This is a genomic window from Streptomyces sp. NPDC013455 (assembly GCF_040632975.1).
GTDB lineage: Bacteria > Actinomycetota > Actinomycetes > Streptomycetales > Streptomycetaceae > Streptomyces.
The window spans coordinates 165,465-221,578 of sequence record NZ_JBEYCX010000013.1 but is presented as its reverse complement, the minus strand read 5'-3'; the positions used below and the strand labels follow the sequence as shown (position 1 = coordinate 221,578).

Sequence of the window (56,114 nt, the reverse complement as noted above, 5' to 3'; positions counted from 1 at the left end):
GAGTGTCACTGGAACATCAGTACGGGGAGAACGAGGAGAAACGCCATGTCCGACCGCTTACGGATCATCGGGGTGGAAGAGACCGTCGTCGTACCGGCCGTCCACGAGGCGTACCAGCGGGCCGGATCGCCGCAGATCTTCTCGCGCGGCTTCGGGGACGGCCCGATAGCGAAGAACCTGCGTGAGGTCGGCGCGCAGCGGCTGGCCCACATGGACGACCAGGGCATCGACGTCGCCGTGCTGTCCCTGTCGTCCCCGGGCGTGCAGGACCTGCCCGAGGCCGACGCCGTGACGGTGGCGCGCGACGCCAATGACCAGCTTGCCGAGATCGTCGCTTCCCGGCCCGCCCGCTTCCAGGCGTTCGCCGCTATTCCCACCCAGTCGCCGGCCGCGGCCGCGGCCGAGCTGCGGCGCGCGGTGGTCGAGCTGGGCTTTCCCGGGGCCATGCTGTACGGGCGTACCGGGGACAAGCTGGCCGACCACCCGGACAACGACGAGCTGTACGCGATGGCCGAGCGCCTGGCCGTGCCGCTGCACTTCCATCCGCAGACACCGGTCCAGCCCGTCATCGACGCCTACTACTCCAACCTCCCCGAGCCGATGGGCCCCGTGCTGGCCGGCGCCGGGCTCGGCTGGTACTTCGACCTCGGCGTCCAGTACCTGCGCATGATCTTCTCGGGGGTCTTCGACCGGTTCCCCGACCTGCAGGTGATCGCCGGACACTGGGGCGAGGTCGTGATGTTCTACCTCGACCACACCGGCTTCTTCGGTGAGGCAGGCGGTCTGCGGCAGCCCCTGGCGGACTACTTCAAGCAGAACTTCTGGGTTGCCGGCAGTGGCACCAACAGCCCCCGTTACCTGCGCTGGACCGCCGAAGTGATGGGAACCGACCGGATGCTGTACTCCACCGACTACCCCTTCACCTACGGCTTCCGCCCCGGCGGCTTCCCCTACGTCGACACCAGCAACGGTGAAGCCCGCTCCTTCCTGGAGAACTCGCCCTTCACCGACGAGCAGAAGGCCGACATCGGCCACCGCAACTGGGAACGCCTCACCGCCCGCGCCAAGCGCCTGACGGTCTGAAGCGTCACCCGCGGTGGCCGGCCGGAGCACCACCGCGCACTCTGGCCGCCCTCGCCGGCCTCACGGCCCCACCGAGGCGGACCTCGGCGCAGGCCGGATTCGCGGCGAACGCGGTCCTCCCCGCCTGACGGATTGCCGCGCTCCGGGGCAGGGCCCCGGGGAGGGGACTGTCCGTGCCCGACGCCGACCAGGCCCGGCGCCGGCATGCTCACCTGGGTCATGCCCCCAGGTCCTCCGTCACGGGCAGGCACTCGGCGAGCAGGTCGACGACATCGCGCCAGGCTCGCTGCGCGTGCTGTGGGTGGTAGCCGACGCCGGGGACCACGGGGTGGTCGACCGGCGGGTGGTGGAAGGCGTGCAAGGCGCCGCCGTAGACCACCAGGCGCCAGTCGACGCCCGCGGCCTGCATCTCGGCGGTGAACGCGTTCCGTTGCGCGGGCGGCATGATCGGGTCTTCCGACCCGACCCCGGCCCACACCGGGCAGCGAATGCGCGCCGCCTCTCCCGGTCGGCCCGTGGTCAGTGCGTTGACCGTCCCGATCGCGCGCAGGTCGACGCCGTCGCGCCCGAGTTCCAGCCCGACGGCGCCCCCGGTGCCGTAGCCGATGGCGGCGATCCGGTCGGGGTCGGTCCGCGGTTCGGTGCGCAACACGTCGAGCGCCGCGTGGCCGATGCCCCGCATCCGGTCGGGATCGGCGAGCAGTGGCAGGCAACGGGCCAGCATCTCCTCGGGGTCGCCCAGATAGCGCCCGCCGTGAAGGTCGAAGGCCAGCGCTACATATCCCAGTTCGGCGAGAGCATCGGCCCGGCGACGCTCGACGTCGCTGAGCCCCATGCCCTCTGGTCCGAGCAGCACCGCGGGCCGGCGGTCGGCACCGGCCGGGAGCGCGAGGTGCCCGATCATCGTCAAACCGTCCGCCGGATACTCGACCGTACGCGTCGTGATCACCGTCATGAGAGGGACTGTAGTGATCGTCGCGCCCGGTCCGGCCGGTGTTCTGCCGCTGGCAGACGCGCAACATCACCACCAACTGGGCCGCACGAGCAGCGGGCCGGGCCGGGGGTCTCCCGGCCCGGCCCCGCTCGTCAGCGCTTCTTCGGGTCCAGCAGGCCCGCGCGGCGCAGCGCGTCCGCCATCGCGCTGTTGGCCGGCGCCGGGGCCTGCCGTCCGCCGCGGTCACCGCCGCCGCGCTCACCGCCGCGGCCCTGCCGCCGGCCGCCGTCCTGCCGCCTGCCGTCGTCCTGCCGCCGGCCGTCGTCCTGCCGCCGGCCGCCTCCCTGCCGTTGCTGGGGCGGCCGGGCGCCGCCGCGCTGCTGGCGGCCGCCGCCCTGGCCCTGCGGGGCCGCCTCGTCGTCCAGACGCAGCGTGAGCGCGATCCGCTTGCGCGGGATGTCCACGTCCAGGACCTTCACCCTGACGATGTCACCGGGCTTCGCCACATCGCGCGGGTCCTTCACGAACGACTTGGACATCGCCGACACGTGCACCAGACCGTCCTGGTGGACGCCGATGTCCACGAACGCGCCGAACGCGGCCACGTTGGTGACGACGCCCTCCAGGATCATCCCGGCGGAGAGGTCGGAGATCTTCTCCACGCCCTCCTTGAAGGTGGCCGTCCGGAAGGCGGGCCGCGGGTCGCGGCCCGGCTTCTCCAGCTCCTTGAGGATGTCCGTGACGGTCGGCAGACCGAAGGTGTCGTCCACGAAGTCGGCCGGGCGCAGCGAGCGCAGCACGCCCGTGTTGCCGATCAGGGACGCCACCTCCTGACCCGTGGTCTTCACCATCCGGCGGACCACCGGGTACGCCTCCGGGTGCACGCTGGAGGCGTCCAGCGGGTCGTCGCCGCCCCGGATGCGCAGGAAGCCCGCGCACTGCTCGTACGCCTTCGGGCCGAGCCGCGCCACCTTCTTCAGCTCCGAGCGCGACCTGAACGGCCCGTTCGCGTCCCGGTGCGTCACGATGTTCTCGGCGAGGCCGGCGGAGATGCCGGACACCCGTGCGAGCAACGGGACGGACGCCGTGTTGACGTCCACCCCGACGCCGTTCACACAGTCCTCGACCACCGCGTCCAGCGAGCGGGACAGCTTCACCTCGGACAGGTCGTGCTGGTACTGGCCGACGCCGATCGACTTCGGGTCGATCTTCACCAGCTCGGCCAGCGGGTCCTGGAGGCGCCGGGCGATGGAGACCGCGCCGCGCAGCGACACGTCCATGTCGGGCAGCTCCTGCGAGGCGTACTGCGAGGCCGAGTACACCGACGCGCCCGCCTCGGAGACCATCACCTTGGTGAGCTTCAGCTCCGGGTGCCTGGCCAGGAGTTCGCCGGCGAGCTTGTCGGTCTCCCGCGACGCCGTGCCGTTGCCGATCGCGACCAGCTCGACCGCGTGCTCCTCCGCCAGCCGGGCCAGCTTCGCGAGGGCCTCGTCCCACTTGTTGGCCGGGACGTGCGGGTAGATCACGTCGGTGGCCACCACCTTGCCGGTGGCGTCGACCACGGCCACCTTCACGCCCGTACGGAAACCCGGGTCCAGGCCCAGGGTCGCGCGCGTGCCCGCCGGGGCGGCCAGCAGCAGGTCGCGCAGGTTCGCCGCGAACACGTTCACCGCCTCGTCCTCGGCGGCCGTGCGCAGCCTGAGACGCAGGTCGATGCCCAGGTGGACCAGGATCCGGGTGCGCCAGGCCCAGCGGACCGTGTCCGTCAGCCACTTGTCGCCGGGCCGGCCCCGGTCGGCGATGCCGAACCTGGCGGCGACGATCCCCTCGTACGAGGAAGGCCCGTCCGTGGGCTCCTCCGGCTCCAGGACGAGGTCGAGAACCTCCTCCTTCTCGCCGCGCAGCATCGCCAGGACGCGGTGCGAGGGCAACTCGGTGAACGGCTCGGCGAAGTCGAAGTAGTCGGCGAACTTCGCGCCCGCCTCCTCCTTGCCCTCCCGCACCTTCGCGGCCAGCCGCCCGCGCACCCACATGCGCTCGCGCAGCTCGCCGATCAGGTCGGCGTCTTCGGAGAACCGCTCGGTGAGGATCGCCCGCGCGCCCTCCAGCGCGGCCTGCGGATCGGCGACGCCCTTGTCCGCGTCCACGAACGCGGCGGCCGCGGCCAGCGGTTCGACCGTCGGGTCGCCCAGCAGCCCCTCCGCCAGCGGCTCCAGGCCCGCCTCGCGCGCGATCTGCGCCTTGGTGCGCCGTTTGGGCTTGTACGGCAGGTAGACGTCCTCCAGGCGCGCCTTCGTCTCGGCGCCCCGGATCCGGGCCTCCAGCTCGTCGGTGAGCTTGCCCTGCTCCCGCACCGACTCCAGGATCGCGGTCCGCCGGTCCTCCAGCTCCCGCAGGTAGCGCAGCCGCTCCTCGATCGTGCGCAGCTGCGCGTCGTCGAGCATCTCGGTCGCTTCCTTGCGGTAGCGGGCGATGAAGGGCACCGTCGAACCGCCGTCGAGCAGCTCCACCGCGGCCTTCACCTGCCGCTCCCGTACGCCGAGCTCCTCGGCGATCCTGCCTTCGATGGACCCTGCTCCGAGGGACCCGGGTGTCGTCACGATGCGGTACCGCCTTCTCCACTCAAGGTTGCGCGGCAATTGTGGCAGGTACACCGGCAACCGGGGATCAGGGCGGCACCCGGCGGGGCGCCGGGCCCGGTGTCAGGCCCGGCTGCCGCGGGTGGCGGACGACGCTCCGCCGAACAACCGGGCGACCGCCCGGAACGGCAGCGTGACCACCGTGGCCACGGCACCGCCGATCTGCCGGAGTACGTCTGCGATGGCGCGCAACACGAATACCTCTCCTCTCCGTCCTTTCCGTCCGGTCCCGGTGACCGGACGGAGGACGGGTACCTCAGCGCGCCGCCGAGGAACCCCGCACGGCCGAAAAGGCGGGGAAAGACGTCACCGCGGCCGCCCCCCTCTGTGCGGAGGACGCCCGCGCCCCCGGCCGGGAAGACGCCCGCGCGCCTGGTCGTGCGGTGGGGCGCCGGGCCTTCAGTCCGACGCGGTCACGCTCCAGGTGAAGCGCGGCCGCCTGCGCTCCAGGAACGCGGCGACCCCCTCCGCGGGGTCGCCGCTGCCGCGCGCCTGCGCGCTCCAGTGGGCGTCCCGGTCGGTGCGGCCGGACGTGAACTCCTTGGCGGCGGCCTGGGTGAGCTGCGAGCGGGACACGAGGACCCGGGTGAGCTCCGCGACCCGCCCGTCCAGCTCTCCCTCGGGCAGCACCTCGTCCACGAGGCCGGTGCGCAGCGCCCGGTCGGTGTCGATCAACTCGGCGGTGAACAGCAGGTACTTGGCCGTGGCTGGGCCGACCAGGGACACCAGCCGGCGGGTCGAGGAGGCCGGATAGACGATGCCGAGCCGGGCCGGCGTCACCCCGAACAGCGCCCCTTCCTGAGCCAGCCGCAGGTCGCAGGCAGCCGCGAGCTGCGCACCACCGCCCACGCAGTGCCCGCGCACCGCGGCGAGGGTCGGCTTGGGGAACGCGGCCAGGGCCTCCTCGGCCGCCACCGCCAGCCGCTGCGCCTCCTCCGGCGAGCCCTGGAGGGTGGAGATGTCGGCGCCCGCGCAGAACGTGCCGCCCTCGCCGGTCAGCACCAGCACCCGTACGTCCGGGTCGGCCGCCAGTGTCCGCAGCAGCTCGGGCAGGGCCCGCCACATGGCCGCCGTCATGGCGTTGCGCTTGGCGGGATGACGGATGACCACGGTGGCCACGGAGTCGGCGACCTGGTGGGACAGCTGGGGCTCCATGCGGCGGATCGTATCGGAGGGCCTTTCCGCCGCCCCGGGCGGAGGGGGGCGGTACCCGACGCCGTTGCCGGGCGGGACGAGGGGAGGCCGAACCCGTACAACCCGACTAGTTCGCGAACCGGCGCCCGGACAACAGGAACAGTCCCACCGGCGACCATGTCATGCGCATTCGGTCAGAAACCGCTCGATACACGCTGACTTGTGTTCAGGTATCCGGACCCGAGCGGATCATTACCAACACTCGACGTGTGGTGACAATCGAGCGCGAGGGTGGCGACCGGACGATGGACAACCACGGGCACGGGGACGACCCGCGCCCAGCGGTAAGCGGCGGACGGCCGCCGGACCCACTGCCGTACGAAGGCGTCTGGCGCTTCACCGCGGCGGCGGTGGACGCCTCTGTCCCGCAGGCCCGGCACGCGGTACGGGACCTGCTCCTGCGCCAGGGCGTACCGGTCTCCGACGACCTGGTCCACGGCCTGCTGCTGATCGTCTCCGAGCTGGTCACCAACGCGGTCCGGCACGCGGCGCTGCTGTCGCCCACGCTGGCCCTCGAGGTCGCCGTCGGAGCCGAGTGGGTGCGGGTGTCCGTGGAGGACAACCACCCCTACCGCCCCACCGCCCTGGAGGCCGACCACGGCCAGACCGGCGGCCGGGGGCTGCTCCTGGTCCGCGAGGTGGCCCGGGAGGCGGGCGGAGTGGTCGACGTGGAGCACACCGCGACCGGCGGCAAGGTGATCTGGGCCGCCCTGCCGCTCAAGCCCGCGGCGCTCTCCTGACCGGACCGGGAGAGGTCACCAGCCCGCGGACGGCCCCGTCAGTTCCTTGACCGCCGGGCGGGCGGCGTCCAGCACGGTCATGAACCAGGACGAGAACTCGTCCCGGGCGTGCCGCTCGGCCAGCTCGGACGCCGTCACGAAGACCGTCGAGGCGACCTCCTCCGGGTCCGGCGCGAGCGGTGCCTGCACCAGACCGACGAACAGGTGGTTGTACTCCCGCTCCACCAGGCCCGAGACCGGATCCGGGTGGTCGTAGCTGACCGTGCCGGCCTCCGCGAGCAGCGACGGCGACACGCCCAGCTCCTCGAAGGTGCGGCGGGCCGCCGCCGCGAACGGCGCCTCACCGGGGTACGGGTGTCCGCAGCACGTGTTGGACCACACACCGGGGGAGTGGTACTTGCCGAGCGCCCGCTGCTGGAGCAGCAGCCGGCCCTGCTCGTCGAAGAGGAACACGGAGAACGCCCGGTGCAGCTGCCCGGGCGGCTGGTGGGCGGCGAGCTTCTCCGCCGTACCGATCGTCACACCCTTCTCGTCGACCAGTTCCAGCAAAATCGCCTCTTCGGTGCCCTCCGACGAGCTCTGCGTCGCGGTGGCAGGTGTGATCGGCATACCCATCCTTCGCCTCGGTCTTCGCACCCCAAGTCTGCCGTACGAATCCGGCACTCCCGGCACGTCCGCGCGTCCGCGCGCGGCGCGGCACCGGGAGCCGGACCCGGTGGTGATCGTGCCCGGGGAGTGCGGCCGGGAACCGCCCGGGAGTACGTCGAACCGGAGTGCGTACGGTCAGTGGCACAGCCGCGCTTCGTGCTCCGCGTGGCCGCTCGGCTCCAGCTGGAAGGTGCAGTGCTCCACGTCGAAGTGGTCGCCCAGGCAGCCCTGGAGCTCGTGCAGCATCTTCTCGTGGCCTATGCCGTTCAGCACCTCGGAGCTGACCACCACGTGCGCCGACAGCACCGGCATGCCCGAGGTGATCGTCCAGGCGTGCAGGTCGTGCACGTCCTCGACGCCGTCCAGCTCCAGGATGTGCGCGCGGACCTCGGCCATGTCGACACCCTTGGGCGCCGCCTCCAGCAGCACGTCCAGCGTCTCGCGCAGCAGCTTCACGGTCCGCGGCACGATCATCAGCCCGATGACCAGCGAGGCGACCGGGTCCGCCGCCTGCCAGCCGGTGGTCAGGATCACCGCGGCCGAGATCAGCACCGCCACCGAGCCCAGCGCGTCGGCCGCCACCTCCAGGAAGGCGCCGCGCACGTTCAGGCTCTCCTTCTGGCCGCGCATCAGCAGCGCCAGGGAGACGGAATTCGCCACCAGGCCGACCAGACCGAACGCGACCATCAGGCCGCCCCGGGTGGGCACCGGCTCGACGAACCGCTGCACCGCCTCGTACAGCACGTAGCCGCCGACGCCGAGCAGCAGCAGGCAGTTGGCCAGCGCCGCCAGTATCTCGGCGCGGGCGTAACCGAACGTGCGGTTGGTGCTCGGCGGGCGGTTCGCGAAGTGGATCGCCAGCAGGGCCATGCCGAGACCCACCGCGTCGGTCGCCATGTGGGCCGCGTCCGCGATCAGGGCGAGCGACTCCGCGACCAGACCGCCGACGATCTCCACCACCATGACCGTGAGCGTGATGCCCAGCGCCACCCGCAGCCGGCCCCGGTACGCGGCCGTGGCCGTACCCGTGGCCGGCGCGTGGGAGTGCGCGTGCCCGTGGTCGTGCCCTGCCCCCATGACTACCGCCTTCCGTGTGCCGTCCGGAAGGCCAGTCAACTACGGGCGGGGGGTATCGGGCAACGCGGTACTGAACACCGTTGTCATCTGCCCTGACCTGCGGAAACGTTCCGCAGGTCAGGGACGGGGACGCTGCGGTCAGCCGCCGTGGTGCAGTCGCCAGCCCGCCCAGGCGGACTCGACCATTTCCCGCACCCCGCGCCGGGCCCGCCAGCCCAGCAGCTCCGCGGCCCGCTCCGCCGAGGCCACCGCGCGCGGCGCGTCCCCCGGGCGGCGGCCCTCCACCACGGGTTCCCGGCGGTCCCCGGTGACCTCCCCGACGAGCGTGATCAGCTCGCGCACCGAGACGCCCTCGCCGCGCCCGATGTTCAGCGTCAGATCGCCCCCGGACGCCTGGCCGGCCAGCCGCCGCGCCGCCGCGAGGTGGGCCTCCGCGAGGTCGGCGACGTGGATGTAGTCCCGTACGCAGGTGCCGTCCGGCGTCGGATAGTCGTCGCCGAAGATCCGCGGGGCCTCGTCGCGGGTGAGCCGGTCGAAGACCATCGGCACGATGTTGAACACACCCGTGTCCGCCAGCTCCGGCGCCGCCGCCCCCGCCACGTTGAAGTAACGCAGACAAGCCGTGGAGATCCCGTGCGCCCGCCCGGCCGCCCGCACCAGCCACTCACCGGCCAGCTTGGTCTCGCCGTACGGGTTCACCGGGGCGCAGGGCGTGTCCTCGGTGATCAGGTCCACGTCCGGGTTGCCGTACACCGCGGCCGACGAGGAGAACAGCAGCCGGCCGATGCCCGCCTCCGCGACCGCGTCCAGCAGCGTCGCCAGACCGCCCACGTTCTCCCGGTAGTAGTGGGTGGGCCGGTCCACCGATTCGGCGACCTGCTTGCGCGCGGCGAGGTGGACGACACCCGTCACCCCGTGCTCCGCGAAGACCCGCTTCAGCAGCGGCCCGTCGAGCGTCGAGCCCCGGACGAGCGGGACGTCCGCCGGGAGCCGCGCGGGCACGGCGGCCGACAGGTCGTCCAGCGCCACCACGCTCTCCCCGGCGCCCGCCATGGCCCGTGCCACATGCGCCCCGATGTATCCGGCTCCGCCGGTGATCAGCCACGTCATGGTCGTCCACCCTATGCGGAGCCGCCCGCTGTCCCGGTTGCCCGGGTCTGCACCCAGGGTTTGTGGGCCGGGCCCCGGATCCCCGATGATGATCGCGGCAAAGGCCGGGACAGCCCTCGTGGACCGGGCCGTGAACGGCCGGTGAACACGGGCTCCGGCCCATCCGATAGCCTCTGCCGACATGCCGCCCGGGTGCCGCAGGCAGGGCGCCCCACCACGCAGAGAAGACCGGCGCCCGCGCGCCGGCACCCAGGGAGTGAGTTCGGTTGTCGACCGCCATCGTCACCGGTCAGCCGGTGCCCGGATCGTCACTCGAGAACGATCTGCGGTCCCTCGGCTTCGACGTGCGTGTGGCCGCCGACGCCGCCGAGACGGAGACCGAGCTCGCCGCCGTGCCGGCCGACCGGCGCGTGGCCCTGGTCGACTCCCGCTTCGTCGGCCACGTGCACGCGCTGCGCCTGGCCCTGACCGACCCGCGCTTCCCGCTGGCCGCCGTCCCGGGCGCCGTCACCGCTCAGCCGGCCGCCCGGCAGGCCCTCACCCGGGCCCTGGCCCGTGAGACCTCCGGGGGCGGCGCCACGGCCGTGGCCCACGCGGCCGGGGGCGGCGCCCCCGCGCTCGCCGTGGACAGCCTCGCCGATCATGTCGCCGCCGCCCTCGACGCCGACGGCGACGCGGTGCACCGGCCCGTGCTGGGCAGCCTGGTCGCCGCCGTGCCCGCCGACCCGCAGGCCCGCAACGAGGCCCGGCAGGCCGTCTTGGCCGTCGACGACGAGGCCGTACGCCTGAAGTCGGCCGTGAAGTCCCGCGACGGCTTCTTCACGACCTTCTTCGTCAGCCCCTACTCGCGCTACATCGCCCGCTGGTGCGCCCGCCGCGGCCTCACCCCCAACCAGGTCACCACGGCCTCGCTGCTCACGGCGCTGATCGCGGCCGGCTGCGCGGCCACCGGCACCCGGGGCGGCTTCGTCGCGGCCGGCGTGCTGCTCATCGCGTCCTTCGTCCTGGACTGCACCGACGGCCAGCTCGCCCGCTACGCCCTGAAGTACTCCACGCTCGGCGCCTGGCTGGACGCCACCTTCGACCGGGCCAAGGAGTACGCCTACTACGCCGGCCTCGCCCTCGGCGCGGCCCGCGGCGGCGACGACGTGTGGGCCCTCGCCCTGGGCGCGATGATCCTCCAGACCTGCCGGCACGTGGTGGACTTCTCCTTCAACGAGGCGAACGCCGGAGACCCCGGCGCCACCGCCAACACCAGCCCCACCGCCGCCCTCTCCGACAAGCTCGACAGCGTCGGCTGGACGGTCTGGGTGCGCCGCATGATCGTCCTGCCGATCGGCGAGCGCTGGGCGATGATCGCCGTCCTCACGGCGGCAACGACCCCGCGGATCACCTTCTACGTCCTGCTCGCCGGCTGCGCCTTCGCGGCGGCCTACACGACGGCCGGCCGCGTGCTGCGCTCCCTGACCCGCAAGGCGCAGCGGACCGACCGCGCGGCCCGGGCCCTGGCGGACCTCGCGGACAACGGCCCGCTCGCGCAGGCGCTGAGCCGCGTCGCGCTGCCCCTGCGCGCCCCGCTGGTCTCGGCGGCGACGGGCACCGCGGCGATCCTCCTCGCGGCCGGCTTCGCCCCCTACGGCAGCCGGGTGACCGTCCTGTGCGCCGTCTTCCACGTCGCCTTCGCGGCCCTCGCCGGCACGGCCGCCCGCCCCCTCAAGGGCGCTCTCGACTGGCTCGTCCCCCCGCTGTACAGGGCCGCCGAGTACGGCACCGTCCTGTTCCTGGCGGCCAAAGCGGACGTGAACGGAGCCCTTCCTGCGGCTTTCGGCCTGGTGGCCGCCGTCGCCTACCATCACTACGACACGGTGTACCGCATCCGCGGTGACGCCGGAGCGCCCCCGGCCTGGCTGGTGCGCGCCATCGGGGGGCACGAGGGGCGGACGCTGCTGGTCACCGTCCTGGCCGCGCTGCTCACCGCTTCGCAGTTCAAGGTCGCGCTCACGGTCCTCGCCGTGGCCGTCGCCCTGGTGGTGCTCGTCGAGAGCATCCGCTTCTGGGTGTCCGCCCACCAGGGTGGCGCGCCCGCCGTACACGATGAAGGAGAACCCGCATGATCGGCCTCGTGCTGGCGGCCGGCGCCGGACGGCGTCTGCGCCCCTACACCGACAGCCTGCCCAAGGCGCTGGTGCCGGTGGGGCCCGCGGGCATAGAGGACTCGATCACGGTGCTCGACCTGACGCTCGGCAACTTCGCCGAGATCGGTCTGACCGAGGTCGCGGTCATCGTCGGCTACCGCAAGGAGGCCGTGTACGAGCGCAAGGCGGCGCTGGAGGCGAAGTACGGCCTCAAGCTCACCCTGATCGACAACGACAAGGCCGAGGAGTGGAACAACGCCTACTCCCTGTGGTGCGGCCGTGACGCCCTCAAGGACGGTGTGATCCTCGCCAACGGCGACACCGTGCACCCGGTCTCCGTCGAGAAGACGCTGCTCGCCGCCCGCGGCGAGGGCAAGAAGATCATCCTCGCCCTGGACACGGTGAAGAACCTGGCGGACGAGGAGATGAAGGTCGTCGTCGACCCCGAGAAGGGCATGACGAAGATCACCAAGCTCATGGACCCCGCCGAGGCCACCGGCGAGTACATCGGCGTCACCCTGATCGAGGGCGACGCCGCCCCCGAGCTGGCCGACGCGCTGAAGACGGTCTGGGAGACCGACCCGCAGCAGTTCTACGAGCACGGCTACCAGGAGCTGGTCAACCGCGGCTTCCGCATCGACGTCGCCCCGATCGGCGACGTCCAGTGGGTCGAGATCGACAACCACGACGATCTCGCCCGCGGACGGGAGATCGCGTGCCAGTACTGACCCGGCTCATCCCCTCGCCGGTCGTCGTGGACATCCGCCCGGGTGCCCTGGACGACCTGGCGTGCGTCCTCGCCGACGAGCGCATCTCGCAGTCGGGCCGGCTGGCCATCGCCGTCAGCGGCGGCTCCGGCGCCCGGCTGCGCGAGCGGATCGCCCCCTCCCTGCCCGGCGCCAGCTGGTACGAGGTCGGCGGCGGCACCATCGACGACGCGGTCCGGCTGGCGAGCGACATAAAGGCCGGCCACTACGACGCGGTCGTCGGCCTCGGCGGCGGGAAGATCATCGACTGCGCCAAGTTCGCGGCGGCCCGGGTGGGTCTGCCGCTGGTCGCCGTCGCCACCAACCTCGCGCACGACGGCCTGTGCTCGCCGGTCGCGACGCTGGACAACGACGCGGGCCGCGGCTCGTACGGCGTACCGAACCCGATCGCGGTGGTCATCGACCTCAACGTGATCCGCGAGGCACCCGTCCGCTTCGTCCGCTCCGGCATCGGCGACGCCATCTCCAACATCTCCGCGGTCGCGGACTGGGAGCTGGCCAACCGGGTCAACGGGGAGAAGATCGACGGCCTCGCCGCCGCCATGGCCCGCCAGGCCGGCGAGGCGGTGCTGCGGCACCCCGGCGGAGTCGGCGACGACGGCTTCCTCCAGGTGCTGGCCGAGGCGCTGGTCCTCACCGGCATCGCCATGTCCGTGTCGGGCGACTCCCGCCCGTCCTCCGGCGCCTGCCACGAGATCAACCACGCCTTCGACCTGCTCTTCCCCAGGCGGGCGGCCGCCCACGGCGAGCAGTGCGGCCTCGGCGCCACCTTCGCGATGTACCTGCGCGGCGCCCACGAGGAGTCGGTGTACATGGCCGGGGTGCTGCGCAGGCACGGGCTCCCGGTGCTGCCGGAGGAGATCGGCTTCACGGTGGACGAGTTCGTCCGCGCGGTGGAGTTCGCCCCGGAGACCCGGCCCGGCCGCTACACGATCCTCGAACACCTCGACCTCAAGACGAACCAGATCAAGGACATCTACGCCGACTATGTCAAGGCCATCGGTAGCTGAACTCCGTCCGGTCGTCCACCCCGCGGGGGTGAAGGACCGGCGCAGCGGTGAGCACTGGGCGGGACGCCTCTACATGCGCGAGGTGTCGCTGCGCGTCGACCGCTACCTGGTGAACACCAGGGTCACGCCCAACCAGCTCACGTACCTGATGACCGTCTGCGGTGTGCTCGCGGCCCCGGCCCTGCTGGTGCCGGGGATCGCGGGCGCCGTCCTCGGCGTGGTCGCCACCCAGCTGTACCTGCTGCTGGACTGCGTGGACGGCGAGATCGCCCGCTGGAAGAAGCAGTACTCGCTCGGCGGGGTCTACCTGGACCGCGTCGGCGCCTACCTCACCGACGCGGCCGTCCTCGTCGGCCTCGGCCTGCGCGCCGCCGACCTGTGGGGCAGCGGCCGGATCGACTGGCTGTGGGCCTTCCTCGGCACCCTCGCCGCGCTCGGCGCCATCCTGATCAAGGCCGAGACCGACCTGGTCGGTGTCGCCCGGCACCAGACCGGCAAGCCGCCGGTGCAGGAGGCGGCCTCGGAGCTCCGCTCCTCCGGCATGGCGCTGGCCCGGCGGGCCGCCTCGGCGCTGAAGTTCCACCGGCTGATCCTGGGCATCGAGGCGTCGCTGCTCATCGTGGTCCTCGCCATCGTCGACCAGGCCCGCGGCGACCTGTTCGCCACCCGCCTCGGCACGGCCGTCCTGGCCGGCATCGCCCTGCTCCAGACGCTGCTGCACCTGGTGTCCATCCTCGCCTCCAGCAGGCTGAAGTGAGCGCGCCCATGAAGGTCGGCGCCGTCATCATCACCATGGGCAACCGGCCCGAGGAACTGCGCGCCCTGCTCGACTCGGTCGCCAAGCAGGACGGCGACCCGGTCGAGGTGGTCGTCGTCGGCAACGGCTCGCCCGTCCCGGACGTGCCGGAGGGCGTGCGCACCATCGAGCTGCCGGAGAACCTGGGCATCCCCGGCGGGCGCAACGTCGGCATAGAGGCGTTCGGGCCCGGCGGCCGCGATGTCGACATATTGCTCTTCCTCGACGACGACGGTCTGCTCGCCCGGGACGACACCGCCGAGCTCTGCCGCGCGGCCTTCGCGGCGGACCCGCGGCTCGGCATCGTCAGCTTCCGGATCGCCGACCCCGACACCGGCGAGACCCAGCGCCGGCACGTGCCCCGGCTGCGCGCCTCCGACCCGATGCGCTCCTCCCGGGTCACCACCTTCCTCGGCGGTGCCAACGCCGTGCGCACCCAGGTCTTCGCCGAGGTCGGCGGGCTCCCGGACGAGTTCTTCTACGCGCACGAGGAGACCGACCTGGCCTGGCGCGCCCTCGACGCCGGCTGGATGATCGACTACCGGTCGGACATGGTGCTGTACCACCCGACGACCGCGCCCTCGCGGCACGCCGTCTACCACCGCATGGTCGCCCGCAACCGCGTCTGGCTCGCCCGCCGCAACCTCCCCGCCCTCCTGGTCCCGGTCTACCTGGGGGTCTGGCTGCTGCTGACCCTGCTGCGCCGACCCTCGCGGCCGGCCCTGAGGGCCTGGTTCGGCGGATTCAGGGAAGGCTGGACGACACCGTGCGGTCCCCGGCGCCCGATGCGCTGGCGTACCGTGTGGCGACTCACCCGACTGGGCCGTCCCCCGGTCATCTGACAAGCTCGACCCGAGACGTCGCAGCCGCCGAGCAGCCGGGAGCCCGGCGATCGCCGGCGAAGCGGCGCCGAACCAGACGAACCCGAAGACGAAAGTTTCCCCCTGTGAGTGAGACCACGCACGACGGCACGGTCGCCGTGACGGCCGCCCCGTCGCCCGACGAGGGACTGACGGCGGCCGAGCTCGCCGCCAAGTACGGGCTCTCCGTGAGCGGCGCCCGGCCCTCGCTCGGGGAGTACGTCCGCCAGCTGTGGGGGCGCCGCCACTTCATCCTCGCCTTCTCCCAGGCGAAGCTGACCGCGCAGTACAGCCAGGCCAAGCTCGGCCAGCTGTGGCAGGTGGCCACACCGCTGCTGAACGCGGCCGTGTACTTCTTCGTCTTCGGCCTGATCCTGCACGCCAGCCGCGGCATGTCCCAGGACGTCTACATCCCGTTCCTGGTCACGGGCGTCTTCGTCTTCACCTTCACGCAGAGCTCGGTCATGTCGGGCGTCCGTGCGATCTCCGGCAACCTCGGCCTGGTGCGCGCCCTGCACTTCCCGCGCGCCTCGCTGCCGGTCTCCTTCTCGCTCCAGCAGCTCCAGCAGCTGCTGTTCTCGATGATCGTGCTGTTCGTCGTGGCGATCGGCTTCGGCAGCTACCCGAGCCCGTCCTGGCTGCTGATCGTGCCGGTGCTGGTGCTCCAGTTCCTGTTCAACACCGGGCTCGCGCTGATCGTGGCCCGGCTGGGCGCCAAGACGCCGGACCTCGCGCAGCTGATGCCGTTCGTGCTGCGGACCTGGATGTACGCGTCCGGCGTGATGTTCTCCATCCCGATCGTGCTGGAGGACAGGCCCGCCTGGATCGCGACGGTCCTCCAGTGGAACCCGGCCGCGATCTACATGGACCTGATGCGCTTCGCCCTGATCGACGGGTACGGCGCCGAGAACCTCCCCGACCACGTCTGGGCCGCGGCCGGGGGCTGGGCCGTGCTCTTCGCCGTGGGCGGTTTCGTGTACTTCTGGAAGGCTGAGGAGCGCTACGGCCGTGGCTGAGCAGAACACCGGGCAGAACATCCGGGACCGCCGCCCGACGGTCATCGCGGACGACCTGCACATCGTCTACCGCGTCAACGGCGCCAAGACCGGCAAGGGCAGCGCGACGGCGGCCCTGAGCCGGATCCTCAAGCGCGGCGAGGAGCGCGGGGTCCGCAAGGTGCACGCCGTGCGCGGGGTGTCCTTCATCGCCTACCGGGGCGAGGCCATCGGCCTGATCGGCTCCAACGGCTCCGGCAAGTCCACCCTGCTGCGCGCCATCGCCGGCCTGCTGCCCGCCGAGAAGGGCAAGGTCTACACCGACGGCCAGCCGTCCCTGCTGGGCGTCAACGCGGCCCTGATGAACGACCTCACCGGCGAGCGGAACGTCATCCTGGGCGGTCTCGCCATGGGCATGTCCCGGGAGCAGATCAAGGAGCGCTACCAGGACATCGTCGACTTCTCGGGCATCAACGAGAAGGGCGACTTCATCACCCTGCCGATGCGCACGTACTCCTCCGGCATGGCGGCCCGGCTCCGCTTCTCCATCGCCGCCGCCAAGGACCACGACGTGCTCATGATCGACGAGGCGCTCGCCACCGGTGACCGCAAGTTCCAGAAGCGCTCCGAGGAGCGGATCCGGGAACTGCGCAAGGAGGCCGGAACGGTCTTCCTGGTGAGTCACAACAACAAGTCGATCCGCGACACGTGCAACCGCGTGTTGTGGCTGGAGCGCGGTGAACTCCGGATGGACGGACCCACCGACGAGGTGCTCAAGGAATACGAGAAGTTCACCGGCAAGTAGTCCCCTTCCGGCCAGGGCCCCGCGGACGTAAGTCCGGCGGGGCCCTGCGTCTGCAAAGGAAACGTCAACTCCGGCCGCCCGTAGGAATCTTGGAGCCAATCGGTGTGTTGTTGTGATGTGCGGGACACCCCGACGGTCGGTACCGCGTTGTACAACGTAAGCTGTACCGGTGCCGGAAAGCGGCAAGTAGGGCGATAATGCGCGACACCCTTCGCCGGAGCGGCCCCGCGCAGTGCCCGGCGGCGTGTCCGAAATAGTGTGTATTGGGTCGGCAGTGTAGAACGGGAGATGTGACGGCAATGGCTACGGAGACTCCCCTGCTCAACGCAGCATGTGCCGTCCCCGCCCCGGGCAGCGCCCGATGACGCCCGCCGGCCCGGCGCCCGACCTGGAACGCGCCACACTGGACAAGGCCGCCGGCGAGAACTTCCCGGTGGCGCCCTTCTTCCTGCCCCGGGCCTGGCGCGACGACCTCATGGCCGTCTACGGCTTCGCCCGCCTCGTCGACGACATCGGCGACGGCGACCTCGCCCCCGGCGGAGCCGACGCCCGCGCCCTCGGCGTGTCGGCCGCCGACGCCGAGGACCGGCTGGTCCTCCTCGACGCCTTCGAGGCCGACCTGCGCCGCGTCTTCGACGGCACCCCGCACCACCCGTTGCTGCGCCGCCTGCGGACCACGGTCCGCCGCCGCGCCCTCACCCCCGAGCCCTTCCTCGGACTGATCGCCGCCAACCGCCAGGACCAGCTCGTCACCCGGTACGAGACCTACGACGACCTCCTGGCCTACTGCGAGCTGTCCGCCAATCCCGTCGGCCGCCTCGTCCTCGCCGTAACCGGCACCTCGACGCCCGAGCGGGTCCGGCTGTCCGACGCCGTCTGCACGGCCCTCCAGATCGTGGAGCACCTCCAGGACGTCGCCGAGGACCTCGGCCGCGACCGGATCTACCTGCCCGCGGAGGACATGAAGCGCTTCCACGTCCGGGAAGCGGACCTCGCCGCCGGAACCGCGGGCGCGTCGGTGCGCGCCCTGGTCGCGTACGAAGCACAGCGCGCCCGCGATCTGCTGGATGAGGGCACCCCCCTGGTGGGTAGCGTCCACGGCAGGCTCAAACTGCTGCTCGCGGGCTTCGTGGCGGGGGGAACGGCCGCGATCCGGGCGATCGCCGCCGCCGATTACGACGTACTTCCCGGCCCGCCCAAGCCCGGCAAGCTCCGGTTGCTGCGCGAGGTGGGCGTGATCCTGCGAGGAGAGGGGTGATCCGGACCGTGGATTCTCCGCCGCACGTGTCCGCACCGGTACTCGCCGCCTACAGCTACTGCGAGGCCGTCACCGGGCAGCAGGCCCGGAACTTCGCCTACGGCATCCGGTTGCTGCCGACGGCGAAGCGCCGCGCCATGTCGGCGCTGTACGCGTTCTCCCGGCGCGTCGACGACATCGGTGACGGCGACCTGGCCGACGAGGTCAAGCTGGCGCGGCTGGAGGACACCCGGGCGCTGCTCACCCGGATCCGCGACGGCGGGGTCGAGGAGGACGACACCGATCCGGTGGCCGTCGCCCTCAGCCATGCCGCGCGGGCCTTCCCGATCCCGCTCGGCGGCCTGGACGAGCTGATCGACGGCGTCCAGATGGACGTGCGCGGGGAGACCTACGAGACCTGGGACGACCTGAAGGTCTACTGCCGGTGTGTCGCCGGTGCCATCGGACGCCTCTCGCTCGGCGTGTTCGGCACCGAACCCGGCGCGCGCGGCGCCGAACGCGCGGCCGAGTACGCCGACACCCTGGGACTCGCCCTCCAGCTCACCAACATCCTCCGCGACGTCCGCGAGGACGCCACGGGCGGCCGCACCTACCTGCCCGCCGACGACCTGGCCAAGTTCGGCTGCTCGGCCGGATTCCAGGGGCCGACGCCCCCGGAGGGCTCCGACTTCGCGGGCCTGGTCCACTTCGAAGTGCGGCGCGCCCGGGCCCTGTTCGCCGAGGGCTACCGGCTGCTGCCCATGCTCGACCGGCGCAGCGGCGCCTGTGTGGCCGCGATGGCCGGCATCTACCGCCGGCTGCTGGACCGCATCGAACGCGACCCGGAGGCCGTGCTGCGCGGCCGCGTCTCGCTGCCCGGACACGAGAAGGCCTACGTCGCCGTGCGCGGCCTGTCCGGGCTCGACACCCGGCACGTGACCCGCCATGTCCCCCGGCGCGCCGTCAGGAGGCGCGCCTGATGCACCTCGCCGAACCGGACGGCACGAGACAGGCAACCCTCCGCTGCGGCGTGGCGTCCCTGACTGCGACGGCCGGGCGTGCACCGTTCAACCAGCACGCTCGCGCCGCGCAGGGGCGCGGGGCTGTATCCGGCATGCGGCTGCCGCCGCGTGGGCGCGATCAGTCGTGGCGGTCCCACGGGCGACCGACGGTCCGTCACGGTGCTGCCCGCGCAGCGCTCGCGCACGCACGGAAGGACGCCCGATGAGCGACGGCCCACCCCCCGCGCCGGCACCCGCCGGCGCCGTGCCGACGGCAGGCCGTACCGCGGTCGTGGTCGGCGGCGGACTCGCCGGGACCACCGCGGCGCTCGCCCTCGCCGACGCCGGTGTCCGGGTCACCCTGCTCGAAGGCAGGCCCAGGCTGGGCGGCCTCGCCTTCTCCTTCCGCCGCGGCGAACTGACCGTCGACAACGGCCAGCACGTGTACCTGCGGTGCTGCACCGCCTACCGCTGGTTCCTCGACCGGATCGGGGGCGCGGCGCTGGCACCGCTGCAGGACCGCCTGGACGTGCCCGTCGTCGACGTCGCCAAGCCCGAGGGCCGGCGGCTCGGCAGGCTGCGGCGCGACCCGCTGCCCGTCCCCCTCCACCTGGGGCGCAGCCTGGCCGCCTATCCGCACCTCTCGCTCGCCGAGCGTGCCGCGGTCGGGCGGGCCGCGCTCGCGCTGAAGGGGCTCGACCTCGGCGATCCCGCCCTGGACGACCAGGACTTCGGCAGCTGGCTGGCCGCGCACGGCCAGTCGCCGCGCGCCGTCGAGGCCCTGTGGGACCTCGTCGGGGTCGCCACCCTCAACGCGGTCGCGGGCGACGCCTCGCTGGGGCTCGCCGCGATGGTGTTCAAGACCGGTCTGCTGTCCGACCCGGGCGCGGCCGACATCGGCTGGGCCCGCGTCCCGCTGGGCGAACTGCACGACCGGCTGGCCCGCAAGGCGCTCGACTCCGCGGGCGTGCGTACCGAGGTCCGTACACGCGTCACCTCCGTCTCCCACAACGGAAACGGGACGTGGAGCGTTCAGGTTCCCGGCGAGACGCTCCCCGCGGACGTGGTCGTCCTCGCCGTACCCCCGCGCGAGACGAGCGAACTGCTGCCGCCCGGCGCCCTGGACGCGCCCGACCGGCTGCTGGAGATCGGCACCGCGCCGATCCTCAACATCCACGTCGTCTACGACCGCACGGTGCTCGCGCGGCCCTTCTTCGCCGCCCTCGGCACCCCCGTCCAGTGGGTCTTCGACCGCACGCACGCCTCCGGGCTGCTGAGCGGCGGGCCCGAAGGGCCCTCGTCCGAGGGCGGCGGCGGGCGACGGGCGGGACAGTACCTGGCGCTGTCCCAGTCGGCCGCCCAGGACGAGATCGACACGCCCGTCGCCGACCTCCGCGAGCGCTACCTGCCCGAGCTGGAACGGCTCATCCCGGGCACGCGCGCGGCCGAGGTGCTGGACTTCTTCGTGACCCGGGAGCGCACGGCCACGTTCGCCCCCACCCCCGGCGTCGGGCGGCTGCGGCCCGGCGCCCGCACCAAGGCCCCCGGCCTGTACCTGGCCGGAGCGTGGACCGCCACCGGGTGGCCCGCGACCATGGAGAGTGCGGTCCGCAGTGGAGTGAGCGCGGCCGACGCCGCGCTCAGTGCCCTGGGCCGGCCCCGCCCCCGCCACCTCTTCGAGTTCGAGGAGGCGGCCTGATGCCCGCTGGGCAGGCGGACGGCTCCCGCACCCGGTACCGCAACAAGAGGAGAGACTGTGCCCACTGTGCCCCCGGCCGCGACGCCCGCTCGGAGGCCCGCGGTGGACGTGACCGCGCTCCTGGAGCGCGGCCGGACCCTGGCCACGCCGGTGCTGCGCGCGGCCGTCGACCGCCTGGCGCCGCCCATGGACACCGTCGCCGCCTACCACTTCGGCTGGATCGACGCCGCCGGCAACCCCGCGGACGGCGACGGCGGCAAGGCCGTCCGCCCCGCCCTCGCCGTGCTCTCGGCCGAGGTCACCGGCGCCGCGCCCGAGACGGGCGTCCCGGGCGCCGTGGCCGTCGAACTCGTGCACAACTTCTCGCTGCTGCACGACGACCTGATGGACGGCGACGAGCAGCGCCGGCACCGCGACACCGTCTGGAAGGTGCACGGCCCCGCCCAGGCCATCCTGGTCGGCGACGCCCTGTTCGCCCTCGCGGGCGAGGTCCTGCTGGAACTCGGCACCGTCGCGGCCGGCCGCGCCGCCCGCCGGCTCACCACGGCCACCCGCGCGCTGATCGACGGGCAGGCCCAGGACATCTCCTACGAGCACCGCGACCGGGTGACCGTCGAGGAGTGCCTGGAGATGGAGGGCAACAAGACCGGCGCCCTGCTCGCCTGCGCCTCCTCCATCGGCGCGGTGCTCGGCGGCGCGGACGACGCCACCGCCGACGCGCTGGAACGGTACGGCTACCACCTCGGCCTCGCCTTCCAGGCCGTGGACGACCTGCTCGGCATCTGGGGCGACCCGGAGGCCACCGGCAAGCAGACCTGGAGCGACCTGCGCCAGCGCAAGAAGTCCCTGCCCGTGGTGGCCGCGCTCGCGGCCGGCGGCCCCGCCTCCGAGCGGCTCGGCGAGATCCTCGCGGCCGACGCCAAGAGCAGCGACTTCGAGAACTTCTCCGAGGAGGAGTTCGCGGCCCGCGCCGCCCTCATCGAGGAGGCCGGCGGCCGCGAGTGGACCGCCGGGGAAGCGCGCCGTCAGCACACCATCGCCATCGAAGCCCTCGACGCCGTCGACATGCCCGACGCGGTGCGGGACTCCTTCACGGCGCTCGCCGACTTCGTCGTCGTACGGAAGAGATGATCACTATCGGCTCGATTCGCCGCGCTTAGTCGCCGGCCGGTGTCCGCGGATCCAGGACACCGGCCGACGGCGGACCCACAGCAGCACGACTCGCACGACTGCACGAAGGGGAAGCCATGACAGCGACGACCGACGGAAGCACCGGGGCGACCTTGCCGTCCCGCGCTGCCGCGGCCAGCGACACCACTCTCATCACCATCCCCGAGACGGCCGGGGTACAAGAAGCCGCCGCCCGCGCCGCACGGCGCGCCACCGACTTCCTGCTCGCCAGGCAGGACACCCAGGGCTGGTGGAAGGGCGACCTGGAGACCAACGTCACCATGGACGCCGAGGACCTGTTGCTCCGTCAGTTCCTGGGCATCCTGGAGGACGACACCGCTCAGGCCGCCGCGAAGTTCATCCGCGGCGAGCAGCGCGAGGACGGCACCTGGGCCACCTTCTACGGCGGGCCCGGCGAGCTGTCCACCACCATTGAGGCATACGTGGCCCTGCGGCTGGCAGGCGACGCGCCTGAGGCACCTCACATGGCCCTGGCCGCCGCCTGGATCCGCGAGCGCGGCGGCATCGCCGCCGCCAGGGTCTTCACCCGCATCTGGCTCGCCCTGTTCGGCTGGTGGAAGTGGGAGGACCTCCCCGAACTCCCGCCGGAGCTGATCTGGTTCCCCTCCTGGATGCCGCTGAACATCTACGACTTCGGCTGCTGGGCCCGGCAGACCATCGTCCCGCTCACCATCGTCTCGGCCAAACGCCCCGTGCGCCCCGCGCCCTTCCCGCTGGACGAACTGCACACCGACCCCGCCCAGCCCCGCCCGCCGAAGCCGCTCGCCCCGCTGGCCAGCTGGGACGGCGCCTTCCAGCGGCTGGACAAGGTGCTGCACCGGCTGCGCAAGGTCGCCCCGCGCGGACTGCGCCGGGCCGCGATGAACTCCGCCGCCCGCTGGATCATCGAGCGCCAGGAGAACGACGGCTGCTGGGGCGGCATCCAGCCCCCGGCCGTGTACTCGATCATCGCCCTGCACCTGCTCGGCTACGACCTCGGGCACCCGGTGATCCGCGAGGGCCTCGCCTCGCTGGACCGTTTCGCCGTCTGGCGCGAGGACGGCGCCCGCATGATCGAAGCCTGCCAGTCACCGGTGTGGGACACCTGCCTCGCCACCATCGCCCTCGTGGACGCCGGTCTGCCGGTCGACCACCCGCAGCTGGTCAAGGCGGCCGACTGGATGCTCGGCGAGGAGATCGTCCGGCCCGGCGACTGGGCCGTGAAGCGTCCGCACCTGCCCCCGGGCGGCTGGGCGTTCGAGTTCCACAACGACAACTACCCGGACATCGACGACACCGCCGAGGTGGCCCTCGCGCTGCGCCGGGTCCGCCACCACGACCCCGAGCGCGTGGACCGGGCGATCGGCCGGGCCGTCCGCTGGAACCTGGGCATGCAGTCGAAGAACGGCGCCTGGGGCGCCTTCGACGTCGACAACACCAGCCCGTTCCCCAACCGGCTGCCCTTCTGCGACTTCGGCGAGGTCATCGACCCGCCGTCCGCGGACGTCACCGCGCACGTCGTGGAGATGCTCGCCGCCGAGGGCCTGGCCCACGACCCGCGCACCCGGCGCGGCATCGACTGGCTGCTGGCCGAACAGGAGCCGGACGGCTCGTGGTTCGGCCGCTGGGGCGTCAACTACATCTACGGCACCGGATCGGTGGTGCCGGCGCTGACCGCGGCCGGACTGCCCGGCTCCCACCCGGCGGTCCGGCGGGCCGTGGCCTGGCTGGAGAGCGTACAGAACGACGACGGCGGCTGGGGCGAGGACCTGCGCTCCTACAAGTACGCCAAGCAGTGGAGCGGCCGCGGCGCCTCCACCGCCTCGCAGACCGCGTGGGCGCTGATGGCGCTCCTCGCGGCAGGGGAGAAGGGCTCCAAGGCCGTCGAGCGCGGCGTCCAGTGGCTGGCCGACACCCAGCGGGAGGACGGCACCTGGGACGAGCCGTACTTCACCGGCACGGGTTTCCCCTGGGACTTCTCCATCAACTACCACCTGTACCGGCAGGTGTTCCCGCTCACCGCGCTCGGCCGGTACCTGCACGGCGACCCCTTCGAGCGGAAACTGCTCGCCCCGGCCGACAGAGTCTCCGCGCGGGCCACGGGGAGCTGACTTGAGCAACCAGCCCGCCCCGGCCCCGCTGCTGATCGCCTGCGCGCTCGGCATCGAGCACCTCGCCCTGCGCACCGGCGACCGGGGCGGCGCCGGCGGGCCGGTGACGTTCCTCCGTACGGGCATGGGCCCCCGCGCGGCGGAACGCCGCGTCACCCGGCACCTCGCCGGCCCGGCGGCGGCCGGGGCGGCCGTACTGGCCACCGGCTTCTGCGCCGGGCTGGACACCGGGATGCACCCCGGCGATCTGGTCGTCGCCGAGGAGACCCGGGACCCGCACGGGACCGTCCCGTGCGTGGGCACCGAACCGCTGGTCGAGGAACTCGCCCGGCTGCTGCCCGGGCGCACGGTCCACACCGGCCCGCTCACCGGCTCCGACCACGTCGTACGCGGGCCCGAGCGGAACGATCTGCGCGCCACCGGCGCGATCGCGGTCGACATGGAGTCCGCGGCCACCCTGCTGGCGGCCGTCCGTACCGGCGAACGCCCGGTTGCGGCCGTCCGGGTGGTCGTGGACGCTCCAGAACACGAACTCGTCCGGATCGGCACGGTACGCGGTGGAATATCGGCTTTCCGTGTTCTCCGATCCATCCTTCCTGCTTTTTTCGAATGGCACCGTTCTTTGCCGCTCCCCCGGAGGTGAGCCAGATGGCCATGCCGTTGCGCCAGTCCATCAAGGTCGCTGCATACCTGGCTGAACAGAAGCTCCGCAGGCGGGAGAAGTTTCCGCTCATCGTCGAGCTGGAACCGCTCTTCGCCTGCAATCTCAAGTGCGAGGGCTGCGGCAAGATCCAGCATCCGGCCGGTGTGCTCAAGCAGCGCATGCCGGTCGCCCAGGCCGTGGGAGCGGTGCTGGAATCCGGTGCGCCGATGGTGTCCATCGCCGGTGGAGAACCGTTGATGCACCCGCAGATCGACGAGATCGTGCGGCAGTTGGTGGCCAGGAGGAAGTACGTCTTCCTGTGCACCAACGCCCTGCTGCTGCGCAAGAAGATCGACAAGTTCACGCCCTCGCCCTACTTCGCGTTCGCCGTGCACATCGACGGGCTGCGCGAGCGGCACGACGAGTCCGTCGCGAAGGAAGGCGTCTTCGACGAGGCGGTGGAGGCCATCAAGGAGGCCAAGCGGCGCGGCTTCCGGGTCACCACCAACTCCACCTTCTTCAACACCGACACCCCGCAGACCGTCATCGAGGTGCTCAACTTCCTCAACGACGACCTCCAGGTGGACGAGATGATGATCTCGCCCGCCTACGCCTACGAGAAGGCGCCCGACCAGGAGCACTTCCTCGGCGTCGAGCAGACCCGCGAACTGTTCAAGAAGGCCTTCGCGGGCGGCAACCGCAGGAAGTGGCGGCTCAACCACTCGCCGCTCTTCCTGGACTTCCTGGAGGGCAAGGTCGACTTCCCGTGCACCGCGTGGGCGATCCCGAACTACTCGCTCTTCGGCTGGCAGCGCCCCTGCTACCTGATGAGTGACGGGTACGTGCCGACGTACCGCGAGCTCATCGAGAAGACCGACTGGGACAAGTACGGCCGCGGCAAGGACCCGCGCTGCGCCAACTGCATGGCGCACTGCGGCTACGAGCCGACCGCCGTCCTCGCCACCATGGGCTCCCTGAAGGAGTCGCTGCGGGCCATGCGCGAGACCGTCTCCGGAAACCGGGAGTGAGGTGATGAGCGCCGTTCCCCTGGGCGTTCCCGAGGTGCCGGCCCGTCCGGTCGCGCCGCGGCGGCCGTCGCGGCGGATCGACGTCGGGCCGGTGGCGGTCGGGGGCGGAGCCCCGGTGTCGGTGCAGTCGATGACCACGACGCGTACGTCGGACATCGGCGCCACCCTCCAGCAGATCGCCGAACTCACCGCGGCCGGCTGCCAGATCGTCCGCGTCGCCTGTCCCACGCAGGAGGACGCGGACGCCCTCGCGACCGTCGCCCGCAAGTCGCGGATCCCGGTGATCGCGGACATCCACTTCCAGCCGAAGTACGTGTTCGCGGCCATCGAGGCCGGCTGCGCGGCGGTGCGCGTGAACCCCGGCAACATCAAGAAGTTCGACGACCAGGTGAAGGAGATCGCGCGGGCCGCCAAGGACCACGGCACCCCGGTCCGCATCGGCGTCAACGCCGGCTCCCTCGACCGGCGGCTGCTCCGGAAGTACGGCAAGGCGACCCCGGAGGCCCTGGTCGAGTCGGCGCTGTGGGAGGCGTCGCTGTTCGAGGAGCACGACTTCCGCGACCTCAAGATCTCCGTCAAGCACAACGACCCGGTCGTGATGATCGAGGCGTACCGGCAGCTCGCCGAGCAGTGCGACTACCCCCTGCACCTGGGGGTCACCGAGGCCGGGCCGGCCTTCCAGGGCACGATCAAGTCGGCGGTGGCCTTCGGCGCGCTGCTCTCCCGGGGCATCGGCGACACCATCCGGGTGTCGCTGAGCGCGCCGCCGGCCGACGAGGTCAAGGTCGGCATCCAGATCCTGGAGTCCCTGGGCCTGCGGCAGCGGGGGCTGGAAATCGTCTCGTGTCCGTCCTGCGGCCGCGCCCAGGTCGACGTCTACAAGCTCGCCGAGGAGGTCACCGCGGGCCTGGAAGGCATGGACGTACCCCTGCGGGTCGCGGTGATGGGGTGCGTGGTCAACGGTCCGGGCGAGGCCCGCGAGGCCGACCTCGGGGTCGCCTCGGGCAACGGCAAGGGGCAGATCTTCGTCAAGGGCGAGGTCGTCAGGACCGTCCCCGAGTCGAAGATCGTCCAGACCCTGATCGAGGAGGCCATGAAGCTCGCCGAGCGGGCGAGAGGCGCGGACCGATCGAGTTGAGGCAACGCACGGACCGAGAGGGGGCCCAGCGTGACGATTCTGGAGAGCATCCGGGGACCACGCGACCTGAAGGCGCTGTCCGAGGAGCGACTCGGCGAACTGGCCGGGGAGATACGTGAGTTTCTGGTGCACGCGGTGTCGAGGACCGGCGGTCACCTCGGCCCCAACCTGGGCGTGGTGGAACTGACCATCGCGCTCCACCGGGTCTTCGAGTCACCGGTGGACCGCATCCTGTGGGACACCGGCCACCAGAGCTATGTGCACAAGCTGCTGACCGGCCGTCAGGACTTCTCCAAGCTGCGCGGCAAGGGCGGCCTGTCCGGCTACCCCTCGCGCGAGGAGTCCGAGCACGACGTCATCGAGAACAGTCATGCCTCCACCGCGCTCGGCTGGGCGGACGGCCTCGCCAAGGCCCGCCAGGTGCGCGGGGAGAGCGGCCACGTCGTCGCGGTCATCGGCGACGGCGCGCTCACCGGAGGCATGGCCTGGGAGGCGCTGAACAACATCGCCGCCGCCAGGGACCGGCCGCTGATCGTCGTCGTCAACGACAACGAACGTTCCTACGCGCCCACCATCGGCGGCCTCGCCAACCACCTGGCCACGCTGCGCACGACCGACGGCTACGAGAAGGTCCTCGCCTGGGGCAAGGGGGTGCTCCGGCGCACCCCGGTCGTCGGCAACACCGTCTACGAGTCCCTGCACGGCGCGAAGAAGGGCTTCAAGGACGCCTTCGCCCCGCAGGGCATGTTCGAGGACCTGGGCCTGAAGTACCTCGGGCCGATCGACGGCCACGACCTCAAGGCCGTCGAGTCGGCGCTGCGCCGTGCGAAACGCTTCCACGGTCCCGTCCTGGTGCACTGTCTCACGGAGAAGGGCCGCGGCTACGAGCCGGCCCTCGCGCACGAGGAGGACCACTTCCACACCGTAGGCGTGATGGACCCGCTCACCTGCGAGCCGCTCGCCCCGTCCAAGGGACCCTCCTGGACCTCGGTCTTCGGCGACGAGATCGTGCGGATCGCGGAGGAGCGCGAGGACGTCGTCGCGATCACGGCGGCCATGCTGCACCCGGTCGGTCTCGGCCGGTTCGCCGAGCGGTTCCCGGACCGGGTCTGGGACGTGGGCATCGCCGAGCAGCACGCGGCCGTGTCGGCGGCCGGGCTCGCCACCGGCGGGCTGCACCCGGTCGTCGCCGTCTACGCCACCTTCCTCAACCGGGCCTTCGACCAGCTGCTGATGGACGTCGCCCTGCACCGCTGCGGGGTCACCTTCGTCCTGGACCGGGCCGGCGTCACCGGCGTGGACGGGGCCTCCCACAACGGCATGTGGGACATGTCGATCCTCCAGGTCGTCCCCGGGCTGCGGATCGCCGCCCCGCGCGACGCCGAGCAGCTGCGCGCCCAGCTGCGCGAGGCCGTCGCCGTGGACGACGCGCCCACCCTGGTCCGCTTCCCGAAGGAGTCCGTCGGCCCCCGGATCCCCGCCGTCGACCGGGTCGGCGGCATGGACGTCCTGCGCCGCGCCGAACGCCCCGAGGTGCTGCTGGTGGCCGTCGGCGCGCTGGCACCGGTGTGCCTCCAGGCCGCCGAGCTGCTCGAAGCCCGCGGCATCGGCTGCACGGTGGTGGACCCGCGGTGGGTGAAGCCCGTCGATCCCGCGCTGCCCGGCCTCGCGGCCGCGCACCGCCTGGTGGCCGTGGTCGAGGACAACAGCCGTGCCGCGGGCGTCGGTTCGGCCGTGGCGCTGGCCCTCACGGACGCCGACGTCGACGTGCCGGTGCGCCGGTTCGGCATCCCGGAGCAGTTCCTGGCGCACGCCAAGCGCAGCGAGGTGCTGGCCGACATCGGCCTCACCCCCGTCGAGATCGCCGGACGGATCGGCGCGAGCCTCGCGGCGCGGGACGCCGGGAGCGCGGCAGGAGGTACCCGGGACGGCCGTACGGCGTCCGGGGCGCGGTCGGGGCCGGTCGCGCCGTCGGGGCCGGCCGCGCCGCCGCGGCCGTAGCCGCCCACCGACATGGCCCCGCGCCCCCCGGGGCGCCGACAAGGAGAGTGAATGACCACCGAGTTCGACCTCGGCGCCCTGCTCGCCGAGCGCGGCGACGAGCGCTACGGGCTGCACGCGAAGTACCTCAACCCGCAGCTCCCGCGCATGCTGCACACCATCGGCTTCGACAAGGTCTACGAGCGGGCCGAGGGAGCGCACTTCTTCGACGCGGACGGCAACGACTACCTGGACATGCTCGCGGGGTTCGGGGTGATGGGCCTGGGCCGCCACCACCCGGTCGTCCGCAAGGCACTGCACGACGTCCTGGACCTGAGCCTCGCCGACCTCACCCGCTTCGACTGCCAGCCGCTGCCCGGCCTGCTCGCCGAGCGGCTGCTCGCCCACAGTCCGCACCTGGACCGGGTGTTCTTCTCCAACAGCGGCACGGAGGCGGTCGAGACGGCCCTGAAGTTCGCCCGGTACGCCACCGGCAGGCCCCGCGTCCTCTACTGCGACCACGCCTTCCACGGCCTGACCACCGGCTCGCTGTCGGTCAACGGCGAGAGGGGCTTCCGTGACGGCTTCGCCCCGCTGCTGCCCGACACCGCCGTACCGCTCGGCGACCTGGACGCCCTGGCGCGGGAGCTGGGGAAGGGCGACGTGGCCGCGCTGATCGTCGAGCCGATCCAGGGCAAGGGCGTGCACGAGGCGCCGCCCGGCTACCTGCGCGCCGCGCAGGAGCTGCTCCACCGGCACAAGGCGCTGCTCATCGCCGACGAGGTGCAGACCGGACTCGGCCGCACCGGCGACTTCTACGCCTACCAGCACGAGGACGGCGTCGAACCGGACCTGGTGTGTGTGGCCAAGGCCCTCTCCGGCGGCTATGTGCCCGTCGGCGCCACCCTCGGCAAGGACTGGATCTTCAAGAAGGTCTACTCGTCCATGGACCGCGTGCTGGTGCACTCGGCGAGCTTCGGCTCCAACGCGCAGGCGATGGCGGCCGGCCTCGCGGTGCTGTCGGTCATGGAGAACGAGCAGATCGTCGCCGGTGTACGGAAGACCGGGGACCTGCTCAGGTCCCGGCTCCGCGCGCTGACCGACCGGTACGAGCTGCTCGCCGACGTCCGCGGCCGGGGCCTGATGATCGGCATCGAGTTCGGCCGGCCGTCCTCGCTGAAGCTGCGCAGCCGCTGGGCCATGCTCCAGGCCGCCCGCAAGGGCCTGTTCGCGCAGATGGTCGTCGTACCGCTGCTCCAGCGGCACCGGATCCTCACCCAGGTCTCCGGCGACCACCTGGAGGTGATCAAGCTCATTCCGCCGCTCGTCATCGACGAGGCCGACGTGGACCGGTTCGTGGCCGCCTTCACCGCCGTGATGGACGACGCGCACGCCGGTGGCGGTCTGATGTGGGACTTCGGCAGGACACTGATCAAGCAGGCGGTGGCGAACCGCTGATACCGGCGGGCCCGGCGGTCCGGTGACCCCGTCGGGCCCGGCGGTCCGGTGCTCCCCGGGCCCGGCGGGGTCGGCGGCGCGAGCGGGGTCAGCGGCGGCTTTTGCCTCACAGGCAAGAAAATTGCCGCTCGGGCAATAATCCGGCTCAATGGAGGCATGAACGCCTCAGACGCGGAGCCGTCGCCGGCCGCCGACGACGCGCTGCCGGCCGTCGCGCCCCAGCTGCGCGCCCTGCGCCGGCGCACCGGCCTCACGCTGGAGGCCGCGGCCCGCACGGCCGGGCTCTCCCCGGCCCACCTGTCCCGCCTGGAGACCGGACAGCGGCAGCCGTCGCTGCCCATGCTCCTCGCGCTCGCCCGTGTCTACGGTACGACGGTCTCGGAGCTGCTCGGCGAGACGGTCGCCGACCGGGACGCGATCGTGCGGGCCGCCGACATGGAGCCGACCCGGGCCGGCGGGTGGACGTACCTCCAGGCCGGGGCGCCCGGCCGCGGCATGCAGGCCCTGCGCGTGCGCGTGCCCTACGGCTCGCAGGGCGACATCGTGCGCGTCCACCCCGGCGAGGAGTGGCTCTACGTCCTCAAGGGGCGCCTGCGCCTGCGGCTCGGCGACACCGCGCACCTGCTCGGGCCCGGTGACAGCGCGCACTTCGACTCGCTGACCCCGCACCGCCTCGCCGCCGAGGACCACGACGGCGTGGAGCTGCTGTTCGTCCACACCCTGCTGCAGAGCCCCACGGCCACGCTGTGCCTGGGCCCGCTGAACGGAGAGCTGCCATGAGCGACTTCGAGACCAAGTTCCCCCGGGCCCTGTGGATCCGGCTGATCATCTACATCGCCCTCGGCCACGTCCTGGCCGCCTTCCTTTACCTGCTGTTCGAGGTGGGCGCCAAGGGGTGAGGCGGCGGGGCAGCCCCCGTCCCGAGCGCCCCGGGACCGGGCCGAAGGGCTCAGTCCAGCAGGCGTTCGCGCAGCCGTTCCCGGGAGGCGGGGGAGAGGCCGAGCCCCTGGGCCAGGTAGGTGTCGACGCCGCCCCAGGTCTCCTCGATGCTCGCGAACGCCGCCTCCAGGTACTCCACGCGCGCGTCGAAGAGCGGGTTGAGCAGCTCCATCACCTCGGGGGTGTAGGCGGTCTCGGCGCTGCCGCTGCGGCGGACCTTGTAGCGGCGGTGCGTGGCGTTGGACTCCAGGTAGTCGGCGACGATCGCCTCGCGCTCCACGCCGAGGGCGAGGAGCGTCACGGCCACCGAGATGCCCGCGCGGTCCTTGCCGGCCGCGCAGTGCATCAGCGCGGGCACACTGTCCTCGGCGAGCGCGTGCAGCACCCGTGAGTGCTCGGCGGTGCGCTGCGTGACGATCTGCCGGTACGAGGCGATCATCCGGGCCGCGCCCTTGCCGCCGTCCAGGATCGAGCGCAGCTGCTCCAGGTCGCCGTCGCGGACCATCTTCCAGAACTCGGCGCCGTCCGCCGGGTCGCTCAGCGGGAGGTTCACGTTCCGCACGCCCGGCAGGTCGACGTCCGGGCCCTCCAGCCTCTGGTCGGCGGCGTTGCGGAAGTCGAAGATCGTGTGCAGGTCCAGGGAGGCGAGGAAGGCCGCGTCCTCCTCGGTGGCGTGCGCGAGGTGACCGCTGCGGAACAGCACTCCGTGGCGCACCCGCCGCCCGTCCACGGTGGGCAGTCCGCCCACATCGCGGAAATTGCGCACTCCGGCCAGCTCGGGCTCGGTCGACGGGACCTGCTGCGTCACGGGGGCTCCTCCCGGTCGGATGCGTCGGCACCGCTCGCCGACGGCCGCTCAGACGACCATACGGTATCGATTTCCTCGGGCAATGAGTTGTCCACAGGCATTGCCAGGAGGTCCGGGCGCCCCGATGATGTTGAGACTTGAGCGGATCTGTCGGCACCTGTGAGGTCTCGATGGTGGACATCGCCGAAAACGGCCGTACCTGGCTCCTGTCGGGTCCCGCCAGCAGTTACGCCGTGCACCTCACCGAGGCCGACGAACTGCTGCACCTGCACTGGGGCCCGCGGATCACGCTCGCCGACGCCGAGGCCCTGGCGGCCGGCCCGCCGCCCGTGCAGCGGCCCTTCGAATCCCCGCTCGACGGCCGCGAGGAGTACCCCGTCGAGGGCGGACACCGCTTCGTCCGCCCCGCCCTGTCCGTCCGCACCGGGGAACGGCGTGGCACCGAGTGGCGCTTCGTGTCGTACGACACCGCAGACGGGGCGCACGGACTGCGGCTGCGCTTCGACGACGACGGCGTCGCGATCACGCTGCACTACCGGATGCGCGGCGACGTGGTCGAGCGATGGGTGACCGTCGCCAACGGCGGGCACGCGCGCGTGGAGCTGCTGCGGGCCGACGCGGCCACCTGGAGCCTGCCCGACCGCGAGGGCTGGCGGCTGTCCCAGCTGCACGGCCGGTGGGCAGCCGAGTCCCGGCTCACCACCGCTCCCCTCACCTACGGCGAGAAGGTCATCGGCAGCCGCCGCGGCCACACGGGCCACCAGCACCTGCCCTGGGTCGCCCTGGCCACCGACGCCACCGAGGAGCACGGCGAGGTCTACGGCTGCGCGCTCGGCTGGTCCGGTTCGTGGCGGATCGCCGTCGCCCAGCTCCCGGACGCGCGCGTGCAGATCACCGGAGGCGCCGGCCACGACGACTCCGGCCTGCTGCTCCTCGCGCCGGGGGAGACGTACACCACCCCCGTCTTCGCCGGCCTGTGGAGCGACGGCGGCTTCGGCGGCGCGAGCCGCACCTGGCACGCCTACCAGCGCGCGTACGTCGTCCCGGACGCGGAACGGGACCGGCCCGTGCTGTTCAACTCCTGGGAGGCGACGTACTTCGACATCTCCGAGGAACGGCAGGCCGCCCTCGCCCGCCGGGCCGCCGGGATCGGTGTGGAGCTGTTCGTGGTGGACGACGGCTGGTTCGGCGCCCGCACCAGCGACCGCGCCGGCCTCGGTGACTGGACACCCAACCCCGACCGCTTCCCGCACGGGCTGCGGCCCCTCGCCGACCAGGTGCACGGCCTCGGCATGCGGTTCGGCATCTGGGTGGAGCCCGAGATGGTCAACCCGGACAGCGACCTGTACCGCGCCCATCCCGACTGGGTACAGCACCAACCGGGACGAAAGCGGACGGAGATGCGCAATCAGCTCGTCCTCAACCTCGCACGCGAGGACGTGCGGGAGTACCTCTGGGAGCAGTTGGACACCCTGCTCTCCAGCGCCCCGATCGACTATGTGAAGTGGGACTTCAACCGCTGCTTCACCGACGCCGGCTGGCCCGGCGAACCGTACCCGCAGCGCCTGTGGGTGGACCACGTCCGCGCCCTGTACGCCCTGCTGGACCGGCTGCGCGCCGCGCACCCGCAGGTCGCCTTCGAGTCCTGCTCGGGCGGTGGCGGCCGGATCGACCTCGGGATGATGAGCCGCACCGACCAGGTGTGGACCTCCGACAACACCGACCCGCTGGACCGGCTCGCCGTCCAGCACGGCTTCTCGCAAGTCCACCCCGCGCGCGTGATGGCCGCCTGGGTCACCGACAGCCCGAACAGCCAGCTCAACGGCCGGATCAGCACGCTGCGCTTCCGCTTCGTCAGCGCGATGGCGGGCGTCCTCGGCATCGGCGGTGACCTCACCCGGTGGACGGACGAGGAGCTGTCCGAGGCCCGGCGGTGGGTGGAGCTCTACAAGGAGATCCGTCCGGTCGTGCAGCGCGGGGAGCTGTACCGGCTGCGGCCCCCGGCGGGCGGCCTCAGCGCCGTGCAGTACGTGCGGGGGGAGGAGGCCGTGGTCCTCGCCTGGCTGGAGGCGCAGCGCTACGGCGAGCCGGCGCCGGCGCTGCGGCTGCGCGGGCTCGATCCGACGGCGTCGTACGAATGCCGCGAAACGGGCGAAGTGCACTGCGGTGCGGTGCTCCTGCACCACGGGCTGCGCACGGAGCTCAAGGGATACCTGGATGCGACGGTTCTCCGCCTGCGCCGCATCTGAGTCGTCTGTCCCAATTGCTGACTTCGCCCCAACTGGGCCTGAAAAAGGGAACCCTGGCGAGAGGTCGCGTGAGCAGCGTCATATCCGTGGCCGAGCGTTACCAGTCATGTCCACGTAATAAACGTGCCGTAAAGCGGAATTGGCAGGACGCGCGGTGCGGAATGCACGCTGAGTGACAGCGATTACCCGGATCCGATCACCCGAAACCCGAACAACGGGAACCGGCTGCTTGTTTCCGTACGACTCGCTCGCTTACGTTCGCCACCAATCCGGACGGAACGCCGAATCCTGCCGCCGCCCGGAGTCCCCACACCCATGACCCGTGTCCGGCAGGAGCGGGGGACCCACCAGGTACGACTGCCTGTCCCGGTCTCCGTGACAGGCCAGGGGTGCAGCCGTGCACGCACGGCCGGGCAGCTCCAGCCCGAACCCGACAGCTGACCTCGCAGGCGCCGGAGAGGAACAGCGCCATGCCCGCGAAGGGTAAGCACCGACGTCCCAAGACCCCGCGTTTCTCCCGCTCCATCGCCGTCGCCGGCACCGGCGGCGCCGCCCTGGCCCTGCCGCTTCTCGGGGCCACCGGAGCGCACGCGGCCACCCCCGCGCAGCCCGTCCCCGGCAAGGCCGTGCAGTCCCTTCCCGGCACGGCGAAGAAGGCCCCGGCGCAGACGGGTTCCACGGTGCGCACCTACACCGTGAAGTCCGGCGACTGCCTCGCGGCCATCGCCGACCAGCAGCACGTCGGCGGTGGCTGGCACCGCCTCTACGACGACAACCGGCAGGCCATCGGCGACGATCCCGCGCTGATCCACCCGGGTCTGAAGCTCACGCTCGGCGGGAAGGCCGCACCGTCCGGCACCGGATCCGCCGCCCCGAAGCCTCCGGCCGCCCCCAAGGCCCCCGCGGCCAAGTCCTCCCCGGCCCCCGAGTCCTCGCCGGCCCCCGAGTCCTCGCCGGCCCCCGAGTCCTCGCCGGCCCCCAAGGCCCCGGCCGCCAAGCCTGCCGCCGCCGAGACCGCCACGACCGGCTACACCCTCCCGGTGGCCGGCGCCGGCGTCGGCACCGCCTACCGCGTGGCCGGCAGCATGTGGTCCAGCGGCTACCACACCGGCGTCGACTTCGTCGTACCGACCGGCACCCCCCTCAAGGCCGTCGCCGCGGGCACCGTCGTCTCCGCCGGCTGGGGCGGCGCGTACGGCAACCAGGTCGTCCTCAAGCTGAACGACGGCCACTACGCCCAGTACGCCCACCTCTCCCAGCTCTCCGTCTCGGCCGGCCAGACCGTGACCGCGGGCCAGCAGGTCGGCCTGTCCGGCGCCACCGGCAACGTGACCGGCCCGCACCTGCACTTCGAGATCCGCACCACGCCCGACTACGGCTCCGACATCGACCCGGTGGACTACCTCCGCCGGCACGGCGTCTCCGTCGGCTGACGGCCCCCGCTGCACCACCTGCCTGACACGCCTCCGAAGGCCGGACCCCGATCCCCGGGTCCGGCCTTCGGTGTACCGGCAGGCGTATTCCTGGATTGCAAATTCTTTAAGAGTGTCTCATCTCACCGTTCGTCAACCCCGTCCTACGGTCGCGTAAGTCACATCCGAAGGTGAATCATGGTCCGCTGTGGCAGACGATTCGAAGAATGACAACAGATCAGTGATCGGGTCGTACGTGGCGGTGGGGGACAGCTTCACCGAGGGCGTCGGCGACCCCGGGCCCGACGGGGCGTTCGTGGGCTGGGCCGACCGGTTCGCCGTACTGCTCGCCGACCGCCGCCCCGAAGGCGACTTCCGATACACCAACCTCGCCGTGCGCGGGAAGCTGCTCGACCAGATCATGGCCGACCAGCTCCCGCAGGCGGTCGACCTGGCCCCCGACCTCGTGTCCTTCTGCGCGGGCGGCAACGACATCATCCGCCCGGGCACCGACCCCGACGAGGTGGCCGAACGCTTCGAGCGCGCCGTGGCCCGGCTGGCCGAGGCCGCGGGCACGGTGATGGTGACGACCGGCTTCGACACCCGCGGTGTCCCCCTCCTCAAGCACCTGCGCGGCAAGATCGCCACTTACAACGGGCACGTCCGTGCCATCGCCGACCGGTACGGCTGCCCCGTGCTCGACCTGTGGTCCCTCAAGTCCGTGCAGGACCGCAGGGCCTGGGACAGCGACCGGCTGCACCTCTCGCCCGAGGGGCACACGCGCGTGGCGCTGCGGGCCGGGCAGGTCCTCGGCCTGGACGTCCCGGCCGACCCGGAGCAGCCGTGGCCCCCGCTGCCGCCCCGGGGCACCCTGGAGGTCCGCCGCGACGACGTCCAGTGGGCCCGCGAGTACCTCGTCCCGTGGATCGGGCGGCGGCTGCGTGGCGAGTCCTCCGGGGACCACGTGACCGCGAAGGGCACGCTGTCGCCGGACGACATCAAGATGCGGATCGCCTCCGTGGCCTGACCCACCCGGCCTGATCCACCCGGCCTGACCCCGTCGGCCTGACCCCGTCGGTCTGACGCCGTCGGTCTGACGCCGTCGGCGTGACGGAGCGGCTGACTCGGTCGGCTTGATCGCGCCCGCACCCCGGACCGCGCATACACGCCCGGTCCGGGGCGCACGCGTGCCTGCTCACCGCTCCCGCTCGGTCAACGCCTCCCGGCTCAGGCCCAGTTCCCGGGCGAGGGCGTCGTCCACCCACTCCTGCGCCCGGGACCGCGGCACCGCGCCCGGGTACGAGATGAGCTGCACCGCGAGCCCGTCCAGCAGCGCGGTCAGCCGCAGCGCCGCACCCGACGGGTCCGCGCACCCGAACTCGCCGGCCGCCACGCCCTCGGCGATGACCTCCGCGATCGCCGCCTTCCACTGCGTGTCCAGCTCCCGCCCGACCTCCCGCAGGGCGGGCTCGCGCAGGGCCACGGCCCAGCCCTCGATCCACAGCCGCCAGCCCTTGGCCGGCCCGGTCGGCGCGTACCAGCGCACCGCGGCCCGCAACCGGCGCAGCGCGGTGGTCCGCCGCCCCAACACCCTGCGCAGATGCGTGAGGTCGCCCTCCGCCGCGTACGCGAAAGCGGCGGCGACCAGCTTCTCCTTCGTCGAGAAGTGGTAGAGCACCAGCGCGTTGCTCACACCGAGGGCCGAGGCCACGTCGGCGATCCTGACCGCCGCCACACCCCGCGCCTCGATCTGCTCGATGGCGGCCCGCAGCAGTTCCTCCCGCCGCTCCGCCACGCTCAACCGCACTCTCGCCACCCGGTCACCCTAGTCGTTGCCCCGACGACGCCGAACTCCGGCCGCACCGCCGCGTCCTGCGCACCGCGCCGACCGCCGGCCCCGCCCCGCGGAGTCGCCCTCCCGGCGGGCGGGGCGCGTACGGTCAGCGGTACCAGCCGAAGCGTTCCGCGATGACCGGCAGGCGGTCGGCCGCCAGGGCGTGCGCCGCCGCGCGCGGGGTCGTACCGTCGGCCTCCGCCCGGTCGAGCACCAAGGTGACCAGGGCGCGCATGGAGCGCCGGAGGTACCCGAACGCCTCCTCGGCGTCCGCCCCGATGTCGCCGAACAAGGTCCACCACCACCAGGCGTTCGTCCCGGAGTTGACCACCACGTCCGGCAGGACCGTCACCCCGCGCGCGGCGAGCAGCGCCTCCGCCTCCGCCACGACGGGCATGTTGGCGGCCTCGGCGATCCACCGGGCGCGGATCCGCTCCTGGTTGCCGCTGTCGACCGCGTACGACACGGCGGCCGGTACCAGCACCTCCGCCTCCGCGGACAGCCAGTCCCCGGCGGCCAGTTCACGGTCGCCGGGGCCCAGCGCACCGCGGTCGACGGTGCCGTGGCCGTCCCGCGCCGCCAGCAGCGCCTCGACGTCGAGCCCCGCCGGGTTGGCGATGGTCCCCTTGATGTCCGCGACGGCCACCACCGTCAGGCCCGCGCGCGCGAGGAAGCGCGCGGTGGCCCCGCCCATCGTGCCGAGCCCCTGCAGGGAGACCCGCGTGCCGGCGTACGGCACCCCCGCCCGGTCCAGGGCCGCCAGCACCGACTCGGCGACCCCGCAGCCCCCGGCCAGCTCGTCAAGGCCGATGCCGTCCACTTCCACCGCGAAGGCGTCCGAGAGCCGCTTGCGGGCCGCCGACTCGTCGTCCAGCAGCGGATACACCGCCTGGACGGAGGAGACCAGGCCCGCCTCGGCCGCCGCGCGGTCCACCGTCTCCTGGCCGAGGCCCAGGTCCTCGCCGGTCGCCCACACACGCTCGATGTACGGCCGCATCGCGCGCAGGTACCGCACGAGGAGCCCGTACGCCCCCGGGTCCCGCGGGTCGCAGTCGATACCGCCCTTCGCCCCGCCGAGCGGGATGTACCGGCTCCCGGGGTCGTAGTGCAGGGCCTCCTTCACCGTCATGCCCCGGGCGAGTCCCGCCACCTCCTCCAGCGTGCAGCCGGGCCGCATCCGCAGCCCGCCGCTGGCCACGCCCCGCACCAGCCGGTCCACCACCAGGAACCCCCGGCGGCCGGTGACGTGGTCGGTCCAGACGAGCGACATCAAGGGGGCGGTCATGGGGGCTCCCGGGAGACGGCTACTGAATCGCGGGTCAGTATTGGGGCCGGGGAGGGCCGCGTCAACGGGCTGCGCCACTGCGCGGTGTCGGGCGCCGGTGCGCGGTGTCGGGCGCCGGGCCGCCGCCCTGCGACGCCCGCGGCACCGGACTGCCGGAGGGGCCGACCATAATGGAGGACCTCAGCGACTCCACCTGGAGGTACCGTGACCGGTTTGCGTTCCCAGAGCTTCGGGCTCGGCGTGCTGCGGCCCGAAGCCTTCGGCGCAGAACCGAGCGGTGAGCGCCTCGCCCGGATCCGCCGCTCGCCGCACTTCAAGGACGGTGTCTTCCAGAATCCCGGCGGTCCCGCGCGGACCCGGCCCACCGGCTCCACGCTGGACCTCGCCAAGGTGTTCCTCGACAAGGGCACCCGGCCGCTGCGCGCGCCCAAGGGCACCGTCCCGGTGCACCCCACGACCTACGCCGACCTGGCCGAGCCGGCCGCCGGCGGACTGCGGCTGACCTGGATGGGCCACTCCAGCGTGCTCGCCGAGATCGACGGCCACCGGGTGCTGTTCGACCCGGTGTGGGGCGAGCGCTGCTCGCCGTTCCCCTTCGCCGGGCCCAAGCGGCTGCACCCCGTGCCGCTGCCCCTGGCCGCGCTCGGCCCGGTCGACGTCGTCGTCATCTCGCACGACCACTACGACCACCTGGACCTGCCCACCATCAAGGCACTGGCCGGCACCGACACGGTGTTCGCCGTGCCGCTCGGCGTCGGCGCCCACCTCGAACACTGGGGCGTCTGTGCCGACCGGCTGCGCGAGCTGGACTGGCACGAGTCCACCCGGGTCGGCGGGCTCACCCTCACCGCCACCCCGGCCCGCCACTTCTGCGGCCGGGGCCTGCGCAACACGCAGCACACCCTCTGGGCGTCCTGGGCCGTCGCCGGCGAGGAACACCGGATCTACCACAGCGGTGACACCGGGTACTTCGACGGCTTCAAGGACATCGGCGCCGCACACGGGCCGTTCGACGCGACGATGATCCAGATCGGGGCGTACAGCGAGTTCTGGACCGACATCCACATGACCCCCGACGAGGGGCTGCGCGCCCACCTCGACCTGCAGGGCGGAGCGCCGCACGGCGTACTGCTGCCGATCCACTGGGGCACCTTCAACCTCGCCCCGCACCCGTGGGCCGAACCGGGGGAGTGGACGAAGGAAGCCGCCGAGGAGGCCGGCCAGGCGGTGGCCCTGCCCCGGCCGGGCGAGCCCTTCGAGCCCGTCGGCAAGCTGCCGGCCCAGGCGTGGTGGCGGGACGTGTCCGGGGACGTCCGGCGGACCTGGCGCGCGGTCGGAGCACTGGTCGCCGAGCCGCCCGCGCGCGGCCACGCCGGGCACGTGGGCTGACCGCCGGGGCGGGTCGTCCACGGGACGCGGCCGTCGGAATGACCCGAAGCCGGCCGTCGGCATGCCCCGAAGCGGCGAGCTTGGGGGACCAGGCGGTGCGACGGCCGGTGCGGGGTTCTAGGCTGCGGTCATGACCGAGATCCAGACTCCGACCCCCCGCGACGCCTTCGATCTGCTGCTGGCCGGCAACAAGCGCTTCGTGGCGGGCACCCCCGAGCACCCCAACCAGGACGCCACCCGCCGCGCCGAGACCGCGCCGTCCCAGCAGCCCTTCGCCGTACTGTTCGGGTGCTCCGACTCCCGGCTCGCCGCCGAAATCATCTTCGACCGCGGCCTGGGCGACCTGTTCGTGGTGCGCACCGCGGGCCACGTCGTGGGCTCAGAGGTGCTGGGCAGCATCGAGTACGGCGTGGACGTGCTCGGCTCCCCGCTGATCGTGGTCCTCGGCCACGACTCGTGCGGCGCGGTCGGCGCCGCGTGCGCCGCGCTGGAAGACGGCATGGCGCCGGCCGGATACGTCCGGGACGTCGTCGAGCGCGTGACCCCCAGCGTGCTGGCGGCGCGGGCGGCCGGACGGGTCGAGCCCGAGGAGATCCTCGACGAGCACATACGGCACACCGTCGACCTGCTGCTGGACCGCTCCCGGGTGCTCGCCGAGAAGGTCGCCGCCGGTCAGGCCGCCGTGGTGGGCCTGTGCTACCGCCTGGCCGACGGCAGTGCGCGGCTCGTCGCCTCCCGAGGCCTCGACGTGGAGATCCCCGCCGCGTCCTGACCACCCCGGCCGGGAACGCCTGGGCCGCCAACGCCCGGGCGGTCCCGGCCCGGCGGCGTCCGCCCCGGCCCCGGCCGCGAAACGGCGTGTCCGTCGCGGTTGCGGCGGGGTGGGTGCTCAGCCGTGTCCGTCGCGGTTGCGGCGGGGTGGGCGCTCAGCCGTGTCCGTCACGGTTGCGGCGGGGTGGGCGCTCAGTCGTGTCCGTCGCGGTTGCGGCGGAGTGGTCGTGAGCCGGTGGGCGCTCGGCCGTGTCCTTCACCGTTACGGCGGGGCGGCCGCGGCCGGTGGGTGCTCGTCCGAGTGCGCCACGGTTCCGGCCGGCCCCGCCCCCCGGGCCGGTAAGGGCCCGGCGGCGGTGCCGGTCACACGGTGGGCCGGGGTCCCGCGGCGCGGCGGAGCCGGTTGGCGATCGCCAGCCCCAGCCCCTCCTCCACCGGCAGGGACGCGATGATGAGGTCGCACCCCTGCCGGTCGAGTTCGCGCAGGAAACCGTAGAGGCGGCGCGCGTAGGCGGCCGGCGAACCGGGGACCGCCACCACCGCGTGGGCCCTCACCGGGGCGCCGGCGAGGGAGGCGGGGACGAACACACCCACCCGGTGCCCCAGCTCCTGCGCGGTCTCCGCTTCGGCGACGACCTTCTCCGGCTCGACGAGGACGACCCGCGCCCGCGGCGCGTAGTGGGACGGGTGCTGGCCCGGCACGCGGACAGGGCTCGTCGAGGGGACCGCGAGCGGGCGCCCCAGCACCGCTTCCAGGTCCTCGCGCGTGACCCCGCCCGGCCGGAGGATGCTCGGGACATCGCCCGTGGCGTCGACGATGGTCGACTCGACACCCACCTCGCAGGGACCGCCGTCCAGCACGAAGTCGACGGCATCCCCGAGCTCGGCACGGACGTCGTCCGCCGTGGTGGGGCTGACCGAGCCGAAGCGGTTGGCGGACGGGGCCGTGACACCGCCGCCGAACTCCGACAGCAGCGCGAGCGCGACGGGGTGGTCCGGCACGCGCACCGCCACGGTCTCCAGGCCGCCGGTCGCCTCGAGGGGCACCCGGGGACCGCGGCGCAGGACCAGGGTGAGCGGTCCGGGCCAGAAGTGCTCGGCCAGCAGGCGCGCCGTCGCGGGCACGTCCTCGACCCAGTCGTCCAGCTGCTCCGCGCCGCCGATGTGCACGATCAGAGGGTGGGACGGCGGACGCCCCTTGACCTGGAAGATGCGCGCGACGGCGGCGGGATCCTCCGCGTTGGCGCCCAGTCCGTAGACGGTTTCGGTCGGGAGGGCCACCAGGCCGCCGGCGCGCAGTACGCCGGCCGCCTTCTCGATGTCACTGGTTCTTGCCGTCACCCTCACCATCCTAGGAGCACCTCGGGGCGGCTCAGGACGACCCACAGGGTCAAGGCCAAAGCGAGCACTCTCCGTAACGCTCGTGTGGTGGCCGACCGGCCTGGAGGAGGTCGCACGAGTCACCTCGGCGGCGAGCGGGACATGGCCGATGGCGCCCCCCGTTTCTCGCGCGACCAGGAGGCGCGCCCCATGGACGAGCCGTCCGTGTACCGTTTCTGACCGCTTCTGACCAGGCCGGACCGGTCCTGATCCTGCCGGAGTGCGCTCCGAGCAGCGGCCGTCGGATCTTCGTGCGACGCCTCATACCAGAGTGGGACCCGCCTCGGGTGACTTTGTCAACTGCCCGCCGCACATGAGGCACAGGCAACTACTGTGAGTGTCCGTCGGGCGACGCGCGACCGGATTCGCGGTCCCGTCGGCCGACGCCTCGCCGACGCGCGCCCGCATCGACGCATGCCCGCGGCGCGCACCGCACGAGGACACACGCCCGACGGACCAGTACGAGGACGCAGATGTCTCACCTCCGAGCACCGGCCGCCCGCGCCGACCGCCGCGAGGGCGGCCGGCACGGGCGGCCGGTCGCCCGACCCGCTCCCGCACTGCCCGAAACACACATACGGCCCCAGCTCATGCGGCTCGCCGTGCTGCCACCCCTCGCGGTCGCACTGAGCGCCACCGCCGCCGTGCTCTTCAGTATCCGCTCCACCGGCGCACGCACCGGCCCCGTCCTGTGGGCCGTACTCGCCGGAGCGACCGGTGTGACCGCCGCCGGCATCGTGATCGCGGCCGTCGCCGCCGACCGCGCCGCCCGCTCGGTCGCCGACCGCGTCGACGCGCTCCGCCGCACCGCCGCGCGCGGCGAGGCCGATCTGCACGCCCTGGTCGACGCCCTGCGGCAGGGTGGGACCCCGCCGCAGCGCGGCCCGCGCCACCGGCCGCCCTTGGACGCCGACGACTTCGAGCTGCTCGCCGCCGACCTGGCCCGCGCGCACGACGGCGCCGTCACCGCCGTCGTACGGGCCGCCCAGCTCTCCAGCCAGACGGGCAGCGAACAGAAGCTGGAGGTGTTCGTCAACCTCGCGCGCCGGCTCCAGTCCCTCGTGCACCGGGAGATCTCGATCCTCGACGACCTGGAGAACGAGATCGAGGACCCCGCCCTGCTCAAGGGCCTGTTCCACGTGGACCACCTGGCCACCCGCATCCGGCGGCACGCGGAGAACCTCGCCGTCCTCGGCGGCGCGGTCTCCCGGCGGCAGTGGAGCAACCCGGTCAGCATGACCGAGGTGCTGCGTTCCGCCATCGCCGAGGTCGAGCAGTACTCCCGGGTCAAACTGGTGCCGCCCGTCGACGGCGAGCTGCGCGGCCACGCCGTGGCCGACGTCATCCACCTGCTCGCCGAACTCGTCGAGAACGCCACGGTGTTCTCGGCCCCGCACACCCAGGTCCTGCTCCGCGCCAACCTCGTCACCTCCGGGCTCGCCGTCGAGGTCGAGGACCGCGGGCTCGGCATGCCCGTGGCCGAGCAGAACCGGATGAACGCCCTGCTCGCCGATCCGGACCAGGTCAACGTCGCCAGCCTCCTGGCCGACGGCCGCATCGGCCTCTACGTCGTCTCCCAGCTCGCCCGCCGGCACGGCATCCACGTGCGGCTCCAGACCAACATCTACGGCGGTGTGCAGGCCGTACTCGTCGTCCCGCAGGCGCTGTTGGGTAGCGCGCCGGGCGTGCCGGGTGCGGGTGCCGGGGCGGGTGTGGGTGCCGGGGTGGGCGCGGGTGCCGGGGTGGGCGCGGGTGCCGGGGTGGGCGCGGCGCAGCCGCAGCCCCCGGCCATCACCGGGACGTCGCCGCAGGCACCGCTTCCCGCGCCACCGTCCGGTCAGGCACCGGGAGCCGGCACGAGGCCGGGGACCGCTGCTCACGGCCGAGGGCGGCACGCCCAGCGGGGCACCGGGCGGCGCGGTACGGAGAGCGGCGCAAAGCGGACCGGGGCCGACGGCGGATCCGGACGGCAGGAGACCGAGGCCGGCACGCATGGACGGCACAGCGGCGATCCGGCCCCGCTTCCCGTCCGTGGCGCCCCGGCCCCGCTTCCCGTCCGCGGCGCCCACGAGACGCGGCCCACTCCCGCCGATGCCCCTCCCGGCATCAGCGCCGGGGACCGGGCGGCGGTGGAGGCCCACGAGGGCATCCTGCCCACCCCGCGCGCCGGGACCGTCCGGGGCACCATGGACAAACCCCAGCTGCCCCGCCGCCGCGCCCAGGAGCACATCGCGCCGCAGCTCCGCGGCGGCCCCGTGCCCCGCCAGGGCGCCGACACCGTGGCCGAGCACGACCCCGGTCTGATGGCCGCCTTCCAGCGCGGGATCGGACTCGCCGAAGCCACGCACGACCACTACGACGCAGCCCACAGCGGCCCGCACAACATGACCCGCGAACGCATGGCTTCGCACCACACAGGTCCGGAGCACACACCCCCGGACCGAACGCGCACGCAGCACACGGCCGCCGACCACACGGCCGCCGACCACACGGCCGCCGACCATACGGCGCCCCAGCACACGGCTTCCGACCACACGGCCCCCACCTCGATGGCGCCCAACCACATGACCTCCGACCCGATGGCGCCCGACCCGATGGCGCCCGACCCGATGGCGCCCAGCCACATGACTCCTGACCCCATGGCGCCCAGCCACACGGTCTCTGACGCCGATACGTCCGACCCCCTGGCGCACCCACCCATACCGCAGGCGCACGCCCAGGTGTCCGCAGCCGACGGCAGCCGCGGTACCGGCCGGACCGACGGGAGCGCCCCGGCCGGATGACCGCTCCCGCACCCCTGTGCCGTACCACCACCCCCAGCGCCCCCACAGATGTCCGTACCCCAAGGAGTCGATCCACCATGGCGACCGACGCGCCGACCGTCCACGCATCCGACCTCGACTGGCTGCTGAGCGGCCTCGTGCAGCGCGTACCGCACACCACCAGCGCGGTGCTCCTGTCCTGCGACGGACTGGTGAAGTCCGTGCACGGCCTGGACGCCGACAGCGCCGACCACATGGCGGCCCTGGCCTCCGGCCTGTACTCCCTCGGCCGCAGCGCGGGCGTCCGATTCGGTGACGGCGGCGACGTCCGCCAGGTCGTCGTGGAACTCGACGCGACCCTCCTGTTCGTCACCACCGCCGGCTCCGGCACCTGCCTCGCCGTCCTCGCGGGCCGCGAGGCCGACGCGGCGGTGCTCGGCTACGAGATGGCCATGCTGGTCAAGAGCGTCCGCCCCTACCTGGTGACCGCCCCCCGGCAGCACGCCGTCGAATCCACGGCGACGAGGCCTTGAGCGTGGCCGCAGCCGGCGACGGGCCCTGGCTGGACGACGCGGCCGGACGGCTGGTGCGTCCCTTCGCGGTCAGCAACGGCCGCACCGAGCCCAGCATCGCCCTCGACCTGATGTCCCAGGTGATGGCCACCGGCGTCACCCCGCTCGGATACCTCGGCCCCGAGCACGCGCAGGCGCTCCACCTGTGCCGCGCGCCCGTCTCGGTCGCCGAGGTGGCCGCCCAGCTGAAACTGCCCGCGGTCGTCACCAAGGTGCTGCTCTCGGACCTGGTCGACTGCGGTGCGCTGACCACCAAGCCCCCCGCGTACCACCACACTCCCACTGACCGGTCTCTGCTGGAGGCAGTGCTCGATGGACTACGACGACAGCTCTGACCCGTTCCCGACCGCCCTCAAGATCCTGGTGGCGGGCGGGTTCGGGGTCGGTAAGACGACCTTCGTGGGGGCGGTCAGCGAGATCGCGCCGCTCAGCACGGAGGAGCTGCTCACCACGGTCAGCGTCGGCACGGACAGCCTCGAAGGCGTCGAGAACAAGATGGAGACCACGGTCGCCATGGACTTCGGCCGGATCACCCTCGATCCGGAACACGTGCTCTACCTGTTCGGCACACCCGGGCAGGAGCGGTTCTGGTTCATGTGGGACGAGCTGTCCGAGGGGGCGCTCGGCGCGGTGATCCTCGCCGACACCCGTCGGCTCCAGGACTGCTTCGCCGCCGTGGACTTCTTCGAGGAACGCGGTCTCGCCTTCATCGTCGCCGTCAACGAGTTCGACGGCTCCTTCCGCTACGACGCCGAGGAGGTGCGGGCCGCCATCGACCTCGACCCGGAGGTCCCGGTGGTGCGCTGCGACGCCAGGATCTCCAGCTCCGGCGTCCAGACCCTGCTCACGCTGGTACGCCACCTCCTCGCCCACGCCCCGGCGGCCACGCCCAGCCACGGCGCCCACATGTGATCACGCCTTACCGCCCAGGAGCCCCTATATGAGGTATGCCCACAGCGACGGAGCCCGGCCATGAGCTACGAGCCGCCCCGGCCGGTCCGCGGTCTGCTGCTCACCCCCGAGGACAAAGAGGCCCCCGCCCGTGAGCAACGGCTGCGCGCGCTCGGCCTGCTGGACCGGCCCGACCCGCGGCTCGACGCCTTCGCCGGCCACCTCGCCCAGCTCACCGGCGCGCCCTACGCCATGGTCAACTTCATCGGCGAGACCCGGCAGTTCTTCGCCGGCCTGAGCGCCCCCACCACCGCCCCCGTCGTGCGGGAGGACGGCACCAGGGCGGTGATGGGCCGGGTACTGCCCCGTGACCACGGCTTCTGCCCCCATGTGGTGGTGCGCCGCAAGGCACTGGTCCTGGAGGACGTCCGCGACTATCCGCGGTTCGCGGGCAACCCGGTCGTCGACGAGTACGGCATTCGCTCCTATCTCGGCGCCCCACTGATCGACCGCTCCGGTATGGCGCTCGGCACCGTGTGCGCCGCCGACACCGCGCCCCGCATCTGGGGCAGGCCGGGCCTGGAGACCATCAAGGCGCTCGCCGCCGATCTCGTCGTCCACCTCGAACCGAGCGTGGACGACGGCCTGCCGCTCTGACGTGCGGGGCGTCGGGCGGGGGCGTGAAGGAAAGCTGAGGCGGCGGTTAAGAAAAGCTCGATGGACCACGGCTCGCGCATGCGGCAGATTGCAGGGTGATTCCACCCCTCTGACCCGGTGCGGGCTCCTTCGGCGTGCCCGCGCACCGGGCCCGCACCCACAGGAGCCGTAGCGTTGAAGGCGCTGGTCAAGGAGAAGGCGGAGCCGGGACTCTGGCTGACGGACGTCCCGGAGCCGGCCATCGGCCCCGGTGACGTACTGATCAAGGTCATGCGAACCGGTATCTGCGGCACCGATCTGCACATCCGGTCCTGGGACGGCTGGGCCCAGCAGGCGATCCGCACGCCGCTCGTTCTCGGTCACGAGTTCGTCGGGCAGGTCGTCGAGGTCGGGCGGGACGTGACCGACATCCGCGTCGGCGACCGGGTGAGCGGCGAGGGCCACCTGGTCTGCGGCAAGTGCCGCAACTGCCTGGCCGGCCGCCGCCACCTGTGCCGGGCCACCGTCGGCCTCGGCGTCGGCCGGGACGGCGCGTTCGCCGAGTACGTCGCCCTGCCCGCGTCCAACGTCTGGGTGCACCGGGTCCCCGTCGACCTCGACGTCGCCGCGATCTTCGACCCGTTCGGCAACGCCGTGCACACCGCGCTCTCCTTCCCGCTGGTCGGTGAGGACGTCCTGATCACCGGGGCGGGCCCGATCGGCCTGATGGCCGCCGCGGTCGCGCGGCACGCGGGCGCCCGCAACGTCGTCGTCACCGACGTCAGCGAGGAGCGCCTGGAGCTGGCCCGGAAGATAGGGGTGAGCCTCGCCCTGAACGTCGCCCGGTCCAGCATCGCCGACGGGCAGCGCGAGCTGGGGCTGCGCGAGGGCTTCGACATCGGCCTGGAGATGTCCGGCCGCGCCGAGGCCATGCGGGACATGATCGCCAACATGACGCACGGCGGCCGGATCGCCATGCTGGGCCTGCCCGCCCAGGAGTTCCCGGTCGACTGGGCCCGCGTCGTCACCTCGATGATCACCATCAAGGGCATCTACGGCCGCGAGATGTTCGAGACCTGGTACGCGATGTCGGTGCTGCTGGAGGGCGGCCTGGACCTCGCCCCCGTGATCACCGGCCGGTACGACTACCGCGACTTCGAGGCGGCCTTCGCCGACGCCGCGAGCGGCAAGGGCGGCAAGGTCATCCTGGACTGGACCGCCTAGGGGGTGAGACACCCCCTGCCCGGCACGCGCCACTCCCTCACCCGACAGAACCTTCAGGAGCCCCCATGTTCGAGACCGTCCGCGACGACCTGCGCGCCACCCTGGACGAGATCCGCGCCGCCGGCCTGCACAAGCCCGAGCGGGTCATCGACACCCCGCAGTCCGCGACCGTCAACGTCAGCGCCGGCGGCCGCCCCGGTGAGGTCCTCAACTTCTGCGCCAACAACTACCTCGGGCTCGCCGACCACCCCGAGGTGATCGCCGCCGCCCACCAGGCCCTGGACCGCTGGGGCTACGGCATGGCCTCCGTCCGCTTCATCTGCGGCACCCAGGAGGTGCACAAGGAACTGGAGGCCCGGCTGTCGGCGTTCCTCGGCCAGGAGGACACGATCCTGTACTCCTCCTGCTTCGACGCCAACGGCGGTGTCTTCGAGACCCTGCTCGGCGAGGAGGACGCGGTGATCTCCGACGCCCTCAACCACGCCTCCATCATCGACGGCATCCGCCTGTCCAAGGCCCGCCGCTTCCGTTACGCCAACCGTGACCTGGAAGACCTGGAGACCAAGCTCAAGGAGGCGTCCGACGCCCGGCGCCGCCTGATCGTCACCGACGGCGTCTTCTCCATGGACGGCTACGTGGCCCCGCTCGCCGAGATCTGCGACCTCGCCGACCGCTACGACGCGATGGTCATGGTCGACGACTCGCACGCCGTCGGCTTCGTCGGCCCCACCGGCCGCGGCACCCCCGAGCTGCACGGCGTCATGGACCGCGTCGACATCATCACCGGCACCCTCGGCAAGGCCCTCGGCGGTGCGTCCGGCGGTTACGTCGCCGCCCGCGCCGAGATCGTCGCCCTGCTGCGCCAGCGCTCCCGCCCGTACCTGTTCTCCAACACCCTCGCCCCGGTGATCGCCGCCGCCTCGCTGAAGGTCCTCGACCTCCTGGAATCGGCCGACGACCTGCGCATCCGGCTCGCCGAGAACACCGCCCTGTTCCGCCGCCGGATGACCGAGGAGGGCTTTGACATCCTCCCCGGCGACCACGCCATCGCCCCCGTCATGATCGGCGACGCGGCGAAGGCCGCCCGCATGGCCGAGCTGCTCCTGGAGCGCGGCGTCTACGTGATCGGCTTCTCCTACCCCGTCGTTCCGCAGGGGCAGGCCCGCATCCGCGTCCAGCTGTCCGCCGCGCACTCCACGGCCGACGTCGACCGCGCGGTCGACGCGTTCGTCGCCGCCCGCGCCGAGCTGGCGGCCTGACCAGGACCGACCGCCTGGGATAATCGACGGCATGATCGAAGCGCGGCGGCTCCACATCCTCCGTGCGGTGGCCGACCACCGTACGGTCACCGCGGCGGCCGCCGCGCTCTATCTCACCCCCTCGGCCGTCTCCCAGCAGCTGACCGCGCTGGAGCAGGAGACCGGCCACCGGCTGGTCGAGCGCGGTGCCAAGGGCGTACGGCTCACCCCGGCCGGCGAGATCCTGCTCAGCCACACCAACGCGGTCCTCGCCCAGCTGGAGCGCGCCGAGGCCGAGCTGGCCGCCTACGGCTCCGGCGAGGCCGGCACTGTCACCGTGGCGGCCTTCGCGACCGGCATCGCCCAGGTCGTGGCCCCGGCTGTGGCCCGCCTCGCCACCACCGCGCCCGGGATAAGGATCCGGGTGCAGGACGCGGAGGGCGACGCCAGCCTGCCCATGGTCCTGGACCGGCAGGTCGATGTCGCGGTCGCCGTCGAGTACCGGGGCGCGCCGTCGGCCGACGACCCCCGCCTCACCCACGTCCCGCTCTACGCCGAGCCGTTCGACGCAGTCGTCCCCGTGGGCCACCGCCTCGCCGACGCCGCCGAGGTGCCGCTCGCCGAACTGGCCAAGGACGCCTGGATCGGCCCCTACCCCGGCAACCCCTGCCACGACGTGGTCGTCCTCGCCTGTGAGAGCGCCGGCTTCCAGCCCCGCCTCGAACACTCCTCGGACGACTTCCGGGCCGTCGTCGCCCTCGCCTCGGCCGACGCGGGCGTGGCCCTCGTACCGCGCTCCGCGCTGCGCGGCATGGACCTCGCCGGTGTGGTCGTCCGTCCCGTCGACGGGGTCGCGCCGACCCGCCGGGTCTTCGCCGCCGTCCGCCGCGGAGCCGAGGGACACCCGCTGATCCGCCCGGTACTGGACGCACTCGGCGAGGCGGCACAGGAGTGAGGGTCCCGTAACAGGGCCGTCCCGTGCCCGCGATAGCGTCCCGGACATGGGAAACGAGGATGCGGTCGGGCACGGCAACTCCGGCGGTTCCAGGGGAGGCCAGGTGACCGTCGGGAACCAGGTCGACCGCCCCGGTACGGGCGGTGGACCGGCCGTGAGGGTGGAGCGCTGGGACGGCGCCCAGGTGCGCGACCGCGCCGGGGACCTGGCAGTGCTGCTGCGCGACACCGTCGACTCCGGAGCCTCCGTCGGCTTCCTCGCGCCGCTCGGCCACGCCGAGGCGGTCGCCTGGTGGCGGAAGCGGGCGGACGCCGCCGCGGCGGGCGACCTCCTTGTGTGGGCGGCCGTGGACCCCGCGGGCCGGGTGGCCGGCACGGTCGGCCTGGCCCTGCCCGGCAGCCCGAACAGCCGGCACCGCGCCGAGCTGGTCAAGCTGATGGTGCACCGCTCCGCGCGGGGACAGGGCCTCGGCCGCCTCCTCCTCGCCACCGCCGAGCGGGCCGCCGCTGCCGCCGGCCGCACCCTGCTCCACCTCGACACCGAGACCGGCAGCCGTGCCGAGCTCCTGTACCGCTCGGCCGGCTGGACCGTGGCCGGCACCATCCCCGACTACGCGGCCGGCCCGGCGGGCGAGCTGCGTCCCACGACTCTCTACTACAAGCGGCTGGTTGCTCCGGACGGGTGACTGTCAGTGGCGGGGGCTACGGTGCGATGCATGCCGGATGCAGAAGACGTACGCCGAATCGCCCTGTCCCTGCCGGACACCACCGAGAAGGTGGCGTGGAGCATGCCCACGTTCCGGGTGGCCGGGAAGATGTTCGCCACCCTGCCCGAGGACGAGACGTCCATCGCCGTGCGCTGTCCCAAGGAGGAGCGCGACGAACTGGTGCTGGCCGAGCCGGAGAAGTTCTGGATCGCCGGCCACGAGGCCCAGTTCGCCTGGGTGAGAGCGAGACTCGGGGCCCTGGACGACGAGGACGAACTGCGGGACATCCTGGCCGACTCCTGGCGGCAGGCCGCCCCGCCCCGACTCCTGGACGCCCACCCCGAGTTGGGGCTCCCGGCCGGGGAGTGACCGCCTGCCCGGGCCGGGCCTGACGGGCCGGGACCGAAATTCCCGGCGGACGAGGCCGGAGCGTGGCATGATCCGCGCGGCGGTGCCGGCGCTGTCGGGGGCGCCCGCGAGGCGGGTCAGGGCCGAGTCGGGGAGGGGATCGCGGGGGATGACCGGAACGGACTCACGGCGCACGGCCGCCGCCCGGGGAGCGCGTGGCGCGGCGACCGCCGCCCCGGCCCTGTGGTCGCGGGACTTCGCGCTGTTCTTCGTGGCGCGGGCCGCCGCCCGCCTCGGTGACACCATGCTCCCGGTGGCCCTCGCCGCCGGCCTGCTGGAGCACGGCTACGGCGCCGGCGCGATCGGCCTCGCCATGGCCTCCACCGCCGCCGCCTTCGCCGGCCTGGTCGTCTTCGGCGGGGTCGTCGCCGACCGGTTCAGCACCCGGAAGCTGATGATCGGCGCCGATCTCGTCCGGCTCGGCACCCAGTCCCTCGCCGCCGGCCTCTTCTTCGCCGGACACGTGGTGCTGTGGCAGATCTGCGCCATCGGCATCGCCAACGGTGTGGCCGGCGCGGTCTTCCAGCCGGGCGTGGCCAGCACCGTGCCCCGCCTCGCCGCCGACGTCCAGGGCGCGAACGGAGCGATACGCGTCGCCGAGTCCGCCGCCCAGCTCGCCGGCCCGGCCGTCGCCGGTGTCCTGGTCGGCCTCGCCTCGCCCGGCGGTGTGTTCGCCGCGCACGCCGCCACCTACGCGGCCAGCGCCCTGTGCCTGCTGCTGCTCCGGCTGCGCCCGCTTCCCCCGGCCGCCCGGCCCGCTGCCGGCCCGGGCATGCGGGCCTTCCGCGCCGATCTCGTCGAGGGATGGCGGGAGTTCCGCTCCCGCGCCTGGCTGTGGGGCGTGATCGCCGTCTGGTGCCTGTACATGCTCGCCGTATGGGGGCCCACCGTCCCGCTCGTGGCGACCGAGGTCGTCCGCCACCACGGCCCGGGCGCCTACGGCCTGGTCAACTCGGCCCTCGGCGCGGGCACGGTGATCGGGGGCCTGCTCGCCCTGCGGCTGCGTCCCCGCCGCATGCTGCGGGCCGGAGCGATCGCTCTGTTCGCCTTCTGCGGCTTCCCCGCGACCGTCGGCGCGGGCCTCGGCGTACCGGCGATGGCGGCCGGGGCCGCGCTCGCCGGTGCGGGGATGTCGTTCTGGGGCGTGATGTGGGCGACCACCGTCCAGACCCAGGTCCCGGCCGAGGTGCTCAACCGCATCCACGCCTACGACGTGGCAGGCTCGCTCGCCATGATGCCGGTCGGCCAGGCCCTCGCCGGCCCCGCGGCCGGAGCACTCGGCGCCGGCCATGTCCTGCTGGCCGCCGGTGTCATCAGCCTGGTGGTGGCCGCGGCCCTGCTCGCGACACCGGCGATACGCGACCTGGTACGCGCCGACCCGACCCGGCCCGCGCAGGCCGCCCCGGGCCCGGTCACCCCCTGAGAAAGAACCGTCCGATCCGGGTCCGGAGGCCGGCCGGGTCCAGGCCGTGCGCGGCCACGTGCTCCTCGATGGTGCCGTAGCGGCGCAGCTCCCGGCGGCCCACGCCCAGGGCGAGGATCCGGTGCGGGACGTCGGACAGCGCCTCGCTCGCCGCGGGCGTCGACGTGCCCGCCAGATAGGGCTCGACCAGGACGACGTCGGTGCCGGCCGTCTCCGTGGCCCGGCGCAGCCCGGCCGCGTCGAAGGGCCGTACGGTCGTCGCGTAGAGCACGGTCACGTCCAGGCCCTCCGTCGCGGCGAGGACCGCGTCCAGCACCGGGCCCACGGCGACGACCACGCCCGAGCGGCCCTCGCGGACCGTGACGAAGTGCCGCCCGTCGATCACCCGGCCCCGCTGGTTGGACTGCACGGAGAGCCGCACGTACACCTTGTCGTCGCCGGCGGCGACCGCGTGGTGCAGCAGCGTCTCGGCCTCGTCCGGATGCCCGGGCACATGCACGGTCCAGCCGTCCAGCGTGTCGAGGAGGGCCACGTCGCCGGGGGCCATGTGGGTGAAACCGCCGGCCGGCCAGTCGAAGGAGGCCGCGGCGCTCACCAGCACCGCCCCCGTGTCCTGGTGCCCCAGATCCAGCTTGACCTGCTCGAACGGGCGTTCCACGAGGAAGCTGGCGAAGGTGTGCACCACGGGCCGCAGCCCGGTGAGTGCCAGTCCCGCCGCCGCCCCGACCAGGAGCTGCTCGCGGATGCCGACGTTGATCACCCGGTCGGGATGCCGGCGCTCGGCTTCGGTGAAGCCGTCCCTGCCGATCTCGGCGAGGACGACCGCGACCCGCGGGTCCTCGTCCAGCAGCCGGGAGACGACGGGGGCGAAGCGGTCGCGCATGGTGTCCATCACAAGGACCCTTTCCACAGAGTTCCGAAGGGGGCGGGGGAGGCGGTCAGGCGTTCTTCGGCTCGACACGGGCCACGACCACGTGCGGCCGGCCCGGGTGCGGCGCGGTGAACGCGGCGTGCAGCGCCTCGTGGTCGCGGCCGTCGACGGTCACCGCGGACCAGCCCGCGGCCTCGAAGCGGGCCGCGATCCCGCCGGGCAGCGCGTGGCTGGCGGAGGAGTTGTCGATCACCACGGTGTGCAGCCGGTCCAGCCCGGCGGGCCCGGCGAAGGCGATGGCCTCGTGGTTGCTGCCCTCGTCCAGTTCGGCGTCCCCGATCAGCACCCAGACCGCCGGACCGGGCCGGCCCTGCGCCCGCAGGCCCAGCGCGGTGCCCACGGCGATCGGCAGTCCGTGGCCGAGCGACCCGCTGCCGATCTCGGCGCCCGGCACCAGTACGCGGTCCGGGTGGTGGCCGAGGGGGGAGTCGTACGACCCGAAGTCCGGCAGCCACTCCACCGGCACGAAGCCCTTCGCGGCCAGCACCGCGTAGTAGGCCATGGGGCCGTGGCCCTTGCTCAGCAGGAAGCGGTCCCGCTCCGGGTCGTCCCGCCGCTCCGGGGCGACCCGGAGCACCCGGTCGTAGAGCACCCAGAGCACGTCGAGCGTGGAGGTGGCCGCCGGGCCGTGCTTCTCGTCGCCGGTCAGGAGCCCCATCAGCCGGGGCAGGTCGTCATAGCCGTGAAGGGAGTGCTTGTCCGCTGCGATCGTCATGCGGAAGATCGTGCAACCTCAACCAAACTTGAGGTCAACAGGGAAAACGGCGCGCGACCACCGAGCCGGATGCGGTATTGTTTCTGTGCGCGTTCGGCCGGGGAAACCCCAGGTCAAACGGCATCGGGACGTGGCGCAGCTTGGTAGCGCACTTGACTGGGGGTCAAGGGGTCGCAGGTTCAAATCCTGTCGTCCCGACTTGTGAGCACGCAGGTCGGAAGGCGGCTTCGGAGACATCCGAAGCCGCCTTCCGGTCGTTCGCGGGCGGACAGCCCCCGAGCGGACAGCCCCCCGAGCGGACAGCCCCCCGAGCGGACAGCCCCCCGAGCGGACAGCCCCCCGGGCGGACAGCCCCCGAGCGGGCACCGGCCCGGTCGGGCCTCAGATCACCACGCCCACGTGGGCCAGTGCCTGCTTCAGCAGGACCCCGTGGCCGCCCGGCATCTCGCTGTGGAGGGCCGGGGAAGCCGCTTCCTGGGGAGTGAACCAGACGAGGTCCAGCGCATCCTGCCGGGGCCGGCAGTCACCGGTCACCGGCACGACGTAGGCCAGCGACACGGCGTGCTGGCGCGGATCGTGGTACGGCGTGATGCCGGCCGTCGGAAAGTACTCCGCGACCGTGAAGGGCTGGAGGGAGGCCGGCACGCGCGGCAGCGCGACCGGGCCGAGGTCCTTCTCCAGGTGCCGCAGCAGCGCGTCGCGGACCCGCTCGTGGTGCAGGACACGGCCGGAGACCAGGGTCCGGCTGACCGTGCCGTCCGGGCCGATGCGCAGCAGCAGTCCGATGCTGGTGACTTCACCGCTGTCGTCCACGCGTACGGGTACGGCCTCGACGTACAGAATCGGCATCCGGGCCCTGGCCATTTCCAGCTCGTCCGTGGTCAGCCAGCCGGGTGTGGTCTCGGTCATGTCAGACATTGCTTGATCATACTTTCCGGGTGGGGCGCCCGCTGGGATCGCGGGCCGGTTCGGATACGGGCGGTCCGTACAGTCGGCGGGCGTTGTCGCGGCCCGTCCAGGCCGCGATCCGCAGGGCGTCGCCGAGACCCAACTCGTCGGCGTCCACGCGTTCTTGCAGCAGATCGGCGAGGCCCCGCCGGAAACACAGGGCGCCCAGATGATGGAACTCGGCCACACCATAGGCGTCGGAGCTGTACAGCAGCTTGCGGAACGGGGTGATCTCCAGCGCCTCCTCCAGCACCGCACGGCAGCGGGCCGGACCGGTGTGGTGCAGGGCGAGCCCCACGTCCAGGTACACCTGCTCGAACACCGCCGCCAGATAGGCGGCCTGGCGGTGGTACGGCCAGCAGTGCAGCAGCAGGACCGGG

At 72.8% G+C, this 56,114-nt stretch carries 53 protein-coding genes, 1 tRNA gene and 1 riboswitch (1 of these 55 only partly in view); of the genes, 39 read left to right on the top strand and 15 right to left on the bottom strand.

Annotated elements, in window-relative coordinates; all coding sequences use genetic code 11:
- Positions 1-45 precede the first annotated feature (45 nt).
- Positions 46-1,083 (top strand): amidohydrolase family protein, encoded by a 1,038-nt coding sequence (locus ABZ576_RS22265; RefSeq protein ID WP_360743345.1) that lies wholly within the window; start codon positions 46-48, stop codon positions 1,081-1,083.
- Positions 1,084-1,300: 217 nt separating this feature from the next.
- On the opposite strand, the gene ABZ576_RS22260 is transcribed toward ABZ576_RS22265, so the two are convergent.
- From ABZ576_RS22260 to ABZ576_RS22245, 4 genes are all read right to left on the bottom strand, one after another.
- Positions 1,301-2,038: a dienelactone hydrolase family protein gene (locus ABZ576_RS22260; RefSeq protein ID WP_360743342.1), complete on the bottom strand. Its 738-nt coding sequence runs from the start codon at positions 2,036-2,038 to the stop codon at positions 1,301-1,303.
- A gap of 131 nt (positions 2,039-2,169) precedes the next feature.
- Complete coding sequence (locus tag ABZ576_RS22255) at positions 2,170-4,617, bottom strand: Tex family protein (protein ID WP_360743339.1); 2,448 nt, start codon at positions 4,615-4,617, stop codon at positions 2,170-2,172.
- Positions 4,618-4,719: 102 nt separating this feature from the next.
- A complete protein-coding gene (locus ABZ576_RS22250) occupies positions 4,720-4,851 on the bottom strand; it encodes an LPFR motif small protein (RefSeq protein WP_360743336.1) in 132 nt (43 codons plus the stop codon).
- A gap of 204 nt (positions 4,852-5,055) precedes the next feature.
- A complete protein-coding gene (locus ABZ576_RS22245; RefSeq protein WP_360743333.1) occupies positions 5,056-5,811 on the bottom strand; it encodes an enoyl-CoA hydratase/isomerase family protein in 756 nt (251 codons plus the stop codon).
- 284 nt (positions 5,812-6,095) lie between these two features.
- On the opposite strand from ABZ576_RS22245, the gene ABZ576_RS22240 reads away from it, so the two are divergent.
- On the top strand, positions 6,096-6,590 hold the full coding sequence (locus tag ABZ576_RS22240) for an ATP-binding protein (RefSeq protein WP_360743383.1): 495 nt from the start codon (positions 6,096-6,098) through the stop codon (positions 6,588-6,590).
- A 15-nt stretch (positions 6,591-6,605) separates the two neighbouring features.
- Here the strand turns inward: ABZ576_RS22240 and idi are convergent, their stop codons facing one another.
- The 3 genes from idi to galE all read right to left on the bottom strand — a co-directional run bounded on the left by idi (position 6,606) and on the right by galE (position 9,425).
- Positions 6,606-7,199, bottom strand: coding sequence for an isopentenyl-diphosphate Delta-isomerase (gene idi / locus ABZ576_RS22235; RefSeq protein WP_360743330.1), 594 nt, complete (start codon positions 7,197-7,199; stop codon positions 6,606-6,608).
- Between the two features lie 174 nt (positions 7,200-7,373).
- Positions 7,374-8,315: a cation diffusion facilitator family transporter gene (locus ABZ576_RS22230; RefSeq protein ID WP_360743327.1), complete on the bottom strand. Its 942-nt coding sequence runs from the start codon at positions 8,313-8,315 to the stop codon at positions 7,374-7,376.
- 138 nt (positions 8,316-8,453) lie between these two features.
- Positions 8,454-9,425: a UDP-glucose 4-epimerase GalE gene (gene galE / locus ABZ576_RS22225; RefSeq protein WP_360743323.1), complete on the bottom strand. Its 972-nt coding sequence runs from the start codon at positions 9,423-9,425 to the stop codon at positions 8,454-8,456.
- A gap of 266 nt (positions 9,426-9,691) precedes the next feature.
- On the opposite strand from galE, the gene ABZ576_RS22220 reads away from it, so the two are divergent.
- The 20 genes from ABZ576_RS22220 to ABZ576_RS22125 all read left to right on the top strand — a co-directional run bounded on the left by ABZ576_RS22220 (position 9,692) and on the right by ABZ576_RS22125 (position 31,157).
- The gene (locus tag ABZ576_RS22220; RefSeq protein ID WP_360743319.1) at positions 9,692-11,539 is read left to right on the top strand and encodes a DUF5941 domain-containing protein; all 1,848 of its coding nucleotides are present in this window, start codon (positions 9,692-9,694) and stop codon (positions 11,537-11,539) included.
- Positions 11,536-12,288 (top strand): phosphocholine cytidylyltransferase family protein, encoded by a 753-nt coding sequence (locus tag ABZ576_RS22215; RefSeq protein ID WP_360743316.1) that lies wholly within the window; start codon positions 11,536-11,538, stop codon positions 12,286-12,288. Before ABZ576_RS22220 ends, ABZ576_RS22215 begins: the two co-directional genes overlap by 4 nt.
- On the top strand, positions 12,276-13,337 hold the full coding sequence (locus tag ABZ576_RS22210; protein ID WP_360743313.1) for an iron-containing alcohol dehydrogenase family protein: 1,062 nt from the start codon (positions 12,276-12,278) through the stop codon (positions 13,335-13,337). The genes ABZ576_RS22215 and ABZ576_RS22210 overlap by 13 nt, the downstream gene beginning before the upstream one ends.
- A complete protein-coding gene (locus ABZ576_RS22205) occupies positions 13,315-14,094 on the top strand; it encodes a CDP-alcohol phosphatidyltransferase family protein (protein ID WP_360743310.1) in 780 nt (259 codons plus the stop codon). Before ABZ576_RS22210 ends, ABZ576_RS22205 begins: the two co-directional genes overlap by 23 nt.
- A gap of 8 nt (positions 14,095-14,102) precedes the next feature.
- Positions 14,103-14,975 (top strand): glycosyltransferase, encoded by an 873-nt coding sequence (locus tag ABZ576_RS22200; protein WP_360743380.1) that lies wholly within the window; start codon positions 14,103-14,105, stop codon positions 14,973-14,975.
- Positions 14,976-15,079: 104 nt separating this feature from the next.
- The gene (locus tag ABZ576_RS22195) at positions 15,080-16,009 is read left to right on the top strand and encodes an ABC transporter permease (RefSeq protein WP_360743307.1); all 930 of its coding nucleotides are present in this window, start codon (positions 15,080-15,082) and stop codon (positions 16,007-16,009) included.
- Positions 16,002-16,793, top strand: coding sequence for an ABC transporter ATP-binding protein (locus ABZ576_RS22190; RefSeq protein ID WP_360743304.1), 792 nt, complete (start codon positions 16,002-16,004; stop codon positions 16,791-16,793). Before ABZ576_RS22195 ends, ABZ576_RS22190 begins: the two co-directional genes overlap by 8 nt.
- A 361-nt stretch (positions 16,794-17,154) precedes the next feature.
- On the top strand, positions 17,155-18,051 hold the full coding sequence (gene hpnC, locus ABZ576_RS22185) for a squalene synthase HpnC (protein WP_360743301.1): 897 nt from the start codon (positions 17,155-17,157) through the stop codon (positions 18,049-18,051).
- Positions 18,048-19,010, top strand: a complete 963-nt coding sequence (hpnD, locus tag ABZ576_RS22180; protein WP_360743298.1) for a presqualene diphosphate synthase HpnD — start codon at positions 18,048-18,050, stop codon at positions 19,008-19,010. The genes hpnC and hpnD overlap by 4 nt, the downstream gene beginning before the upstream one ends.
- On the top strand, positions 19,010-19,258 hold the full coding sequence (locus tag ABZ576_RS22175; protein ID WP_360743295.1) for a DUF6380 family protein: 249 nt from the start codon (positions 19,010-19,012) through the stop codon (positions 19,256-19,258). Before hpnD ends, ABZ576_RS22175 begins: the two co-directional genes overlap by 1 nt.
- Complete coding sequence (hpnE, locus tag ABZ576_RS22170; protein ID WP_360743292.1) at positions 19,255-20,730, top strand: hydroxysqualene dehydroxylase HpnE; 1,476 nt, start codon at positions 19,255-19,257, stop codon at positions 20,728-20,730. Before ABZ576_RS22175 ends, hpnE begins: the two co-directional genes overlap by 4 nt.
- Before the next feature lie 57 nt (positions 20,731-20,787).
- The gene (locus ABZ576_RS22165; RefSeq protein WP_360743289.1) at positions 20,788-21,861 is read left to right on the top strand and encodes a polyprenyl synthetase family protein; all 1,074 of its coding nucleotides are present in this window, start codon (positions 20,788-20,790) and stop codon (positions 21,859-21,861) included.
- Positions 21,862-21,977: 116 nt separating this feature from the next.
- Positions 21,978-24,011, top strand: a complete 2,034-nt coding sequence (gene shc, locus ABZ576_RS22160; RefSeq protein WP_360743286.1) for a squalene--hopene cyclase — start codon at positions 21,978-21,980, stop codon at positions 24,009-24,011.
- A gap of 1 nt (position 24,012) precedes the next feature.
- The gene (locus ABZ576_RS22155; RefSeq protein WP_360743282.1) at positions 24,013-24,654 is read left to right on the top strand and encodes a 1-hydroxy-2-methyl-2-butenyl 4-diphosphate reductase; all 642 of its coding nucleotides are present in this window, start codon (positions 24,013-24,015) and stop codon (positions 24,652-24,654) included.
- A 5-nt stretch (positions 24,655-24,659) separates the two neighbouring features.
- Positions 24,660-25,682 carry an adenosyl-hopene transferase HpnH gene (hpnH, locus tag ABZ576_RS22150; protein WP_360743279.1) on the top strand — a complete coding sequence of 341 codons (1,023 nt, stop codon included), beginning with the start codon at positions 24,660-24,662 and terminating at the stop codon, positions 25,680-25,682.
- A gap of 4 nt (positions 25,683-25,686) precedes the next feature.
- Positions 25,687-26,820 (top strand): flavodoxin-dependent (E)-4-hydroxy-3-methylbut-2-enyl-diphosphate synthase, encoded by a 1,134-nt coding sequence (gene ispG, locus ABZ576_RS22145; protein ID WP_360743276.1) that lies wholly within the window; start codon positions 25,687-25,689, stop codon positions 26,818-26,820.
- Positions 26,821-26,850: 30 nt separating this feature from the next.
- Positions 26,851-28,821, top strand: a complete 1,971-nt coding sequence (gene dxs, locus ABZ576_RS22140) for a 1-deoxy-D-xylulose-5-phosphate synthase (RefSeq protein WP_360743273.1) — start codon at positions 26,851-26,853, stop codon at positions 28,819-28,821.
- Positions 28,822-28,872: 51 nt separating this feature from the next.
- A complete protein-coding gene (locus ABZ576_RS22135; protein ID WP_360743270.1) occupies positions 28,873-30,258 on the top strand; it encodes an aspartate aminotransferase family protein in 1,386 nt (461 codons plus the stop codon).
- Between the two features lie 156 nt (positions 30,259-30,414).
- Positions 30,415-31,038, top strand: coding sequence for an XRE family transcriptional regulator (locus ABZ576_RS22130; protein WP_360743268.1), 624 nt, complete (start codon positions 30,415-30,417; stop codon positions 31,036-31,038).
- Entirely contained in the window at positions 31,035-31,157 is a 123-nt protein-coding gene (locus ABZ576_RS22125) for a DUF6126 family protein (RefSeq protein WP_360743265.1), read from the top strand. The genes ABZ576_RS22130 and ABZ576_RS22125 overlap by 4 nt, the downstream gene beginning before the upstream one ends.
- A 50-nt stretch (positions 31,158-31,207) precedes the next feature.
- Here ABZ576_RS22125 and ABZ576_RS22120 read toward each other — a convergent pair whose 3' ends face one another.
- Positions 31,208-32,005, bottom strand: a complete 798-nt coding sequence (locus ABZ576_RS22120; RefSeq protein ID WP_360743262.1) for a tyrosine-protein phosphatase — start codon at positions 32,003-32,005, stop codon at positions 31,208-31,210.
- A gap of 170 nt (positions 32,006-32,175) precedes the next feature.
- Between ABZ576_RS22120 and ABZ576_RS22115 the strand changes: the two genes are divergently transcribed.
- The 3 genes from ABZ576_RS22115 (at position 32,176) to ABZ576_RS22105 (ending at position 36,693) form a co-directional block, all read left to right on the top strand.
- Positions 32,176-34,254, top strand: coding sequence for an alpha-galactosidase (locus ABZ576_RS22115; RefSeq protein WP_360743378.1), 2,079 nt, complete (start codon positions 32,176-32,178; stop codon positions 34,252-34,254).
- Positions 34,255-34,562: 308 nt separating this feature from the next.
- Positions 34,563-34,719, top strand: a riboswitch (cyclic di-AMP (ydaO/yuaA leader).
- Positions 34,720-34,724: 5 nt separating this feature from the next.
- Positions 34,725-35,687, top strand: a complete 963-nt coding sequence (locus tag ABZ576_RS22110; RefSeq protein ID WP_360743259.1) for a LysM peptidoglycan-binding domain-containing M23 family metallopeptidase — start codon at positions 34,725-34,727, stop codon at positions 35,685-35,687.
- 220 nt (positions 35,688-35,907) lie between these two features.
- The gene (locus ABZ576_RS22105; RefSeq protein ID WP_360743256.1) at positions 35,908-36,693 is read left to right on the top strand and encodes an SGNH/GDSL hydrolase family protein; all 786 of its coding nucleotides are present in this window, start codon (positions 35,908-35,910) and stop codon (positions 36,691-36,693) included.
- A gap of 168 nt (positions 36,694-36,861) precedes the next feature.
- Here ABZ576_RS22105 and ABZ576_RS22100 read toward each other — a convergent pair whose 3' ends face one another.
- Positions 36,862-37,482, bottom strand: coding sequence for a TetR/AcrR family transcriptional regulator (locus ABZ576_RS22100; protein WP_360743253.1), 621 nt, complete (start codon positions 37,480-37,482; stop codon positions 36,862-36,864).
- 124 nt (positions 37,483-37,606) lie between these two features.
- Positions 37,607-38,785 carry a Glu/Leu/Phe/Val dehydrogenase dimerization domain-containing protein gene (locus ABZ576_RS22095; RefSeq protein WP_360743250.1) on the bottom strand — a complete coding sequence of 393 codons (1,179 nt, stop codon included), beginning with the start codon at positions 38,783-38,785 and terminating at the stop codon, positions 37,607-37,609.
- 204 nt (positions 38,786-38,989) lie between these two features.
- Here ABZ576_RS22095 and ABZ576_RS22090 point away from each other — a divergent pair, with 204 nt between their 5' ends.
- Both ABZ576_RS22090 and ABZ576_RS22085 read left to right on the top strand, forming a co-directional pair.
- Complete coding sequence (locus tag ABZ576_RS22090; protein WP_360743247.1) at positions 38,990-40,174, top strand: MBL fold metallo-hydrolase; 1,185 nt, start codon at positions 38,990-38,992, stop codon at positions 40,172-40,174.
- 130 nt (positions 40,175-40,304) lie between these two features.
- Positions 40,305-40,946: a carbonic anhydrase gene (locus ABZ576_RS22085; protein ID WP_360743244.1), complete on the top strand. Its 642-nt coding sequence runs from the start codon at positions 40,305-40,307 to the stop codon at positions 40,944-40,946.
- A gap of 362 nt (positions 40,947-41,308) precedes the next feature.
- Here the strand turns inward: ABZ576_RS22085 and ABZ576_RS22080 are convergent, their stop codons facing one another.
- Positions 41,309-42,295: an L-threonylcarbamoyladenylate synthase gene (locus tag ABZ576_RS22080; RefSeq protein WP_360743239.1), complete on the bottom strand. Its 987-nt coding sequence runs from the start codon at positions 42,293-42,295 to the stop codon at positions 41,309-41,311.
- A 503-nt stretch (positions 42,296-42,798) separates the two neighbouring features.
- Between ABZ576_RS22080 and ABZ576_RS22075 the strand changes: the two genes are divergently transcribed.
- From ABZ576_RS22075 to ABZ576_RS22025, 11 genes are all read left to right on the top strand, one after another.
- Positions 42,799-45,108 carry an ATP-binding protein gene (locus ABZ576_RS22075; RefSeq protein WP_360743236.1) on the top strand — a complete coding sequence of 770 codons (2,310 nt, stop codon included), beginning with the start codon at positions 42,799-42,801 and terminating at the stop codon, positions 45,106-45,108.
- 77 nt (positions 45,109-45,185) lie between these two features.
- Complete coding sequence (locus ABZ576_RS22070; protein WP_360743233.1) at positions 45,186-45,620, top strand: roadblock/LC7 domain-containing protein; 435 nt, start codon at positions 45,186-45,188, stop codon at positions 45,618-45,620.
- A gap of 2 nt (positions 45,621-45,622) precedes the next feature.
- Positions 45,623-45,994, top strand: a complete 372-nt coding sequence (locus ABZ576_RS22065; protein ID WP_360743230.1) for a DUF742 domain-containing protein — start codon at positions 45,623-45,625, stop codon at positions 45,992-45,994.
- A complete protein-coding gene (locus tag ABZ576_RS22060) occupies positions 45,972-46,571 on the top strand; it encodes an ATP/GTP-binding protein (protein ID WP_360743227.1) in 600 nt (199 codons plus the stop codon). Before ABZ576_RS22065 ends, ABZ576_RS22060 begins: the two co-directional genes overlap by 23 nt.
- A 60-nt stretch (positions 46,572-46,631) precedes the next feature.
- Entirely contained in the window at positions 46,632-47,207 is a 576-nt protein-coding gene (locus tag ABZ576_RS22055) for a GAF domain-containing protein (protein ID WP_360743224.1), read from the top strand.
- Between the two features lie 174 nt (positions 47,208-47,381).
- Positions 47,382-48,410: an L-threonine 3-dehydrogenase gene (tdh, locus tag ABZ576_RS22050; protein ID WP_360743221.1), complete on the top strand. Its 1,029-nt coding sequence runs from the start codon at positions 47,382-47,384 to the stop codon at positions 48,408-48,410.
- A 65-nt stretch (positions 48,411-48,475) separates the two neighbouring features.
- Positions 48,476-49,669, top strand: a complete 1,194-nt coding sequence (locus tag ABZ576_RS22045; RefSeq protein WP_360743218.1) for a glycine C-acetyltransferase — start codon at positions 48,476-48,478, stop codon at positions 49,667-49,669.
- Between the two features lie 31 nt (positions 49,670-49,700).
- On the top strand, positions 49,701-50,603 hold the full coding sequence (locus ABZ576_RS22040) for a LysR family transcriptional regulator (RefSeq protein WP_360743215.1): 903 nt from the start codon (positions 49,701-49,703) through the stop codon (positions 50,601-50,603).
- A 154-nt stretch (positions 50,604-50,757) separates the two neighbouring features.
- Positions 50,758-51,288: a GNAT family N-acetyltransferase gene (locus ABZ576_RS22035; RefSeq protein ID WP_360743375.1), complete on the top strand. Its 531-nt coding sequence runs from the start codon at positions 50,758-50,760 to the stop codon at positions 51,286-51,288.
- Between the two features lie 30 nt (positions 51,289-51,318).
- On the top strand, positions 51,319-51,678 hold the full coding sequence (locus tag ABZ576_RS22030; RefSeq protein WP_360743212.1) for an MmcQ/YjbR family DNA-binding protein: 360 nt from the start codon (positions 51,319-51,321) through the stop codon (positions 51,676-51,678).
- Between the two features lie 148 nt (positions 51,679-51,826).
- On the top strand, positions 51,827-53,140 hold the full coding sequence (locus tag ABZ576_RS22025) for an MFS transporter (protein ID WP_360743209.1): 1,314 nt from the start codon (positions 51,827-51,829) through the stop codon (positions 53,138-53,140).
- Here the strand turns inward: ABZ576_RS22025 and ABZ576_RS22020 are convergent.
- Positions 53,130-54,032 (bottom strand): transketolase, encoded by a 903-nt coding sequence (locus ABZ576_RS22020; RefSeq protein WP_360743206.1) that lies wholly within the window; start codon positions 54,030-54,032, stop codon positions 53,130-53,132. The two genes, ABZ576_RS22025 and ABZ576_RS22020, sit on opposite strands and share 11 nt — an antisense overlap.
- Before the next feature lie 46 nt (positions 54,033-54,078).
- On the bottom strand, positions 54,079-54,786 hold the full coding sequence (locus tag ABZ576_RS22015; protein WP_360743203.1) for a transketolase: 708 nt from the start codon (positions 54,784-54,786) through the stop codon (positions 54,079-54,081).
- 124 nt (positions 54,787-54,910) lie between these two features.
- Here ABZ576_RS22015 and ABZ576_RS22010 point away from each other — a divergent pair.
- Positions 54,911-54,984 (top strand) — tRNA-Pro (locus tag ABZ576_RS22010).
- 183 nt (positions 54,985-55,167) lie between these two features.
- Here the strand turns inward: ABZ576_RS22010 and ABZ576_RS22005 are convergent.
- Both ABZ576_RS22005 and ABZ576_RS22000 read right to left on the bottom strand, forming a co-directional pair.
- On the bottom strand, positions 55,168-55,695 hold the full coding sequence (locus ABZ576_RS22005; RefSeq protein WP_360743372.1) for an NUDIX hydrolase family protein: 528 nt from the start codon (positions 55,693-55,695) through the stop codon (positions 55,168-55,170).
- A gap of 16 nt (positions 55,696-55,711) precedes the next feature.
- A protein-coding gene (locus ABZ576_RS22000; RefSeq protein WP_360743200.1) for an amidohydrolase family protein crosses the window boundary here: on the bottom strand, positions 55,712-56,114 show its end. The gene runs 773 nt beyond the window's last position; 403 of the gene's 1,176 nt are visible here — the last part of the coding sequence; its start codon lies beyond the right edge, outside the window; its stop codon occupies positions 55,712-55,714.

What these genes read in the sequence shown, in the direction of transcription:
- ABZ576_RS22080 (WP_360743239.1), bottom strand. Translation starts at nt 42,295, where the DNA reads ATGGTGAGGGTGACGGCAAGAACCAGTGACATCGAGAAGGCGGCCGGC.
- ABZ576_RS22260 (WP_360743342.1), bottom strand. Translation starts at nt 2,038, where the DNA reads ATGACGGTGATCACGACGCGTACGGTCGAGTATCCGGCGGACGGTTTG.
- ABZ576_RS22095 (WP_360743250.1), bottom strand. Translation starts at nt 38,785, where the DNA reads ATGACCGCCCCCTTGATGTCGCTCGTCTGGACCGACCACGTCACCGGC.
- idi (WP_360743330.1), bottom strand. Translation starts at nt 7,199, where the DNA reads ATGCCGATCACACCTGCCACCGCGACGCAGAGCTCGTCGGAGGGCACC.
- ABZ576_RS22125 (WP_360743265.1), top strand. Translation starts at nt 31,035, where the DNA reads ATGAGCGACTTCGAGACCAAGTTCCCCCGGGCCCTGTGGATCCGGCTG.
- ABZ576_RS22005 (WP_360743372.1), bottom strand. Translation starts at nt 55,695, where the DNA reads ATGACCGAGACCACACCCGGCTGGCTGACCACGGACGAGCTGGAAATG.
- ABZ576_RS22240 (WP_360743383.1), top strand. Translation starts at nt 6,096, where the DNA reads ATGGACAACCACGGGCACGGGGACGACCCGCGCCCAGCGGTAAGCGGC.
- ABZ576_RS22025 (WP_360743209.1), top strand. Translation starts at nt 51,827, where the DNA reads ATGACCGGAACGGACTCACGGCGCACGGCCGCCGCCCGGGGAGCGCGT.
- ABZ576_RS22040 (WP_360743215.1), top strand. Translation starts at nt 49,701, where the DNA reads ATGATCGAAGCGCGGCGGCTCCACATCCTCCGTGCGGTGGCCGACCAC.
- ABZ576_RS22115 (WP_360743378.1), top strand. Translation starts at nt 32,176, where the DNA reads ATGGTGGACATCGCCGAAAACGGCCGTACCTGGCTCCTGTCGGGTCCC.
- ABZ576_RS22020 (WP_360743206.1), bottom strand. Translation starts at nt 54,032, where the DNA reads ATGGACACCATGCGCGACCGCTTCGCCCCCGTCGTCTCCCGGCTGCTG.
- ABZ576_RS22015 (WP_360743203.1), bottom strand. Translation starts at nt 54,786, where the DNA reads ATGACGATCGCAGCGGACAAGCACTCCCTTCACGGCTATGACGACCTG.
- ABZ576_RS22205 (WP_360743310.1), top strand. Translation starts at nt 13,315, where the DNA reads ATGTCAAGGCCATCGGTAGCTGAACTCCGTCCGGTCGTCCACCCCGCG.
- hpnE (WP_360743292.1), top strand. Translation starts at nt 19,255, where the DNA reads ATGAGCGACGGCCCACCCCCCGCGCCGGCACCCGCCGGCGCCGTGCCG.
- ispG (WP_360743276.1), top strand. Translation starts at nt 25,687, where the DNA reads ATGAGCGCCGTTCCCCTGGGCGTTCCCGAGGTGCCGGCCCGTCCGGTC.
- ABZ576_RS22075 (WP_360743236.1), top strand. Translation starts at nt 42,799, where the DNA reads ATGTCTCACCTCCGAGCACCGGCCGCCCGCGCCGACCGCCGCGAGGGC.
- ABZ576_RS22245 (WP_360743333.1), bottom strand. Translation starts at nt 5,811, where the DNA reads ATGGAGCCCCAGCTGTCCCACCAGGTCGCCGACTCCGTGGCCACCGTG.
- ABZ576_RS22060 (WP_360743227.1), top strand. Translation starts at nt 45,972, where the DNA reads ATGGACTACGACGACAGCTCTGACCCGTTCCCGACCGCCCTCAAGATC.
- ABZ576_RS22030 (WP_360743212.1), top strand. Translation starts at nt 51,319, where the DNA reads ATGCCGGATGCAGAAGACGTACGCCGAATCGCCCTGTCCCTGCCGGAC.
- hpnC (WP_360743301.1), top strand. Translation starts at nt 17,155, where the DNA reads ATGACGCCCGCCGGCCCGGCGCCCGACCTGGAACGCGCCACACTGGAC.
- ABZ576_RS22070 (WP_360743233.1), top strand. Translation starts at nt 45,186, where the DNA reads ATGGCGACCGACGCGCCGACCGTCCACGCATCCGACCTCGACTGGCTG.
- ABZ576_RS22045 (WP_360743218.1), top strand. Translation starts at nt 48,476, where the DNA reads ATGTTCGAGACCGTCCGCGACGACCTGCGCGCCACCCTGGACGAGATC.
- hpnH (WP_360743279.1), top strand. Translation starts at nt 24,660, where the DNA reads ATGGCCATGCCGTTGCGCCAGTCCATCAAGGTCGCTGCATACCTGGCT.
- ABZ576_RS22265 (WP_360743345.1), top strand. Translation starts at nt 46, where the DNA reads ATGTCCGACCGCTTACGGATCATCGGGGTGGAAGAGACCGTCGTCGTA.
- ABZ576_RS22200 (WP_360743380.1), top strand. Translation starts at nt 14,103, where the DNA reads ATGAAGGTCGGCGCCGTCATCATCACCATGGGCAACCGGCCCGAGGAA.
- ABZ576_RS22085 (WP_360743244.1), top strand. Translation starts at nt 40,305, where the DNA reads ATGACCGAGATCCAGACTCCGACCCCCCGCGACGCCTTCGATCTGCTG.
- ABZ576_RS22215 (WP_360743316.1), top strand. Translation starts at nt 11,536, where the DNA reads ATGATCGGCCTCGTGCTGGCGGCCGGCGCCGGACGGCGTCTGCGCCCC.
- ABZ576_RS22055 (WP_360743224.1), top strand. Translation starts at nt 46,632, where the DNA reads ATGAGCTACGAGCCGCCCCGGCCGGTCCGCGGTCTGCTGCTCACCCCC.
- ABZ576_RS22230 (WP_360743327.1), bottom strand. Translation starts at nt 8,315, where the DNA reads ATGGGGGCAGGGCACGACCACGGGCACGCGCACTCCCACGCGCCGGCC.
- galE (WP_360743323.1), bottom strand. Translation starts at nt 9,425, where the DNA reads ATGACGTGGCTGATCACCGGCGGAGCCGGATACATCGGGGCGCATGTG.
- ABZ576_RS22110 (WP_360743259.1), top strand. Translation starts at nt 34,725, where the DNA reads ATGCCCGCGAAGGGTAAGCACCGACGTCCCAAGACCCCGCGTTTCTCC.
- ABZ576_RS22175 (WP_360743295.1), top strand. Translation starts at nt 19,010, where the DNA reads ATGCACCTCGCCGAACCGGACGGCACGAGACAGGCAACCCTCCGCTGC.
- shc (WP_360743286.1), top strand. Translation starts at nt 21,978, where the DNA reads ATGACAGCGACGACCGACGGAAGCACCGGGGCGACCTTGCCGTCCCGC.
- ABZ576_RS22130 (WP_360743268.1), top strand. Translation starts at nt 30,415, where the DNA reads ATGAACGCCTCAGACGCGGAGCCGTCGCCGGCCGCCGACGACGCGCTG.
- ABZ576_RS22135 (WP_360743270.1), top strand. Translation starts at nt 28,873, where the DNA reads ATGACCACCGAGTTCGACCTCGGCGCCCTGCTCGCCGAGCGCGGCGAC.